Source organism: [Bacteroides] pectinophilus (genome assembly GCA_025146925.1).
GTDB classification, from domain to species: domain Bacteria; phylum Bacillota; class Clostridia; order Lachnospirales; family Lachnospiraceae; genus Bacteroides_F; species Bacteroides_F pectinophilus.
Genome location: CP102260.1, coordinates 1,863,015 through 1,920,685 on the forward strand (window position 1 = coordinate 1,863,015; position 57,671 = coordinate 1,920,685).

Consider the following 57,671-nt stretch of genomic DNA (forward strand, 5'->3'; position numbering starts at 1 on the left):
TGTTGATGCCATTGATGTTGAACCGTTAGACTCAAATGTCTCGGATACGGCACGGATTGCATATGGGAACTCTTCCTCTGACGGAAGTACAGGTATAAGTGCTCTCTCTGCGAGTGCTCCATGTCCAATCTCACGACGTCCCGGTCCTCTTGAAGGCTTTGTCTCACCTACTGAGTATGAAGGGAAGTTATAGTGATGAATATATCTCTTAGCTGTAACATTCTCATCAAGTCCGTCTACCTTCTGTGCCTCTGATAAAGGCGCAAGTGTTACAACATCGCAGATCTGTGTCTGTCCTCTTGTGAACATAGCCGAGCCGTGAACTCTCGGAATAAGGTCAATCTCTGCTGCAAGCGGACGAATCTGTGTGATAGCACGTCCATCAGGTCTCTTGTGGTCCTTAAGAATCATCTTCCTTACAGTCTTCTTCTGATACTGGTATACAGCTTCGCCAAGGATTGCAAGCCATTCCTCATTATCAGCAAAGGCTTCCTTGAACTTCTCTGTTATTGCATCGATGTTAGCTTCTCTTGTCTGCTTGTCATCTGTGAATACTGCAACTTCCATCTCCTCAGGTGTTACGATTGCCTTCATTGCATCGAACATCTCCTGTGGGATAGCGCAGCTCTCATATGAATGCTTTGGCTTGCCAACCTCGGCTACAATCTTATTGATAAACTCAATAATTGTCTGGTTTACTTCGTGGCACTTGTAGATAGCCTCAATCATCCTGGCTTCCGGAACTTCATTAGCTCCACACTCAATCATGATTACCTTCTGGCTTGTAGAAGCAACCGTAAGTCTCAAATCACCATTCTTCCACTGCTCCTGTGAAGGATTGACAACAAATTCACCATCAATCATACCAAGCTGTGTCATAGCACATGGCCCGTCAAATGGGATATCAGATATACATGTGGCAATTGAAGCACCAAGCATGGCAACAAGCTCAGGGCGGCACTCAGGATCTACTGACATTACCATATTGTTAAGAGTAACATCGTTACGGTAATCCTTAGGGAACAGAGGTCTCATAGGACGGTCAATCACTCTTGATGTAAGGATTGCATTCTCTGATGCCTTGCCTTCTCTCTTGTTGAAGCCACCCGGAATCTTACCTACCGCATAAAGCTTCTCCTCATATTCTACGCTGAGTGGGAAGAAATCAATTCCCTCTCTTGGCTCCTTTGATGCTGTTGCTGTTGAAAGAACAACAGTATCACCGTAATGCATAAGTGCTGCACCGTTAGCCTGTGCACACACTCTGCCAACATCAACAGTAAGTGTTCTGCCGGCAATTTCCATTGAATAACTCTTGTACATTTCCATTCTCCTTTTCTGATTATTTATTAATAGACAGAAGCTCCGAAACAACTGAAATACACACTTGGACCACATAGTGTGCCAAAATCCGGCAAAAGTATGTATTTCAGTGGTCTCGGGATAAACTTCTGTTACCATACTTACGAAAAAAGAGGCGGAATGTCTCCCGCCTCTAATCTGCAATTACTTTCTGAGTCCTAAACGCTCAATCAAAGCACGGTAAGCATCGATATCATCCTTCTTGAGGTACTCAAGCAAAGCTCTTCTCTTACCAACCATCTTAAGAAGTCCTCTTCTTGAATGGTGATCCTTAGCATTAACCTTAAGATGCTCTGTAAGCTCGTTAATTCTCTCTGTAAGGATAGCTACCTGAACCTCAGGTGAACCTGTATCCTGTGGAGTTCTACCGTATGCAGCAATAATCTCTGCCTTCTTTTCCTTTGAAATCATCGTGATTTCCTCCTTAAAAATAATATTAATCACCTGATATTAAGACAAGGCTGGAGTATCCTTTGCCTGAATATCGGCTCACATACTCATTTAATATATCACACAGTGTATGCATTTTCAAGCATTTTTTTAAATCATAAACAGCTGTCTTGCGAACTGTGCATCGGCATCTATCTGCTTATGCAGCGCCTCAATATTATCAAACTTCATCTCAGGTCTCTGAAAATGCCTGAGCTGTACTTCCACATTCACTCCGTATACATCTTCATCAAAATCAAACAGGAATGTCTCAACACTAATCTCGGCATTGTCCTTTACGGTAGGCTTGATGCCTACATTGGTAACTCCATAAAAGCTTTTTCCGCCGAGTATTGTAACAGATGCATATACACCATTAGGCGGAAGCAGTTTTCCTGCCGGTGGGTATATATTAATCGTAGGAAGGTTCATTGTCCTGCCAATCTGGCTTCCCTTCGCAATAACGCCGTTAACCGAGTATGGTCTTGCGAGGAGCATATTGACAGTTTCCATATGTCCTACCTGAAGTTCTTCCCTGACAAACGTGCTGCTTATCTCACGTTCTTCATAACATTCTTTTGGGACAACAACAAGTTCAAATCCGGCTTCATCCGCCATATCCGCAAGCATCTGTACATTACCGCGGCCGCCTTTGCCGAATGTATAATCCGGGCCTACCACAACACACACTGCTTTGAGACTTTTTCTTATTATATCTTCAACAAATACTTCAGGCTCCGTATTCATAAACTCACTTGTAAATGGATACTCAACCAGAATATCTATGCCAAGACTCTCTATAAAGCTTCTTCTCTCAGCATTGGTCATGATATAGCTCTGTCCCGGAGTCTTGCTAAGACTTACCGGTATATGGTCAAATGTAAATGCTGCTGACATTGCACCATATCCGGAAGCCTTATCCCTTACCGTTGCAAGCAGCTTCTGATGACCTTTGTGTACGCCGTCAAACTTGCCAAGCGTCACAACAGTAGCACCTTCAATTGTAAACTTATCAGTATCATGAATGTATCTCATTCATCTGCTCCTCAATTATCCCCTGCTGCCTCACCGGCATCATAAAACATCTTAACAGGCACAAGACGGCCTTCTGCGTGTCTGTATATCCCGACGAATATTCCGCAGGAATCGTACATCCTGAAGCTCTCGTCATCGTGTGCAGCTGCTTCCCCTTCTACTGCAATATATTCCTCAGTCACAGGTATCATATTGCCATTATGAAGCGCAGCATCAGCACGCTCACACCCATGTATGGCACGATATTTATTGAATATTGCATCTATCGGTATAATATTGTCTGCTATATCGCCAAGCAGGACTTTTGCCTGAACACTTCCAAGTGTAAGCGCATTATCTGTATTAAAGCAGCCTACCGACGTACGTGTAAGCTCCTTCATACATGCACCGCATCCAAGTCTGTCTCCTATATCATTGCAAAGTGCTCTTATGTATGTTCCTTTTGAACATTCTACTGTCATTCTGACAGTATGCTCCTGAACATTAAGCTCGTTCACCCTGATTGATTCTATTCTTACATGCCTTGGTTTGCGTTCAACCTCTATTCCCTGCCTTGCAAGCTCATAAAGCTTTCTGCCATTATGCTTAAGTGCAGAATACATCGGAGGTATCTGCTCATAGTCTCCTACAAAGCTGTCTATTGCATCCATTATCTTTCGTGCATCTGTCTCAGGTTCACACATTCTGATAACATTGCCTGACGTATCCTGTGTATCCGTGGTCTGCCCAAGCAGCATAACAGCCTCATATGTCTTATTCCAGTCAGTAAGCATATCACACATCCTCGTCGCCTTGCCTAAGCATACCGGGAGAACCCCTTGGGCATCAGGGTCAAGTGTCCCCGTATGGCCTATCTTTTTCTGATGCAGGATGCCCCTTAACTTTGCAACGACATCATGTGATGTATATCCTTTTTCCTTGTAGATATTTATGACGCCATTAATCATATATTTTCTTTCCCATCTGCAGTTCAAGCTGTGCTCCGATGTTATTTATAATGTCGTGAACCGTTCCATGCATTGTGCATCCGGCAGCACGTACATGTCCGCCGCCGCCAAAATGCATTGCTATCCTGCTGACATCAATATAGCTCTTCGAGCGCAGGCTGACCTTGTATTCATGAATGCCGGTCTCATATAGAAATATTGCGACTTCAACACCATCAGTAAGTCTTAACTGTTCAATAATGCCACCGAGCGCCTTGCCATCCACGCCATAAAAATCCATGGTTTTTCTGTTAACAGCTGAAAAAATGCATTTACCATCGTAGAAAAGCACGCTTTCAAGAAGAGCTCTTCCAAGAATCTGGTTCTGGTTATACGTCTTCTTATAAAAGCTGTTGTCTATTATATCCGAATATGCAATGCCCTTTTCCATCATGCGTCCTGCGATAGTCATTGTATCAGCAGATGTACAGCTGTATTTGAACACGCCGGTATCATGAATAATTCCCGTATATATGCATTCAGCCGTATTCTTACTTATAAGACTGTCATCAAGTGTTCCGTACAGTACTTCACATGTAGAGCTTGCATCCGGCATAATAACTGATGCATCTGCAAAACCGCCATTGCTCACATGATGGTCAAGGCATATCTTCTTAACCGAATTATTGTAGCACTTTACAAACGGCTTGAATCTTTCCACGTCCGAACAGTCAAGCACAAAAAATACATCGTGCGCCTTGTCATCCGCTTCATGCTTTATCTCATCAATTCCATTGATATAGCCGAATTCATCACCAGGCTTTTCAAGATATACATCCACCTGAATACCAGGCATATTATCAATAATATAATTGTATAATCCCATGCATGAGCCTACGCAGTCACCATCAGGACGTACATGTCCCGTAATTCCCACAGTCTTTGCACCCGCCAGTTCTTCTGCAATATTCATATGGCTGTCCTCCTGTCTGTTCTTCATTCCTGCTATTATTGTTCATTTCCGTTACTGTTCTGATAAGTTCTCTTCATCCTCATCACCGCCGTCTTCAAGACCTGCGTTAACCTCATCAATAAGACGTGACATTCTTACTCCGTACTCAATTGACTGATCAAGTATAAATCTTATCTCAGGCGTATTTCTCAGATTAACCGTATGTGCAAGTTCCCTTCTGATATATCCTTCTGCGCTCTTAAGACCGGCAATCGTATCCTGCTGTGCTTTTTCGTCTCCGAGGACACTTATATATGCCTTACATGTCTTAAGGTCAGGTGCGACCTCCACCGTCACGACAGATGTCATCGGGTGGATTCGCGGATCCTTAATCTCATTATGGATAATATTGCTCAACTCTCTCTGAACTTCGCCATTGATACGTGTATTCTTAATACTGTTTTTACGCATATCATTCTCCATTTCTGATTATCACAATATTACTGTCTTGGAATCTCAACCATCTCGTAAGCTTCCATAGTATCATCCTCTTTGATGTCGTTGAACTTCTCAAGAACAATACCACACTCATAGCCTTCCTTAACTTCCTTAACATCATCCTTGAATCTCTTAAGTGATGCAAGAGGACCGTCATATATAGTCTCATCATCTCTCTTAAGACGTACGGATGCATTACGTGTGATATAACCGTCAAGTACATATGAACCTGCAATTACACCTACACCTGAAGCCTTGTATGTCTGACGTACAACAAGCTTACCTGTAACCTTCTCCTCGTACTTAGGCTCAAGCATACCCTTAAGTGCTGCCTCAACATCCTCGATGGCATTGTAGATTACCTTATACAGGCGGATATCAACCTTCTCACGGTCAGCAACAGCATGTGCCTGATTATCAGGCTTTACATTGAAGCCGATAATGATGGCATTAGATGCTGAAGCAAGTGTAACATCAGATTCATTAATGTTACCAACACCGCCATGGATAATCTTAACAACAACTTCTTCATTAGAAAGCTTGAGAAGACTGCTCTTAACCGCCTCAACAGAACCCTGTACATCAGCCTTAACAATAAGATTAAGCTCCTTAACATTACCTGCCTGAATCTGGCTGAACAGATCATCAAGTGAAAGCTTAGCCTTAGTATCATCAAGAAGCTTCTCTCTTCCTTCTCTGATGAATGTCTCAGCAAAGTTTCTTGCTTCCTTATCATTCTCTGTTGCAACAATAATCTCACCGGCATTAGGAACATCATTAAGTCCGAGTACCTCTACAGGTGTAGAAGGGCCTGCTGACTTAACCTTGTTACCCTTATCGTCAGTCATTGCACGAATCTTGCCATAGCATGAACCGGCAGCAACATTGTCTCCTACATGGAGAGTACCCTTCTGTACAAGGATATTGGCAACCGGGCCCTTGCCCTTGTCAAGACGTGCCTCAATCACAAGACCTCTTGCCTTACGGTTAGGATTAGCCTTAAGTTCAAGCACTTCCGCATCGAGAAGAATCATCTCAAGGAGATTATCAATACCCTCCTTAGTATGTGCAGATACCGGACAGAATATTGTGCTTCCGCCCCAGTCTTCAGGAATAAGTTCATATTCTGTAAGTTCCTGCTTAACTCTTTCAATATTGGCATTAGGCTTATCAATCTTATTAATTGCAACAATTATATCAATTCCTGCTGCCTTGGCATGGTTGATAGCTTCTACTGTCTGTGGCATTACACCGTCATCTGCCGCAACAACAAGGATTGCAATATCAGTTGACTGTGCACCGCGCATACGCATTGCTGTAAATGCTTCGTGTCCCGGAGTATCAAGGAATGTAATCTTCTGTCCGTTAATCTCTACTGTATAAGCACCAATCTTCTGTGTGATGCCGCCGGACTCCTTGGCTGTAACATTAGTTGAACGGATTGCATCAAGAAGAGAAGTCTTACCATGGTCAACATGACCCATTACGCAGACTACAGGTGGTCTTGTAACAAGTGTTGCAGGATCTTCTTCATCTTCCTTAAGAAGCTCTGCTATAACATCAACCTTCACTTCATGGTCACAGATGCAGTTGAACTCAAGTGCAATCTCCTCTGCTGTATCGTAATCAATCTCCTGATTGATAGTAACTACCTTTCCCTGAAGAAACAGCTTCTTAACAACAGCTGCCGGCTGAACTTTCATCTTATCTGCAAGTTCCTTGATTGTCAGTGTATCAGGAAGAATGAGGTTTTTAATTGTCTCTTCCTTCTCTACAGGCTTTGCAGGAGTATTCTTCTTCTGGTTAGCGAACTTAAGATTCTCTTTTGAATCTCTGTCTCTTTGATTCTTACGGTCATTATTGCGATCATTCTTACGGCTGTCCGGTCTTCTGCTATCCGGCTTCTGCTCAAATGTAAAATCTTCCTGGATAGTATCACGTCTGCGGTCATCTCTTCTTGCGCCCTGTCCGCCTCTGTTATCACGGTTGAAGCTTCCCTGACCGCCGCCTCTGTTATCTCTGTTATAGCCGCCCTGTCCGTTACGGTTGTCACGGTTATCCCTGTTGTAGCCGCCCTGTCCGTTACGGTTGTCACGGTTATCCCTGTTGTAGCCGCCCTGTCCGTTACGGTTGTCACGGTTATCCCTGTTGTAGCCGCCCTGTCCGTTACGATCTCTGTTATCTCTGTTATAGCCGCCCTGTCCGTTACGGTTGTCACGGTTATCCCTGTTGTAGCCGCCCTGTCCGTTACGGTTGTCACGGTTATCCCTGTTGTAGCCGCCCTGTCCGTTACGGTTGTCACGGTTATCCCTGTTGTAGCCGCCCTGTCCGTTACGGTCTCTGTTATCTCTGTTGTAACCGCCCTGTCCGTTACGATCTCTGTTATCTCTGTTGTAACCGCCCTGTCCGTTGCGGTCACGGTTATCTCTGTTGTAACCGCCCTGTCCGTTACGGTCTCTGTTATCTCTGTTGTAGCCGCCCTGTCCGTCACGATTTCTTGTGCTGTTCTGCGGATTATATACCTGTGTTATACGTGACTTCTTCTCTCCGTCCTGATTCTGTCCCTGACCGTTCTGATTCTGTGGTCTTGCTGACTGTTGCTGATTCTGTGTCTTAGGCTGTGCAGGCTGCTCAGTTCTTGCCTGTGCAGGCTGGGCGCTCTTAGTCTGCTGTGATGCATTAGCAGGTGCATGCGGTGCATTACCATTCTTTGTTGCTCCTGCCTGAACATACTTGCCTGACTTTGCAAGGCTCGCCTTTACCTTAGGAATATCATCATCCTTAATCCCGCTTGCCGGCTTATAATCCTTATCCTTGTCAATGCCCTTAAGTGCATCTATAATATCACTGCTCTGGACATTAATTTCTTTAGCTAATTCATGAATTCTCATAAATAAAAATCACCTTCCTCACATTCTATCAAATTCATCCGTGTCATCATCTTCAAATTCTTCGTACTCCGCAACAGACTGTTCAACGCCTGCCTGCAAAAGTCTCTTCTCTATTGCATCTGCAAATCCATCATCAAGAACCGCAACCGAAGCCTGAATATCTCTTCCAAGCGCATGCCCGAGTTCTTCCTTACTGCTGTATAAATAGCACGGTACCTGATAGAATGTACACATGTTTATGAATAATTTGTGTGTATTTTGTGATGCATCTGCCGCAACAATAACGACTGCCGCTCTGCCACTCTTAACTGCCTTTTCAACCGAGAATTCGCCACCGGCCAGTTTCCCGGCCTTCTTGGCAAGTCCAAGCATTGATAAAATCTTATCTGTTCTCAATCTCAGCCAACTCCTTCTGAAGATTCTCATATACTTCCTTTGGAATAGCCTGCTTGAATGAACGCTCCAGCCCCTTATTCTTAATCGCCTTATTAAGACATTCGGCATCAGGACATATATATGCGCCTCTTCCGCTCTTCTTGCCTGTCGGATCAAGAATAAATTCATTCTCAGCTGTATGAAGTACTCGAATCATTTCTTTTTTGCTCTTCATCTGCTGACAGCCTACGCACTGTCTTTGCGGTATCTTCTTTACTGTGCTCAAACTCTCACTCCTATTTTTATTCCAGTTCTTCGTTACCTGCTTCTTCCTCAACATCTCCATCCTGGATGTCTTCGTCCGGAAGTGCATCATTCATATTCTCTGAATATTCAGCGTCATCATCATATGACTCTTCGTTGTAGCCTTCATATTCTCCGGCTTCTCTTGCCTGTGATTCACTCTTGATATCAATCTTGAAACCTGTAAGTCTTGCTGCAAGCCTTGCATTCTGCCCTTCCTTACCGATTGCAAGTGAAAGCTGGTAATCAGGAACTACGACCTGTGCCGTCTTCTCTTCGTCATCGGCTATAACGGATACTACCTTTGCAGGGCTGAGTGCATTCTCAATGAGAATTGCAGGATTCTCACTCCAGTTGATAATATCAATCTTCTCACCACGGAGTTCATTGACAATCGCATTAACACGTGCACCGTTAAGGCCTACACATGCTCCTACAGGATCAACGTCAGGATTGTTAGACCACACAGCCATCTTAGTTCTTGATCCTGCCTCTCTTGCAATTCCCTTAATCTCAACAGTTCCGTCCTTAACTTCTGTAACCTCTGACTCAAACAGTCTCTTAACAAGATCCGGATGACTTCTCGACACCTTAACGATTACTCCCTTGGCAGTGTCAGTAACACTTACAACATAAAGCTTGATTCTCTCTGTCGGTACGAATACCTCACCCTTGACCTGCTCCTTAGGAAGAAGTACTGCATCCATCTTACCAAGATTAATACTTATCTTATCTCCGTTGATACGCTGTACGATACCTGTTACGATATCCTTTTCTTTCATTGCGTACTCAGAATATACTGACTTTCTCTCCTCTTCCCTGATTCTCTGAAGAATAATTCCCTTAGCCTTCTGGGCTGCGATTCTGCTGAAGTCCTCCGACTTAATCTCTACATTAATTCCGTTACCGATCTGTGCCTTTGAATTAATCTTAACTGCATCTTCAAGTGAAATCTGCTCAACAGGATCCTCAACATGCTCAACTACTCTCTTAGTAATAAATACACGGAAATCTCCTGTGTTACGGTCAATTCTTACAACAATGCCATCATCCTTTGTTATGCCAAAATGCTGCTTGCATCCTGTTATAAGAGAATTCTCGATAGCCTCTATAAGTATATCCTTGCTGATTCCTTTCTCCTTCTCCAAAGCATCAAGTGCTCCAATTAATTCTTTGTTCATTTTACTGTTTCCTCCTCAATCTGATTAATCTGTACTATTAAAATTCTATTGCAGGTCTTATAAGTGATATCTCAGACCTCTTTACAGTTACCTCTGTGTCGTCATCCATGACAAGCGTAGCACTTTCCTTATCATAGCTCTTAAGTTCCGCCTCAAATTCCTTAACTCCGTTAAGCGGGGCAAACAATTTTACTTCGAGGAGCTTACCAAGATTTCTCTGATAATCCTTATCCTTCTTAAGCGGTCTGAGAAGTCCCGGCGAACTTACCTCGAAGATATAAGCATCGTCAATATAGTCTTCCCTGTCAAGTATCTCATTAAACGCACGGCTTATCTTCTCACAGTCATTAACCGTAATGCCGCCATCCTTATCAATATACACTCTGAGATACCAGTCAGCACCTTCTTTGACATACTCAACATCAACAAGCTCAAAGCCTTCCGCATCTATAAGCGGGGTTATGAGTTCTTCCGTCTTCTTCTCATATGTTTCTCTTTTTGACATACACAGTTCCTTTCATCATCTCAAAAATGAAGGAGTGGACTTGCGCCCACTCCTTAACCTACTCTACTATACTAACTCATATTACCATAAAATGCAACTACTTTTTTGCAGCATCGCGTTTATCCACCATTGCCTTAAGAAACTGCAGACCGAATATTACAACTCCTCCGATAAGAAAGAACCATACATTGAATGTTTCCAATGTCATTGGCGGCTGCGGATTTTCCTTAAGTGAAGCAGGTCCGATAGCTATCGCATAGAACGAGCCAATCATCATTCCAAGGATAAAGTACATCATTGCACTTCTCTTCTTTTTAAGTCCATAACTTAACACCTTAACCACAGTAAGGACACCTGCTATAACTCCGCATCCGAATATTATAAGTGCCGGAAGATATGTGAAGTCAAGTTTAAAAAACGAAGAAACCGCGCCTATAACCGCCTGATACAGACCAAACACCAGAAGCAGTGTTGAGCCCGATATTCCCGGCAGTACCATTGCTGATATTGCAAACATTGCCGTAACAAACAGATATATGCCTACTCCCAATCCAAAATGTCCCCAGGCAAGATCTATTCCGTTACCCAGCACGCCATGCACCGAGAAATATGCAACAGCAACTACTACTGCCGCTCCGATTAAACTGAATACTATATTATAGTATCTGCCCACAATGGATTCTTTTTCTTCCATAATGATTATAGGCATTGCAAAAAGCACAAATCCTATAAACAGCGAACTGATATTATATATATGCTTCTCAAAAATCTGGTTGATAATAATAGATGCCATTGCCATACCTATTATCCATCCTGAACCCAGCTTAACAAGAAACAGCACAGCTGCCTTTCTCTTTTCCTTGTCCTTTGAAACAATGTTGTTGAGTGAGCCAATAAACTCATCATAGATTCCCATAAGGAATGCGATTGTACCGCCTGATACTCCCGGAACACTGTCCGCAAGAGCCATAAGGAATCCTCCAAGCACTCTGATTAACATAGCTTTTCCCTTCTTAATTAAATTTTATGCACTGCATGTAGTTCAGCACCTTAGTAATGTTATCATTATGATACAAATACTGTCAATGCATATTTAATTAAGATATAATTAAGCTTGCTTTAAACGCAGGTACAAAAAAAGCCTGCATGATATTCATGCAGGCTTCTTAGTAGCCAATAGGGGAATCGAACCCCTGATTCCGCCGTGAGAGGGCGGCGTCTTAACCTCTTGACCAATTGGCCTTAACGCTTTATTTCTTTTATTTTATTGCCGTTTCTTGCGACTTGTTTATAATACTACATCCTTTTACAAAATGCAAGCACTTTTTTTAATTTTTTTAAAATTTTTTCAAAAAAGTGTTCCGATGTCATGCAAAGCCGATAAAACCTGCAATTTTAAGTATTGTAATATACATTAAAATTGCACTTCCAATGATATACAGTGATTAAAATCAAAGGTCATCAGGATATTAATCACACCATCAGAAGTGCATATTCATCTCAGGTGTCAGGATATTATATAAAAGCTACTCTTCATCCTCTGAAGTATCATCAAATACTGCACTCGCGCCTGCATTGATAATTGCTTCTTCTTTTTCATCTTCCTCGTCATCTGAAATAATCTTAATCTTGCCTTCGTATAACTCTTCAACTGCAATTGAAAGTGGTTTCATTCCCTTAGTACCTTCAATAAGAGGTTCATCACCGGCAATAATCTCTCTTGCTCTCTTGGAAGTTGCAAGCACGATTGAATAACGGCTCTGTACTACCGGCTCCTCGCCCTCCTCAACATTCTGGTTAACTACCTTCATTAAATCTGCATAAGATGGATGTATCATCGTATATCTCCTTTCCACATATTAGTAAGCTCATCTCTAAACTGATTAATCTTCTCCAGATTATTGGATGCCTTGCAATGTTCATTGCCTATAATCTCATGTATCTGTTCAACACAGTCATCGAGCACATCATTGATAACTATATAATCATACTCTTCGACGCCCTGCGACTCTTCGACCGCCCTGAGCAGTCTCTTTTTAATCGTCGCCTCATCTTCAGTGCCTCTGCCCTCAAGTCTTTTTTTAAGTTCATCAGCAGTAGGCGGCATCAAAAACATCAGAACTGTATCAGGAAATTTTTCTCTGATCTTCAATGCCCCCTGAATCTCAATCTCCAGTATGACATCAAAGCCGTCCTCAAGCTTATGTTCCACATAATCTCTTGGAGTTCCATAATAATTATCAACATATTGCGCATGCTCAAGCAGCTTATCTTCAACTATCATCTGCTCAAACTCTTCCCTGGTCTTGAAAAAATATTCTCTTCCGTCAACCTCTCCCGGTCTTGGCTGTCTTGTTGTCGCCGATATCGACAGAGCATAATTGTCATACTTCTGAAGAAGACTCTTCACAACCGTTCCCTTACCGGAACCCGAAAAACCCGACAGTACAATTAACAATCCTCTACGCTTCATGCCTTGCCTCCGTTTCTGTCATTGAATTAAGACGTCCGGCAATCGTATCCGGTAAAAGTGAAGAAAGAACCACATTGCCACTGTCCATCACTATGACAGCCCTTGTCCTTCTTCCCTGTGTTGCATCAATAATGCGGCCTTCCTCTTTGGCTGTCTGAACAAGCCTCTTAGAAGGTGCTGAATCCGGAGTAACCATCGTAACAATCTTATCCGCATTAATTATATTGCCAAATCCAATATTAACTAACTTTGTCATTCACAACCTCACTGATACGACCCCTAATTATGGTATTATACACAATATCAGGCCAACAATCAAGATATTTTACAGTATTCTTATGATTCCGTGCCTGAAATCATTTTCAATCCTGATACCGCATTTTTCAAAAACTGTCTGATTATAAACATCCGCTGCATATATATCATCCTTAAGTAGCCATGATTCATCTGCAACCTTAGTTATAAGAGGTATTGCGCAGGTCTTGCGTATCGCTTTGAGATAATCGCTTCCTGCCTTATCAAATCCAAGTATTCTTGCATACTGCGGCGGATTATTCCAAGCATCAAGCTTAATATCCAGCAGTATATGTGTAAGTGCCCTGCTTATCCTTGTATAAGTAAGTTCGCGGCTCTTAAGCTTCATTATAAGTTCTTTCCAGCTTCCGTCAAAGTGCTCTTTGCCGTAGAGCCTGGAAATCTTATTAGCAAGCTGCATTCCTACATCAGAGTAATTAAGAAGCAGCGCAGAGTCATCCCTCATAATCGAATATATCTTATAATTAAGAAGATACGAAAAGTCATCCGGTGTCATAATCATTCCGTTATCAACAGCTTCCCTGAAAATATCCCTTGCACACGCAGGGATTCTGTCAACCGCTTCATCTCCTCTTTTATCTCCTGTAAGCATATTTCTTATTGCTGCCGCAGATGCATTTTCTCCGCCCGGCACAGATATATCATTATAGCCCTGCCCTTTGCGCTGTATTGTGCATATCTCCATAGAAGATGAAAATCTTTTTACTGCTTTTATATATTCAATTCCAAGCAGATTATTAGGGAAATCAAGCACCGCTGCATCAACTCCCTGTATTCCTTCAGCTTCAATATATTCTGCAAGAGCATTGCACCTTGCCTTCGGAAATGAATCCCCATTAGATATATATCTTTTGATTGCCTCAGAATACCCTGCCGGTTCCTCATACAGTATCCCCGCTATAGTCTCAAGCATCCCGGCATCACCCAGCTCACTTCCAAAGCATATGGAATCTATCCCCATAAAGTGCAGAATACTCACCGCTCCAAATGCAAAGCGTTCCGCACTTGCCGTCGCATAAAGCGCCGGCAGCTCTATAACAAGGTCTGCGCCTCCCTTCAGCGCCATAGCTGCCCTTGTATACTTGTCTGCAATTGCCGGTTCTCCGCGCTGGACAAAATCTCCGCTCATGACAACTACAGCTACATCACTTCCGGTAATCTTTTTAGCCTGCTCAATATGATACATATGCCCTTCATGGAAAGGGTTATACTCAGCAACAAGACCAACTGCCTTCATTAATATCTCTTCTCCTTCAATATCTTCTCTTTCAACTCATTCACAGCACTTCCCCATTCGCCAACAAGCCGTTCATAGCTGCACGCTGCATTGGCAGGTGACGTGGACGGAAGTGCTTTTTTAATTATACCCTCAAGCCCATCATCCTTACCGTAATACTTTTCAAAATATCTGTACGCAGCATTTCCATTAAACATTATAGCCTCTATGCCGTATTGCTTAACAAGTCCCGGAATATCATTAGGCACTTCATGTCTGATGCTTGAATCCGCCGAGGCATGTATCTCACACATTGCAAGCGTATCCCACAAAGCAAATCCGTTACTGAGTATAAGATTCTTCTTGTCCTCTATCGTCTGTGGGACATCTGCCTTTACTATATCTGCAAGCATTCTCCAGAACCTGTTTTGTGGATGCCCGTAATAAAACATATTCTCGCGCGATTTTACAGACGGAAAGCTTCCGAGTATCAGTATTCTGCTGTCCTTATCCACAACCGGTTCAAACGGATGCTTTACTGATGTCAGTTTTTCTGTATACAATTTTCACACCTCACCAAAAAATATTCCCAATATTGAAATTACAGCCTCAAGCATGAATACATTAAATAACGGCATTGCATATAGCTTAATGTATATACAATACCGTTATCCCAACCTGTTAAGTTATAATGGAGTAGACGGGAGTCGAACCCGTGTCCAAAAGCTCATTCACTGTTCTTCTACTATCATAGTTGATTATTTGACATTCCCTCCGGTACACGAAAACCAACACTCTTGCACCTTCAGTAGCTTCATAAATCTATTACCTGCTCAAAGCTTTGCAGATAATGTTCCCTACAAAGTCGATGCCAAAGCTAAGCTGTAGGACACTTAACAGTGACAGCTGCGATTAGGCAGCGTAAGCTAAATCGTTATTAGCGTTTATATTTAGGTTGTGATTTGACGCATCACCTGCGAATAGCTTCACCAGTTTCAAAACCCCTGTCGAAACCTTTACTACCCCTTATCATTAATGATAAGTCATAAAGATTATAACTAATTTATATCATTATATTCAAAACGTCAAGTGTTTTTGACAAAAATGCCGATATTTTCCGCTTATATCGATTATCATACGATTATAATGCAGCAGGAAAACACCGGCATTACAAGTTGATTATATAATCCGGCTTACTTATCTTCTGCCTCATCAGCTGCAGTTTTCTTCATTTCACCGGCTTTCTCAGCCATAGTTTCTTTAACAACTGAATCAACCTCGTTCAGCTCTTTGCCCAGATAGCTTGGGAGTTCCATTCCTGCCTGCTTGAACATCTCGTTCATAGGTGGAATTGACTTCATCATTCCTGACAGAAAGTTAGCTGTTGTAGGAGTTCCGTCCTTGCCATTCATGGAATCCCATACAGTAACCTTGTCAATCTTGATATTCTTGATTGCATCAACCTGAATCTGCATAAGTTCCTGAATCTTATCAGCAACAATAAGCTTGACTGCTGAATCCGGATCTCCGCCTGCCGCAGCCACAAGATCACGCATACCCTGAGCCTGCTTTGAAAGAATCTCCTGAGCACCGCGGGCCTGTGCTTCCATCTTGGCATATATGGCATCAGCATCACCCTTTGCCTTACGGCGTACAACTTCCGCAGCAGCCTCAGCCTCAATCTCAGCCTGTTCCTTCTGAATCTGTGCCTTGACAATTATATCAGCCTGCTGCGTAGCTCTTTCAAGATCTGCTCTTGTCTGCTCTGCTTCCTTCTGTGCTATATAAGCTTCTTCCTTGGCCTTGGCTGCCTGAACTGCCTCAGCTGCAGTTGCAACCTTAAGTGCCTCGGCTTCCTTCTCACGGCGGTTGGCATCAGACTGTGCTATCTCGATTCTTGCGGCATTCTCGCCCTGAATAGCCGCTGCGTCTGCTGCTGCCACCTGAATACGCTGTTCGCGATGTGCATTGGCCTGACCAATCTCACCATCCTTATCCTTCTCAGCAACACTCTTCTTAGCATCATTGATAGCCTTAGCTGCTGCTTCCTTACCAAGTGCATCGATATATCCCGACTCATCATTGATGTCAGTCACGTTAACATTGATAAGACGAAGACCTATCTTCTTAAGCTCTATCTCTACATTATTAGACACTGATAACAGGAACTTATCACGGTCTGCATTAATCTCTTCAATCTCCATTGTTGCAATAACAAGTCTTAACTGACCGAGAATAATATCCTTGGCAAGCTCCTGAATCTCGCTCATCTTAAGACCAAGAAGACGCTCTGCCGCATTCTGCATAACCGCAGGCTCTGTAGATATACCTACTGTAAATCTTGAAGGAACATCTACACGGATATTCTGCTTAGAAAGTGCATTACGCAGATCAACATTGATTGATATAGGTGTCAGGTCCATATACTGATATGCCTGAATAACAGGAACGATAAATGCCGCACCACCATGCACGCACTTTGCCGAACGCTGCTGTCCGTTCTTATCAGTTCCTACCTTACCATAGATAACGAGCACCTTGTCAGAAGGACACTTACGATATCTTGAAAAGATTGCAGCCAGTGCTGCAAAAAGCAGCAAGACTATGATACAGATTCCTACTAAAATTGCCATACTTCTCCTCATTTCTGCGCTGTCATATATTATTTTGTCTGTGCCGCAGCGCTGGCACATAATATATCAGGTCAGATGTCATCCGCATTAATGCGGTTAATCATCAAACCGTGATTTGCCTGTGTGTTCAACTGCATGATGGCTTCCGTGGAACTTCTTCCATGCTGCAAATATCAGAAATATAAGTATTGCAATCCATGCCATATACATAACAACATAGAACCACACAACCGTTACCGGTTTTGCCGACGCAATGTTATCCCCGGTATAATAAAGAACTACATTGTCTCCCTTAAGCTGTGACAGTGCATCAATTCCCACTGCATAGATTTTATTATCGCTGTCATATACATATGCAACGCCATTAATCCTGTCATAAGGCACTTCTACCGAATTGCCTCTTCTTAACTTTATGTCTCCGGCAAGCACACATGATGTTATAAAAATAAGGAACAGACATATTGCAATAAAAAGTATATATGCTTTTATTGAAGAAAATCTCTGTCTGCGTTCCACCCTCTCATCATAGAACCCTGCATTGCTTCCCGAGCCGTTATAATCACTGTTGTCTCTGGCGGCCCTGTCCTGCCAGAATACATCATTGCCGTTAGGTCCTGCCATAAGCCAGATGCCTCCCACATATCCTTAATATTACAGCTTTTTATCAGTGTAGCATAAATGCAATATACTGTCTACAGTCAGACACGCTCAACAACAAGCACATCACCGACAATATCCGTAACTCTTATCTTGGTCCCTGTAGAAAGCTGTTCATGCTCTTCCGTCATTGCATCACATTCCATAAGGCTTCCCTGTACAACAATATTAACCTTGCCGTTACCTGATGAATTGGCAGGAATCGGTATATACACGCTTCCCTCTGCACCAATTGCATTCTTAGGATTAAATGTTCCGTTCGCAGTAAGCTTTGCTGTCTGCTGTGCAAGCTTTGCTATAAGATACATTGCTGCCGCTCCGAATATAAACCCGACCGCTGATGCCTTAAGTGAGCTTCCGTCCGAAGCGTACATAACCGATGCAGTCCATCCGAATACACACAGGAACGCCATTACCGTCTGTATTGTAAATATTCTCAGGCTGCCCGCATCTGCCGGATTAGTTCCCTCATGACTGACGCTGTCAGCATTCATGTCATGATTCATGGCTTCGTGTCCGATAGCATCATGATTAAGCACTTCATGTCCGTTAAAATCAGGAACATCCATGCTTCCTGCATCGAATCCTCCTGCGTCATGAAATCCTCCGGACAATGCATCACTGTCAAAATCTATTCCTGATGTATCACTGTAATTGACACCCTCTCCTCCATGACCTATCCCAAAGAGTACAAGTATAGTCTGAATAACCAGAATCAGTGTAGAAGGTATTGCCACACAATACAGAACTTTCTGAAACATATCCAATGCATTCCACCACTCTGTCATATCTTCCTCTTTCCGCAGGCATTCCGCCCACATTACATATTTTACTTTTGTTGCTGTATGTAAATTTAATTTACCTTTATTATAACATTGCCGTTATATTTGTCAATGTGTTTTTAAAATATAAAATTCCTATAATCTGCTTGATTTTTTCAATTTGTAATGATAATATCATCATATAAAATGTAAATGTAATTTACCCAATAATAACCGGAGGTGAAAGTAATGACTAATGCCGAACTTGGACGTATAATTAAGGAAGCACGAATTGCACGCAGGATGACTCAGAGTGAAGTTGTAGGTGATTTCATTACACGTAACATGTTAAGCCAGATTGAGAACGGCAATGCAGCGCCATCCATGCGCACACTTCAGTATCTTATGGATGTTCTGGACATACATATTAACATAGAGGAGATTTCTGAGTATTCATCAGATTCGGACACATGCATCACTAAGCCGGCAGTGGCAGAATCAGCCGGTATTTTTTTATCAAAGAAGGATAATTCATCAGCTTCCGGTTCATCCGCACTTATCAGCCGCCTAATGCAATACAAGCAGTTTTTTGCCGAAGGCCGCTATGATACAATATGCCGTGACATCGATAATATTCCCACAGATGGCGATAATATTTTTCATGATGAATATTGTGCCATCGGTGCCAGAAGCTGCTACGAATACGCAAGACAGCTTGCGGACTGCGGCAACGCCTGTGATGCGGTAGCATATGCCGACAAGGCTGCCGAATATGCCCGTCAGGGAATATATTCCAACAATGACATTCTTGCCAAGTCGATTCTCCTCTCGCACGAACAGGCTCTGCATCTTTCATGATATCCACATGAAGACACAGAGCCTGTCTTTAATTATATTTTCATATTAGTATATAATACTGACACAGAATACCGGCAACATCTTATCAGCCGGATTGGATTAGTAGAGATTGCGCACCTTGAATTCCTTTTCCGCCTCTCTTCGCTGATCCTTTTTAGCTATATCCTGTCTCTTATCATAGAGCTTTTTGCCTCTTGCAAGTCCTATCTCCATCTTAATAAGACTTCCGTTCAGATACACCTGAAGCGGTACAACCGTATATCCCTGCTGTGCTGTCTGTGCAGCAAGCTTGTTAATCTCCGACTTATGAAGCAGTAGTCTCTTCGGGCGGAGCGGATCCTTATTAAAAATATTGCCTTTCTCATAAGGTGTAATATTCATATTGCAGACATACACCTGACCGTTTTCTATTCTGACGTATGCCTCTTTTATACTGCACTTGCCCATTCGGAGTGACTTAACCTCAGTCCCGTGAAGTTCAATACCGGCTTCATACTTATCCTCTATAAAATAGTCAAAATATGCTTTTTTGTTATTTGCTATGAGCTTTCTTCCTTCTGTTGGCCTTGCCATTGCTTTGCTCACTCCTCTCCATATGTGATGACTGCACATTCTCAGCAGCGCTCACCATCTCAAAATCTATGGTTCTAAGCATTCTGTCAGTTCCGGCAACCTTAATGGTAACACGCTGTCCAAGCTTATATGTCTTATTATTAAGATCATTAACCATCTCATAGTGATTCTCATCATAAGTATAATATCCATCCTTCAGAGATGTAACAGGAACCATTCCCTCTATTGTATTCGGAAGTTCCACATATATTCCCCATGATGTCATTCCCGATATAACGCCTTCATACTCCTCACCTATATGATTCTCCATATACTGGACCATCTTAAGCTTATCTGTATCACGTTCTGCATCGTCAGCCCTGCGCTCAGTCTGGCTGGTATGCTTAGCAACCTCCGGAAGTATTGAATCATAATGCTTCAGCCTCTTCTGATTCATTCCTCCGTGCAGATTTTCCTTTATTATTCTGTGAATCTGCAGATCGGGATATCTTCTTATAGGTGATGTAAAATGACAGTAATACTTGGCAGCAAGGCCAAAATGACCTACACACTCTGTAGTATACTGTGCTCTCTTCATGGAGCGTAGCGTAAGCCTGCTGATAAGCATCTCCTCATCAGAGCCTTCGATTCTTGCAAGCAGCTTCTGAAGTTCCTTAGGATGAATCTCATCGCTGTTCTTGTGAATAGAATATCCAAAATTATTGATAAATGTTGCAAGCCTCTGTATCTTCTCAGGGTCAGGGTTCTCATGGCTTCTGTAAAGGAATGGCATCTCCTGCCAGAAATAATCCTCTGCCACCGTCTCATTGGCAGCAAGCATGAAATCCTCTATAATTCTCGTTGCCTTATTACGTTCATACGGCTTAACCTCAACCGGATTGCCATTATCATCAAGTATAATCTTAGTCTCGGGAAAATCAAAATCTATCGAACCGCGCTTTCTTCTCTTCTCCCTGAGAATTGAAGCAAGTTCATCCATATCCTCAAACATACTGACAAAATCCGCATAAGCTGCGCGCTCATCCTCATCCCTGTCAGTAACTATCTTATTAACGCTTGTATATGTCATTCTCCTGTCAACATTAATCACAGTCTCAGCAATCCTGTGTCCTGTGATGCTGCCATTGGAATCTATATCCATAATACAGCTCAACGCAAGCCTGTCCTCTCCCTGATTAAGAGAACATATTCCGTTAGACAGCTTGTGGGGCAGCATAGGTATTACCCGGTCTACCAGATATACACTTGTCCCTCTCTTATATGCTTCTTTATCAAGCGCACTCTTCTCCGTAACATAATGGCTTACGTCAGCAATGTGGACTCCCAGTCTGTATGTCACCTTACCATTATCATCATTCTTGACAAGCGTTATTGCATCATCAAGATCCTTGGCATCCTCACCGTCTATTGTGACAGTCTTGAGATTCCTTAAGTCGACCCTTCCGTTCTTATCTTTCTCATCAACTTCAGACGGAATATTCTTAAGGCTTGTCATAACATCTTCAGGAAATTCAACAGGAAGATCATACGCCCTCACTATTGACATAATATCTGTTCCCGGATCATTGATATGACCTATTATCTCTGTAACTTCTCCTTCCGGATTCCTTGTAGCCGTTCCGTAATTAGTAATCTTTACAACCACCTTATGTCCTGTCATGGCTCCCATTGACTTATCAGACGGTACAAATACATCACAGCTTATCTTTGCATTATCAGGCACAACAAAGCCAAATGTCCTGTTATCCTGATATGTTCCTACAAGTTCTTTTATTCCACGTTCAACAATCTGTATAACCTTGCCTTCCATGCGCTTTTTCCCGGCATGCTGCTTAGTTACCGCCACTCTTACCGTGTCGCCGTGAAATGCTCCGCCTGTTGCGCTCTCAGGTATGAAAATATCATCATCCATTCCCTCAACCGTAACAAATCCAAAGCCACGCTTTGTAGATTCATAAACTCCGGTATATGATGTATTCTCAACCTTTGTATACTTGCCTCTCCTGGTCAGCCCTATTCTCCCTTCTTCCACAAGGCTGTCAAGGACTTTCGCAAGCTCTTGTCTCTGTTCCTTAGGTACCTGAAGAAATATTGCAAGCTCCTTAATCTTCATAGGGACATACAGTTCATCTTTAACAAGCTCCTCTATTAACTTTTTCCTTCTCTCAAATTCGTCCATATATTATTCCTCTTATTCCGCAGGCACATACTTCTCTTATTTCTAAAAAGAACACTCTTGATTACAAGAGTGTTCCCATCATTAAAAGTTGATATTCAGAATTAATGCAATCACCAGAAATGCTGCAACAAGACATCTTGTAAGAATAACAAGCTTACCTTCCGCAGAACGTCCCTTGTTCCTGCCCCAGTATGTATCAGCCGCACCGGCAATAGTTCCTGAGAGACCTGATGACTTACTCTCCTGCATCAATACAATAACAGTTAACACTACACATACAATTACAAAGACAATCATAAGAAAAATTCTTATGGTATCTGCCCAAGACATTCCAAACATCACAATACCTCCAAATATAATCACATAGATTGAATTATATCATATCATTTATCAAAAAACAATAATAATATTACATTACAGTGTTTTATCTATTCCAAGGCAGTCATATGCATGTACAGATGCCATTCTTCCTCTCGGAGTCCTGTTTATGAAGCCATTCTGCACAAGGTATGGCTCATATACATCTTCCAGTGTACCTGCATCCTCCCCTACGGCTGCTGCAATCGTCTCAATTCCAACCGGTCCGCCGCCAAACTTATTAATTATAGTAGACAGGATCAGTCTGTCATTACGGTCAAGACCGTCCTTATCCACATCCATGAGATTAAGTGCATAATCGGCAACTTCTCTTGTAATCCTGCCATCATATCTTACCTGGGCAAAATCCCTGACGCGCTTCAGCATTCTGTTAGCAAGACGAGGCGTACCTCTTGACCTTCTTGCAAGCTCATGTGCACCTTCTTCATCAATCTCCACGCCAAGCACCTGTGCTGAACGTCTGATAATCCGCTCAAGCTCTTCTGTTGTATAGAATTCAAGATGGCTGACAACACCGAATCTGTCTCTTAACGGTGCCGTAAGAAGTCCGGCTCTTGTTGTTGCCCCTACAAGCGTAAAATGCGGAAGATCCAGCCTTATCGACCTTGCAGAAGCCCCCTTGCCGATAACTATATCAATTGCAAAATCCTCCATTGCCGGATACAGGACTTCCTCAACCTGCCTGTTAAGTCTGTGTATCTCATCAACAAACAGGACATCACCCTCATTGAGATTGTTAAGAATTGCTGCCATCTCACCGGGTTTTTCAATTGCCGGTCCTGACGTAACCTTAAGATTCGTTCCCATCTCGTTGGAAATAATACTTGCAAGTGTCGTTTTGCCAAGTCCCGGAGGTCCGTACAGAAGTACATGATCAAGGACATCCTTACGATTCCTGGCAGCCTCTATATACACCTTAAGGTTGCTCTTGACGCGTTCCTGTCCTATATATTCTTCAAGCTTCATCGGACGCAGGCTGTTCTCAAGCTTCTCATCCTCAACAAAGCTCTCCGTTGAAATTACTCTTCTTTCCATATAACATTCTTCCCTTTAAATCATGGCAAGCTTCTTAAGTGCCGCCTTAATAAGCTGTTCACTGTCCATTGAATCAGCACCATCGACCATATTAACAGCCCTTGCCGCCTCACTTCTTCCGTATCCGAGAGCAACCAGCGCCTGTACTGTGTCATTCCTTGCATCTCCTGCCGGAAGGTCGTCAACCTCTTCATGTGACAGCCTTATTTCAAATGCTTCTTCGAGCTTCAGCTTATCTTTCAGTTCTATTATCATTCTCTGTGCTGTCTTAGCACCTATTCCCGGTGCCCTGGAGATTGCCTTAACATCATCTGACAATACCGCGAATCTGAGGTCATCCGGTGTTATCGTCGAGAGTATTGCAAGAGCTCCCTTAGGGCCTATTCCATTAACTGTGATGAGGAGTCTGAATATATCAACATCTTCCCTGTTAATGAAACCATACAGTGTCATAGAGTCCTCTTTGACATTGAGATATGTATGAATCTTAACCATGCTCCCACACGAAGGCATCTTATCTATAACCGTCTGCGGCACAATAATATTCATTCCGATTCCGGACGAAGTCTCAACAACTATTGATGTCTCCGATACTTCCGTCAGTTCTCCTTTTATATAGGAAATCATTCAGCAACCTCCCTGCTTCCCAGAAGATAATTAATAAACTGCTGCGCGGTTCTTCCCGATATTCCGCCGTGGCTTAACTCCCACTTGTTAGCTTCCGCACAAAGTTCTTCATCAGACATCTTAATTCCTGCTTTCCTTGCAAGCCCCGTAACAATGCCAAAGTACTCCTTCTGTGAAGGCTTGGAGTAATTAATAGTCACACCGAATCTGTTGACGAGGGAGAGCTTCTCCTCCATAGTATCTGACTTATGCATTCCGTTATCCATCTCAACATCATCTCTGTCATTCCATGTCTCCTTAATAAGGTGACGTCTGTTAGATGTTGCATATATAAGGATATTATCAGGTTTTGTCTCCACACCACCCTCTATAACTGCCTTAAGGAACTTATATTCAATCTCAAATTCCTCAAAAGAAAGGTCATCCATATATATTATAAATCTGTAATTACGATTCTTGATTGCCGCTATCACATTAGACAGATCTTTAAACTGATGCTTATATATCTCAATCATCCGAAGGCCCCTGTCATAATATTCATTGACAATCGCCTTAATACTTGTTGACTTACCTGTACCACTGTCACCAAACAGCAGGACGTTATTGGCCTTACGCCCCTCAACAAATGCTTCCGTATTATCCACAAGCTTCTTCTTCTGGATCTCATATCCTATAAGATCTGAAAGCATAACCTTGTCCATATTATTAATAGGATTAAATACAATATCATCGCCACGGCTGCTTATTCTGAACGCCTTATTAAGTCCGAACATTCCAACACCGTAATCCTTATAGAACTGTGTTACATGTGCAAAGAATTCTTCTTCATCAGCTGCGTTCTCAAGCTTCTCACTAAGGGCCTGTACCTTCTCGCTTACATTCTTATTATACATAAGCTCTTTCTTACCTATTGCCTTATAGTTACAGAGTCTTGTAAAGCAGTCAATTCCAAGTGCTTTCTCAATGGGTTTAAAATCAAAATTAAACAATTCCATAAATACACTGAAGTCATTCTTGGCAAACGCATTAACACTGCCATCATTAGCCCCGACCTTCTCACATGTAATACTGAATGGATTCTCATTGGTTATAAGAAGAAATGTAAGATAGTTGTGCCATAGATTCTTATCAAATCCGTAATCAGTTGCCACAACAAGGAGCTTGCGCACCTGTGCATATATGTCATTAATAAGCTCTCCGTTAGTTGCCTCACCACTTGTAAATCTTCTGTAAATATCCCCAAGATTATACAGGATGCTGTCCTTATCAAGATTTCCGTAAATAATCAGCTTTGCTATAATATTATGCATCACAGCCTCCAATCGTATGTTTGTTCTATTTTTACTATTAATAATACCGCACATTATATAAAACTTCAATATAATAATTGCAATTCAATTATATAAATGTTGTGCATTTAATTATGTATTTAAAATAGGACTTTCCTTATAACAATATTAATGGTATTATATCTATCGGTGAATCAACGGTTATCTCTGAATTAGTTATATTTATGTGATAATCGCAATTTTTTTACATAAAATTTAGTAAAAATGATGATTGACTTTACTTTTATCAATGTTATAATCATTCCGATGTGGTTGTAGCATGTAGGGGAACATCAAAGCAAAAGCTTTTATCACGAAAGGAGTTTTAAAAAGACAATGGCATTCATTAATGGTTTCAATTTATTTGTCTTCGCAATTCTTACACTTTTGTATTTTTACCAGATTATCTATGTTATCGTAGCTCTGGTAGGTGAGAAGAAGAAAGATCATTTTGATGAAGAGGCTAAGACATTACACCGTTTTGCATTTGTTATAGCAGCGCGTAACGAAAGCTCTGTAATAGCGAATCTGATTAAGAGTATCCGCCGTCAGAATTATCCGGCCGAGCTCATTGATGTAATTGTTATTGCTGATAACTGCACGGATAATACTGCAGAGATTGCAAGAAGCAACGGAGCAATCGTGCTTGAGCGTTTCAATCATATGCTTGTTGGTAAGGGATACGCTCTTGATTATGCATTTAACCGTATTGACAGTGAGATGGGCGGCGTTGAGAAGTATGACGGTTATTTCATTTTCGATGCTGATAACATTATTGACCGTAACTATGTTCGCGAGATGAACAAAGTATTTGATAAGGGTTACCGTGTAATCACAAGTTACCGTAACTCTAAGAACTATGACACTAACTGGCTTACAGCAGGATATGGTCTCTGGTTCCTGCGTGAGGCTAAGTTCCTCAACAACCCACGAATGATGATGAATACAAACTGCGCCGTATCAGGAACCGGTTTCCTTATGAGCAGTGCTATTGTTAAGGCTAATGGCGGATGGAAGTACCACCTCCTTACAGAGGATATTGAATTCTCTATCGTAAGTGCCATTAAGGGTGAGCGTATCGGATATTGTGAGAAGGCAATTCTCTACGATGAGCAGCCTACTTCATTCAAGCAGTCATGGAATCAGCGCATGCGCTGGTCAAAGGGCTTCTACCAGGTAATGTTCAAGTATGCAGGGCAGCTTATTTCTACAATGTTCAACAAGAAAGAGCGTTTCACATCATGCTATGACATGCTTATGACTATCGCACCTGCTACACTGCTTACAATTACATGTATCCTTGTTAACCTTGCAGGTCTTGTAACATGTGTTATTGAACCTTCAATTGTTCCGGTACTTTTCCCGGTAGCAGCAAAGTCACTTCTCTTCACATTTGTTAATATGTATGCAATGCTCTTCTTCGTAGGACTGCTTACAATTATTACAGAATGGAAGCAGATAAGATGCAGCGGATTTAAGAAGTTTTTGTATCTCTTCTCATTCCCTGTTTACATCTTTACATATATTCCGATTGCTATTGTAGCACTCTTCAAGAAGGTTGAGTGGAAGCCAATCGCCCATACATGTGTAAAGACTGTTGAGGAGATGCAGGCTAAGTAATTTGCAATAATATGACCATCACATAACTTAAAAATGCCATCAGTTTGTTCATTAAACAAGTACTGATGGCATTTTTAATATTTATATAATTTATATTGAAAGGTACTAACATATGAATAATCCTACAATCGCTGATTTTCTATCGACATTTAATAAAATTATAAGCTCATTTGTAAATAATGACAATGAAAATATTACACTATACTCCTCCGTTCTGAAAGATACATACAATGTTCTCAACAGCAACGAACGCAGCACTTGTTTTCAATATATTTCTGATTTCTTCAATGAGCAAAATGATACATATATAACTATATTTTTCATGTCATATCTGTTAAAGACACTCAACTCTGCTGAAGCCATCATCCATATACAACATACAATATCCCAATCCGGTATTTCTCCTATTGATGCCCTGAACATAATATTTCAGATGAGCTCTTTTTCATTTTCAACAGATTTAAAAATTGATACGGCTGACTTTTACAAAGAACAACTTTCAATATATCAGAATAATATAAGCAAGCTCAATTCACTCACGGAATCATATACATTCGTACCATATGATGTGCGCAACAAAGACAGAATAGCAATCATGTGCCGCATGTTATACTCTGACAGACATGCACCTACAGTTATTATCATAAATCTGTTTAACTGGTTAAAAAAGCTTGGGTATGAAGTATGCCTCTTTATAGAATATATGGGTCAAATTCAGGATGAGAATGTAATTAACTGGTATAGACCTTCTATAGAGAATAAAATTTTTTCTCAGGCTGGTGATTTTAATATAAATTATCTTGGCGTAGATATCAAAGGACATAATATTGTTTTCTCTAACAGCAACTATGAGCAGATGGCACGTCGCACTTTTGATTTGATTTATGATTATAATCCGTTATTTGTAATCAATGTAGGTGGATGCAATCCTATCGCTGACCTGTGCAACAACATCACAACTGTATGCTGCATGCCGTGTATCAACAAACCTGCCCTCAGTACATCTTCTATCTATATCAGATATTTTCCGTACACAGAAGATGATGACAGGATATACAATGATTTATTGCTCAATTACCAGCATGTATATGATATGCCATTCGTCGAAGAATTGTCAGGCTCCAACGGATGTATTCAGGTCAAAAGTGATTATGGCATAGATGAAGATAAATTTGCTATTATAATAGCAGGCAACCGTCTCGACAAAGAGATTCGCCAAAGATTCATACAACTTCTGAATGATATCTCTTCAACTGAAGATAATGTAGTATTTGTCTTTATCGGTGACTGCCCTTTATTAAAAAACACACTTAAAGATTGTGACTTCTATAACAAATGTGTATTTACAGGGGCTGTAAGTAATTTTAAGGGTGCTGTAAGTATTGGTGATTTATTTCTTAATTCTCCAAGACAGGGCGGTTCGACCGGCGCATATTATGCGATTGAATGCGGAATACCTGTATTAACACTTCCCAGCTGTGACGTTGCAAGTGTAGGTAACGCATTCACATGTCACACAATAGATGAGATGAGCGATATCATTCACAGATACATGCACGATTCTGAATATATGAATCAGCAGATTCAAAACTGCAGGAGTAGTTTTGAAAAGATATGTTCATGCAAAGATAATCTGCCTTCAATTACATCATTTATCAGCAAACTTAAGGAATATATGAATAATGGGGGGAGGTAATTATGCCTATCTCCCCACACAGTATGTTTGTTATAACTATTCCGGATTATTCCTCATATCTCGGCAGATCCACAATTATTGCTTCATGATGGACTGCCGGAAGGAACTTTTCCATAACCTCTTTAGTATTAAGTCTGAGGCTTGAAGTATTAATACACGGATGACATCCAAGAGATTCTCCTTCAAGGACTTCTCTGTCTATCAGCAGCTGCACGTTATTGTCCTTATCATTCATAAGTCCCATTATCGATACAGAGCCGGGTGTTATATCAAGAAATTCCTGCATATATTCCTCATCCGCAAATGATAATCTTGCAGAGCCTATCTGCTTAGACAGATCCTTTGTCTTAAACACCTTATCTCCCGGCATCATAAGCATATAAAACTGCGTCTTCTGTCTGTTGCATAAAAACAGATTCTTGCATATAAGTGTACCAAGAATGCTGTCTATACAATTGCACACTTCCATTGTTGTAGCCGGTTCATGGTCTGTTCTGTAATATTCCATACCCAGGCTGTCAAGGAGGTCATACACACGTATCTCCTTATCAAGTCTGCCTTCTTTATTCTCAGGTCTTCCTTTGATCAATTTCATAACAATCCCCATTCCTGCGCTGTCTCTTGCACATATCAAGTTATACAAAAAATCCTGCCATGTATAAACCCGCGCACACAATTCCCGCACCAAACGTCAGTGAACGTGTAAGCCTGTCATGATTATGCAGCTTAAGTGAAGCTTTGTAACATATAATCACCTGAAGCTTCTGCCCGGTATTATATTTTTTCATTACATACGCTTCTCCGGTCATCAACTTACCGTCCATTGTGTAATAAAAGCCTATGGTCCTTATCTTGCCGCCTTTGGCTCCAACGTGTTCCTCATACCTTTCACAGGTCACTTCCTGACTGTGATAAAAGTAAAAAAAGAAAAATGAGCACATCAGCAAGCCATATGCCAATGCTGATGTAAAAGTGGCAAAAGCCGTTCTGCACACTGAATTAACAGTAATGATGAATACCATGCCTCCAACTATAAGCAGAGCTATTATAAGCTTAACGGCAAAACAAATTATGTGAGTTATCTTTTCCATAATAGCAGTTAAAATGTCCCTGCAATCGTTTTTGCAAGTGCATCGATATCTTCATTCTGAGCCTGCTTTACGGATGACTTTATTGTCACCTTCTGTTCAAGGATATTCAGGTTCTTACATTTGCCAAGAAGCTCCGCCGTCTGTTTTGCTGTCATTGCCGCCCATGTACCGTTCTCAATCAGTGCAACCGTGCGATTCTGGAAATTATGTGCAGCAAGGTCATGCAGCAGATCTTCCATCTTCACGAATATTCCTCCATTGTAGGTTGCTGATGCAAATACAACATGGCTGTATTCAAATGTTGCCGCAACTATCTCAGATGCCGGTACAACAGAAACATCAAACATCTTAGTTCTTATACCAAGCTCATTGAGCCTGCAGGCAAGAATCTCCGCCGCATTCTCTGTATTGCCGTATATTGAGCCATATGCAATGACAACACCCTGTTTCTCAGGCTCATACCTGCTCCATTTGTCATATGCTGCAATATAATCAGCAAAATCCCTGCGCCATACAAATCCGTGAAGCGGACATATCATTGATATCTCAACTGCAGATGCTTTTTTAAGAAGTGCCTGCACCTGTGCTCCGTACTTGCCTACAATATTGGTGTAATATCTTCTTGCTTCATCAAAATAATCCCTGTAAAAATCTACCTCGTCAGCAAACAGTGCTCCGTTAATTGCTCCAAAGCAGCCGAATGCATCTGCCGAGAAAAGAATCCTGTCTGTCTTATCATATGTTACCATTACCTCAGGCCAGTGAACCATAGGTGCCATTATAAATGTAAGATTATGCTTTCCTGTAGAAAGCTCGTCTCCTTCACTGACAAGCTTTAACTTTGAATCAATGTCAAAATTGAAGAACTGCTTAATCATTCCTGCAACCTTGGCATTAGTCACTATAACAGTCTCCGGATGTCTTCTCGTAAGATCTTCAATCATTGCACAGTGATCCGGCTCCATGTGATTAACTATCAGATAATCAAGTGGTCTGCCATTAAGCGTGTGTTCAATATTCTCAAAGAATATACCGCCAACTGCCTTATCAACGGTATCTAACAGAACCGTCTTTTCATCAAGCAGCAGATATGAATTATAAGATACCCCGTAAGGAACCTTGTAAACGCCCTCAAATAGTGAAAGACGGCGGTCATTGCCACCTACCCACACAAGGTCTTCTGTAACATTTCTTGTACAATACATAATCATTACCTCCTGAATGAGTTCCATGCTCACGCCGCTCCTCATTTCCGAATTTGTTTGCACTCATTATATCATATAAAACATATTTTTTTATAAAAATAGTTAAATTAATATTTTTTTCTCTAAAAGTATACTATTTCAGAATCGTTCATACTTTACTGCTTTACCGTAAAATGTCTTGCTACACATATTACATGCCTTTGCCGCCTCTTCCAGCGTTATTTTTCCTTCTCTCCATGCCCTGTGCATCTGATTAAAATTATCCGGGATAGGTATTGACGGTCTCCCGAATTTTACACCTCTTGCTTTCGCTGCTGCAATACCTTCTGCCTGACGTTGTTTTATATTAATTCTTTCATTATCTGCATTTTTTCTTTTGTTATAATCCGCCACTGCTCATTAAGTTCTGTATAATTACGTCCGAGCCTGTCGATTGATTTTATATAGAGTACTGAATCTTCATCCAGCTTCTTAAGCATTTTCTTATATTCTGACCTCTCAAAAATATTTACATATAATAACAGCTACAGTACAAAATTTCCAAAAAAGGGAGCACCATTTCTGATGCTCCCTTTATTATTGCTCTATGCTTATACCAATTTATGCAATTATATTAAGATAACTTTCTCTTTTCTTATGCTCTCTTTCCTGTAAGAACCATTATCATTCCTAACGCAGATGCCATAACAAGCACAATCATCATAATTGGAGCAGTATCGGCTGTCTGCGGTGATTTTGCAGTTTCCTGTGCTGCTTCATTCTGATTTTCAGGCGCTTTAAGTCCAGCATCCTGTCCAGCATCTGTTATGTCAGCATCCGGCTGGACAATTTCTGCATTAGTTACAAATCCTGCATACAATACTATATTGCCAGACTGTTCTTCTGATACTAAAGATAGCTTTCTGGTAAGCCCGGCATCACTATACCAGCCTGTAAATGTATATCCAGCCTTAACTGCCGGTTTCAGACTGCTTACGCCCGTCCCATATTCATAATGAGCCGGATTAGAGATATCATTAACGCCTCCATTGAGGACATATGTTATACTGAAAGTCTCTGGTTCGTCATCTTCATCTGATTCATCTGGTGTCTGATTTGATATTGGCACCGGATTCGGGTTTAGATTCGGTATTGCAGTAAACTTCGCATACAAATCAACGTCACCTGTCTGTGTATCTGATATTGATGTCACTCTTGCTGTTAAAGCTGCATCACTGTACCAGCCATCGAATGTATATCCTGTCCTGGAAGCGTCCGTCAGTGACGCTACTCCTGTACCTTCTGTATATGTTGATGGATTGCCAGCTCCATTGCTGCCGCCGTCAAGGTGATAATTTATTCTGCTTATTACAGGTGCAGCCGTAAACTTAGCTACAAGATTAATATCCTGCGATTCTGTTTTAGATATCATGCTGACTCTTGTTGCAAAAGTATCGTCTGTATACCATCCTTCAAATACATAACCAGGTGCATCTGCATCAATGAGTGTAATATCCTCCTTGCCAACATAATATCCGGCAGGATTTGAATTGCTCATTGTAACACCTGATGGCAGACCTGAAGCAGCGTATGTTATATTCTTCTTCTCGTAAGGCACTGCCTGTAATGAAAGCTCAGCACTCCATCCAGCTGACGCATATACATATGTTACCTTCCACTCTTTAAACTGCTCATATGGAATAGCCCTTGTTCCTGACAGCTCTGAATAATCCGGAACTGTCAATGCATAATAATCACCCTCTGTATCTGATGCATTACCTGCAGTGCTTGTAAATGTCTCAATTAGTGTAGTTCCATCAGTATCGATGTAATTAACAATATATCCTATGTAAGGACTTGAGCCGCAATACAGCTTAATATTATCTCCTGCAAGCACCCTGTCAGATTTGTCCGGATCCATCTGAATATTATTCGTAAGATCACATCCAGCATCGGAAACCTTGTAAGTTGCAGCATTCGCAATATATGGCATTGTGCAATATACCAGCATGACACACATAATACAGAATGCAGCAAATCTTTTCTTTCTCTCCCTTATTAATTCCTTCATTCTTCCTCCTGCTATTAAATTATTTTGCTCTCACAATATATCTCAAATGGCGCATGCCATCCTTGACCATTCTTAATTTTGACTTCCTTTTATACCTGCATCTTCTGAGCTTCACAGGCACCTCGCCAATATCGAGACATGCTTTTTTTGCGGCAGCAATCATCTCTGTTGCAAATTCCATCCCGTCTGTCTGGAAGTCAAGTATCTGCGCTGAAGTACGCGTAATTCCTCTTAATCCGCAATGAAAATCATATATATCGCACTGGAATCTTTTGCCTGCGCACCATGATAAAATACGACCTCCAATCACATGCGATAACTGTATGCTCCCCTTTTCAAACCCGCCCTCGTAGCGGTTTCCTATAACAACATCGCACTTGCCGGATGCCAGTACAGCATACATCAGTCCTATTCTGTCAAAATTATATGACGTATCGCAGTCTCCTATAATAATCACATCGCCTCTGCTCTGCCTTATGCCTGCCTTGATTGCACTTCCGTACCCTTTTGACTGTTCATATACGACAACTGCGCCATGCTTCAGTGCAGCCTCGGCAGAGTTGTCTGTCGAGGCATTATCAACAACAATTATCTCTCCATCAAGAGCACATCTGTCTAAAAATGTTTTTGCTTCATCTACACAATATCCTACACTTTGTTCTTCATTAAGACATGGCATTATGATTGACAGACTAAGACTTTGTTCTTTTTGCAGCTCCATCTGCAAACCACCTCCAGTCGACTAACGAACCAGTTATCAGAAACATTGCCAGAATTGTTGCAATCTGTGCCCTGTATGTAAAGAAACAATGTAGATATGAATGATTATGCAGTACCAGATATCTCGCATATGGTATAAGTCCAACAATCCCATATATAATAATACTATGCCAGCAAATATCATTACTATGGTAAACATATCCTATATAAATAATAAACAAAATAACTGCTGCAAACAGCCACACTCCTGCTTTGCCATATCCTGCCGGAAACAGACATTTTATATTATTAACAACTGCTCCTGTAATATACTGTACAGTACCAACGCCTATATCTCCGCCAATACGCTCGTCCACATGCTCCGTTACATACGGCAGCATACTGGTATGCATCACTGCAGATGCTGTAATCCACTTGGCACACCATGTTCCGGCATATCCGGCTGTCCATGTCACAGCCGCTTTTACAGGTATTTTCACCGGACTGAAGCTTTCTTTATATCTTCCATTCATTCCAATGCAGATTACAATAAGCAGCGGCACTGACAATGTCACGGTCTCGGTAGTAAGAAAGTCAAAATAATTTGTTATCATCCCGCTGAGTAAGAATATGATTCCTATATTATACCATCTGCCTTTATCGCAGCTTCTGACTGCACACATAGCGGCCACCGGCATGATTATAAAAACCCATGTATATTCCAACGAATATGGTACAAACCATACCGCCGCTGCAATATATCCCACAGCCAGACCTACTGCTGCATAATATGCTTTTCTTCTTATGATCATTACAATAAGTGCCGCATTTAGAATTGCTACCATAACCGCATTAAAAAAATATATATTTTTAAGCTGCATAAACATCAGCATAGGTCTTACGATAACTGTTGAGCCATGCCAGTATCTCATGTATTGCTGGTTAGCCGCAGGATGCTTTGTAACTGCCTGATACAGGTTGTCATTCTCATTAAGATACGATGTATGGTAATACGAAGACATCATAACAGATTCAAGCGGATTTTCCTCATCATACTGGTAAGCTATGCCTAAAAGTATCGAATCTGCATATCTGTCTATTCTGCTTCCTTCTGCCCCATCAATAACAGTACCAAACAGTTCGCAATTTTTCAGATACTGCGCCGACTCCTGCATATTATCCTGTATTGCAGACACAGGAATCAGAGCTGTCAGCACAAGAAGCAGTATCATAACTCCTATGCCTGCAGCAAATACTCCTGTGTACATTATTACATTTTTAAAAATGCTTTTCCCCTTATGTCTGCAATCCGTATAGCCCTTATTAAGTTTCATCTGTCCCCTTATCCACATATTAAATATTATCTATATCCCTGCTTACTCTGCCAATGTCTCTGCAATAGCCTTTGCAAGTTCCACTACAGCCTCATTCTGCTCCTGCTTGACAGCAGACTTTATTGTCACCTTCTGTTCAAGGATATTCAGGTTCTTACATTTGCCAAGAATCTCCGCCGTCTGTTTTGCTGTCATTGCCGCCCATGTACCGTTCTCAATCAGTGCAACCGTGCGGTTCTGGAAATTATGCGCAGCAAGGTCATGCAGCAGATCTTCCATCTTCACGAATATTCCTCCATTGTAGGTTGCTGATGCAAATACAACATGGCTGTATTCAAATGTTGCCGCAACTATCTCAGATGCCGGTACAACAGAAACATCAAACATCTTAGTTCTTATACCAAGCTCATTGAGCCTGCAGGCAAGAATCTCAGCCGCATTCTCTGTATTGCCGTATATTGATCCATATGCAATGACAACGCCCTGCTTCTCAGGCTCATACCTGCTCCATTTGTCATATGCTGCAATATAATCAGCAAAATCCCTGCGCCATACAAATCCGTGAAGCGGACATATCATTGATATCTCAACTGCAGATGCTTTTTTAAGAAGTGCCTGCACCTGTGCTCCGTATTTGCCTACAATATTGGTGTAATATCTTCTTGCTTCATCAAAATAATCCCTGTAAAAATCTACCTCGTCAGCAAACAGTGCTCCGTTAATTGCTCCAAAGCAGCCGAATGCATCTGCCGAGAAAAGAATCCTGTCTGTCTTATCATATGTTACCATTACCTCAGGCCAGTGAACCATAGGTGCCATTATAAATGTAAGATTATGCTTTCCTGTAGAAAGCTCGTCTCCTTCACTGACAAGCTTTAACTTTGAATCAATGTCAAAATTGAAGAACTGCTTAATCATTCCTGCAACCTTGGCATTAGTCACTATAACAGTCTCCGGATGTCTTCTCGTAAGATCTTCAATCATTGCACAGTGATCCGGCTCCATGTGATTAACTATCAGATAATCAAGTGGTCTGCCATTAAGCGTGTGTTCAATATTCTCAAAGAATATACCGCCAACTGCCTTATCAACGGTATCTAACAGGACCGTCTTTTCATCAAGCAGCAGATATGAATTATAAGATACCCCGTAAGGAACCTTGTAAACGCCCTCAAATAGTGAAAGACGGCGGTCATTGCCACCTACCCACACAAGGTCTTCTGTAACATTTCTTGTACAATACATAATCATTACCTCCTGAATAAATAGAATAATAATACATCCCCTGTTTACAGCCCATTTTGTACCAGATATTCTTCATTGTCAAGAATATCCTGAGGATTTCCGTCATATATTATCCTTCCGTCTGACACGAATATAACCCTGCTGCATACCTGCCTTACAAAATCAAGGTCATGTGAAGCTATTATCTTAAGGTGCTCAAAGCTGTTAAGTACCGATATCAGATTGCGTCTGTTGCGCGGATCAAGTGCTATTGTCGGTTCATCCATCAGGATAATGTCAGGTGTCATGGAAAGTATAGTTGCAATCGATACGAGCTTTTTCTCGCCGCCTGACAGCTTATATACAGGTCTGTCCGCAAGATGTGTGGCATTAACCATCGCAAGTGCATTATCAACTCTTCTTGCAACTTCATCTTCAGGGAGACCATAATTAACCGGTGCAAATGCAACATCTTCTCTCACAGTTGACATAAAAAGCTGACTGTCTGAATCCTGAAAGACATAACCAATCTTTTCTCTTATAATAGAAAGCGTATCTTTGCGTACCGGAACCTCTTCAATACGTATCTCTCCCGTTGCCGGCATGCACAGGCCTACAAGCAGTTTCAGCAATGTAGACTTACCGGCCCCGTTGGCTCCTATCACGCCAACAGACTCATGTTCTCCAACATGCAGTGAAATATTCTCAAGCACACGCCTGCTGTTATCATAAGCAAATGACACGTCATTTACATCTATATGAATATGACTCATATAATAAAATCTCCTACTATTTCAAATACATGTACATACCTGAGCAGTACCATTATGCCGCAGAATGCCGCAAGCAATGCAATGTCTTTTAGTCTCATATGTACTGTATTCTTATAAATAAATGTACCTCTGCAGCCTCTCAGGCACATGCTCTCATACACTGCTGATGCCCTGTCCATTGAACGCAGCAGAATCTGTCCGGTAAGCGGTCCCCATGCCCTGAATGCAATTCCTTTCTGTCCGGGTGCACGCAGTAAATATGCCTGTACAGTCTGGTTAACTTCCTCAAGAAGCACTGTAATATACCTGTATATAAGCAGCACAAGTGTTACAATTATCTTAGGCATGTGAAGTCTTGCCAGTGCCGCACATATATCTTCTATCCCGGTTGTGATAATGAGTATATACGCCGCCGTAATCGTAAAAATGCCTTTAAGAATTAATGTCACCATTGATCCGGGAGGATTGAATATCCCGACGAGGCACACAAAAGGTATTATATATCCTATTCTTTTTATACATAACCCTACGCTCAGCTCTCCAATAATGAACATGCAGAGAGGGTACAGTATCATGGCAAGCTCTCCGACAGCATCAGTGTTATCAAATGACACTACCGTTATTATGTATATAATTGTCACAAGGAACTTAAGGAGCGGGTCAGCCTCCTTTAACCGTCCTGCTCCTTCCTGCATTGAATTAATTCTATGCAGTTCATGTATTGCATTTTCTATCTTACTCATGCTTTCTTCTAAAGAGCCTGAACATCACACAGAACAAAGAACACAGTGCTATTACGGCAGCTCCGCCTACGATACCCGATAATGATGTACCTGCCTGTGAATCTGTTGTCTTTACCGAATAATCAGGAAGCAGCGCTGTCTTCTCCTGAACACTTGCTGCCGCTTCATATATCCCGTCAGATGCCTCTATCTCATCTTCTCCCGTTATCTTCTGGATTGACCACTCAAGTCCGTCAGGATATTCCGATGCTGCCAAAGAGAGACCTCCGCCTATTACAACTGCGGCAGTTACAAGAATTATAACTGTTTTCTTGTAGCTTAATCCCGGCTTTTTATCCACTCCATCATTAATCCCCCATAACAGTTCGGGTCTTGCCTCATATATAAAACACAGGACTGCTGCCGTTATCAGCCCCTCAACCGCTCCTATAGCCAGATGTATAGGCTGCATTACAGATACAAATACCGTGAGCGGAAGCTGTGTTACACCTGAAGCTGTTGTCTCAAGGCATACTGAAAATGCTCCAAGCTGAAGTGTCACAATACATCCGATTACCGATGCTGCTATAATCTTCCACCTGCATGCACCTTTTCTCATCATCGGTCTCCATATCAGCATGGCACCGATAAAGCACCCATAGAAAGCCATATTCCATATATTACAGCCAAGTGCCAGAATACCGCCGTCAGCAAATAACAGGCATTGTATCTGAAGTACGCCTATCATTGTCAAAAAGCCCGCATAAGGCCCCAATATTGCCGATAAAAGCATTCCTCCGCAAAGATGTCCCGAAGAACCCGTTCCCGGTATTGTAAAATTAATCATCTGTGTTGCAAATACAAATGCTCCCATTACTCCCATCACAGGGATCCTCTTGGGATCATCCACCAGTTTTACTTTTTTTACCGAATATCCTGCTGCCACTGCCGAGCAGGTATACATTGTTGCCGCAACTGCCGGTGCGACGAGTGCGTCTGCCATATGCATATCTTAGTCCTCCATGTTCTCTATAATGTCGCGTATTTCCCTTATTGAGCGTCCTGATGACTTTGCCAGTCTTCTGACATCATCATATTCAAGTTTGCTTCTTACCACCCCATATCCGCTTGCTTCCTTACATCTTACATCCCCGAATTCAGTATGAAGTGTCTTCTCACTGCGCTCAAGAATCATTCTCTCACAGTGGTATACCCTCATTCCAAGTGTTGTTGTATTCCTGAAAATGAGACCGGCAATCCTTTCCCTGTCCTCCTCCCTGCACATAACAGTAAGCAGCGTTCCCGGCCTTGACTTCTTCATTCCTATTGCAGTTGTATACACATCTAAAGCCCCCTCGTCCATGAGAAGCTCCGCTGCATATCCCAATTCTTCTGCCGTCATGTCATCAATATTGCAGCAAAGCTGGACTATCGTTTTAGCTGTCCGTGTAGCCTGTATACCAACAAATACCCTGACACAGTTTGCTGCGGCAAAATCCTTTGTACCCATTCCGTAGCCGATTCTGCTCACAGTCATCTGCGGCATATTACCGAACTCATCAGCATAATGCTTAACAAGAGCAGCTCCCGTAGGCGTACACAGTTCTCCTTCTATGCTTCCTGCCCTCAATGGTACATCATTCAATATAAGTGCCGTTGCAGGTGCCGGAACCGGAAGTATTCCATGAGCACATCTGACATTACCAAAGCCGGTTGTCACAGGTGATACAACTATCCTGTCCGCACCTATAATATCAATAAGCATACAGCAGCCTATTACATCTGCCATTGCATCCTTACTTCCGACCTCATGAAAATGTATCTCGTCAGCACTTTTGCCATGGACCCTGCTCTCCGCCTGCGCAATACACTCATATACCTCAACTGCATTCTTCTTAACATTCTCGCTTATTCCCGCTGCATCTATAACATGTCTTATGTCATGCATCGATGCTCCATGATGGTGATGATGCTCCGCATGGTGGGATTCAAGCTCCTCATGCCCGTCAATCGTCACATTCATGTGTGTTCCATTTATACCGCATTTTACTGAAGGAACAGCCTCAACATGCAGACCTTCAATTCCAAGTGAATTCATCTTATCCGTAAACTTTTTTCTGTCTTCATCATTAAGGAGTTCATACAGTGCGCCCATCAGCATATCTCCTGCCACGCCCATAGAACACTCTATATATAATATCTTCATATATTAGCCTCACTGTTTTTTGGCTGCATATGGTTAATCATGCTCGCCATATACCCTGCTCCAAATCCATTATCTATATTAACAACACTGACGCCGCTTGCACATGAATTAAGCATGGACAACAGTGCCGACAATCCGTGAAATGATGCGCCGTATCCGACACTTGTAGGAACTGCTATCACCGGACAGTCTGCCAGACCTCCTATTACACTTGCAAGAGCACCTTCCATTCCCGCTATTGCAATAATAACCTGCGCATTCATTATATCTTCCATATGTGCCATAAGCCTGTGAAGACCTGCGACTCCGACATCGTAGAGCCTTACGACCTCATTGCCGAGAGCTTCTGCCGTAAGTGCAGCCTCCTCAGCAACCGGAATATCACTTGTTCCGCCGGTTGCAACAACAATCTTTCCCATTCCGTATGGCGCCGGCACATCTCCTATTATTCCGATACGCGCCAGCTCATCATATCTGAGTTCCATATTATCCGACACATACTCAGCAGCTTCCCCTGACATCCTTGTTATAAGTATTACATCCTGTCCATTCTGCTGCATCTGCTTAGCAATTCCAAGTATCTGTTCCTTAGTCTTGCCTGCACCGTATATAACCTCCGGTACACCCTGACGTATTCCGCGGTGATTATCAAGCTTCGCGTAGCCTATATCAGTAAACGGTTCTTCCTTTATCTTAAATGCTGCGTCCTTCACGGACATTCTGCCGTCCGACACCGCCTTAAGCATATCAATAAGTTCTCTTTCTTCCAACTCTGATCTCCTGATTCTCTTCAATCTGTACAACCATATAAATGCACAAAAAAAATTGCAACAAAAACAACCTGCCTGCATGATACATTCATGTTCATACCGGCAGCAACGCACTTCATGTGCTTAATTGTCTTCGTGGCAATTACATTAAATATTATTCTAACATAACAGATACATCAAATCAAGCCGTTACTCAGGCTTGCGCATATTCCCTGTAATCTTCTTCACATGCAAAAAGAATGTACTGTCCGTCAACATATCCCATATATCCGCTCTCTACATTATATCCCTTCATGAACAAATCCTCCTGTAAATATGGCGGCTTCATGCCGTCCGTTTCACCTTACAGAAGGATTATCCCATATCTTATGTCCAATAAACACCACAATGCTGATTATCTTTTTACATATTCACCTATCTTCATATCTGCTTTAAGGATATGGTTGGTAAGCCATCCGACAAGAAAATCCATAAGCTCTGTCAGATATTCCTGCTGATTGTTGTCCATAGCCTCTATATCGTTAAAATCAATCTCAACCAGACGCTCGACAAAGGCCGCATGCGCTCTCTTCTGCGCTTCAAGTTCAGGATACCCGATTTGCTCCATATACTCTTCTTCATCTGCAAAATGATGGCGTGTATATTCCTCAAGCTCTTCAAGTATATGCATTATCCTGTCATATTTGTCGTGGAGAAAATCTGCTCTTATAAGTTCATTAGCCTCCGCCATTATCTCAAACAGCTTTCTGTGCTCATCATCAACGAACTCTATTCCTGTCCTGAATCTGTCAGCAAATACAAACATTTCACTGCCTTTGCCGTCTGCTTTGCTGCTTTCACATGCATCAGTCCCGTCTTTTTCAGGTTCTCCGTCATTTCCGAGCTTTCCAATCATCATATCACTGCTGAGTATATGCGTGTAAAGCCACTTTATAAGATATGACAGCATATCCTTAACCGCTTCCTGCGCATTAGACGCATCTATGTCTGCACCGCGCATCTCATCAACCTTCTTAACAAAAGAAGCATGCTCAATTCTCTGTCTTGCAAGCTCAGGATCAGAAGTCTTCTCCATATATTCTTCCTCATGTGCAAAATGTACCTCTGCATAATCTCTGAGCTTTGCAAGCATGCTCTTCATTATAATCACATTATCAGCATCTTTTTCTGATGAAAGCGCAACAGCCTCATTTATTATCTGAAAAAGCATTCTGTGTTCATCATCAATCTGTTTGTTGCCTGTAAGGCAGTCATCAGTAAATTCGTACATACTAATCTCCATTCTTGCCCGTTTTTCAGGGCATCCTTAGTTTGTGCGCAAGCACAAATCTTGTGTGTGAAAAATCTTATTTTTCACACTAATCTCCATTCCGCAGCATACTGCTAAAATTCTATCCCCTTACGTGCCATGATTCCGTTATCATAAGGATGCTTTACTTTTTGCATCATTGTCACATAATCAGCTTTTCTTATCAGCTCTCCTTGAGGATTTCTTCCTGTAAGTACCAGTTCAAGCCCCTCTTTTCTATTATCCACAAAATCAGCTACATTTGCAAGCGGAACCATGTTGTGATTAACCGCTGAGATTATCTCATCAAGGATAATCACGTCAAAATCTTCCGATTTCTCAACTATTCCCGCAAAATATGTCCTATAATAGCTCTTTGCTTTTGCAAGCTGTTCACTGCTCATATTGGATACTCTTCCGTAATGTTCCTTCTCAGAAAATATTTCTATATTGCTGTTCAAAGCAAGTGTCTTTAATTCAGATGAATTGCCGGGTTTAAAAAACTGTGTTATAAGAACCTTCTTACCGCTTCCGGCAGCTCTTGCGGCAAGCCCCATAGCTGCAGTTGTCTTACCTTTGCCATCCCCGCAGTATATGTGGACAAGTCCCGTATTCCTATTGTCTGCTGTCATTAATATTAATCTCCGTTCACGCATTCATTATTCTGTATATATAGTCCATATCAAGTGCCTGCCTCACATCTTGTGCAAGTCTGTCATACTGTGCCTGTCTGTATGCTTCTCTGTCAAATGTGCCCGTATCAATATCTATTCCTTTTTTCTGTGCCGCAATATTAATTATTGCCTCATCAAGTCCATTATCAAATATCCCGTGCACATAACTTGCAAGTACACTTCCATTCTGTATTATTGCACTGTCAAGCCCGCTTCTTCCCATATGTATCTCATATCCGCTATAAGGGATTGAATTAAGCTTTTCGTACATTCCGACAAGCCCTGATATTACACCGCCAGTCTGCGTCTGTGTCTTATCATTTGCAAATACCGTGTCGACAGGGATAAGTTCCATTCCTGATATTGTCTCACATCTGCTGTCCTCTGCACCGCACTCATCAGATATTGTATTGCCAAGTATCTGAAGGCCTCCGCATATTCCGAATGTAATACCTCCTGCTGATGCGTGTTTTTTTACGGCAGCTTCAAGACCGTTCTGCCGCATCCACAGCATATCATGAATAGTGCTCTTTGTTCCCGGTATTATTATTATGTCGGGATTGCGAAGCTGCGATGTCTTATCAACATATCTTACTGATACACCAGCAAACCTCTCAAATGTCATAAAATCAGTAAAATTCGATATTCTCGGAAGTCTGATAACTGCAATATCAATATCCTTCTTTTCCCGGGAGTCAAATCTTTCACTTAAGCTGTCCTCGTCATCGATATCCGCATGTGAATATGGCACAACTCCGACACATTTTATCCCCGTCAGTTCTTCTATCCGGCTGATTCCGCTTCCGAGTATCGCAAGGTCACCCCTGAACTTGTTAATTATAAGCCCTTTAATTCTGTCACGCTCATCAGGCTCAAGAAGTGCTGCTGTCCCGTAAAGCTGTGCAAATACACCTCCTCTGTCAATATCCCCAACAAGAAGTACCGGCGCATTAGTCATGGCTGCAAGTCCCATATTTACAATATCATTTTTTTTAAGATTAATCTCTGCCGGACTACCCGCACCCTCAATTACTATATAGTCATTCTCTGCCGCAAGCCGCTCATATGCCCCCATAATATCAGGTATAAACTGCTTTTTGCATGCAAAATATTCCGAAGCTCTCATATTGCCGTAGACACGCCCATTCACTATCACCTGTGAACCTACGTCTGTTGTCGGCTTAAGCAGTATCGGATTCATATCCGCAGAAGGCTTTTTATATGCAGCCTCAGCCTGTACTGCCTGCGCTCTTCCAATCTCAAGCCCGTCTTCTGTTATGTATGAATTAAGCGCCATATTCTGTGATTTGAATGGTGCCACACTGTAACCGTCCTGTGCAAGTATTCTGCATAACGCCGTGCACAGAATGCTTTTGCCGGCGTTGGACATAGTGCCCTGAATCATTATGGGTCTGGCTTTTTTCATAGAAGGCTCCTTTCCTGATGATGCATAATATATTTACAGCAAGTGCCTGTAGAATCTTCAGAACAGAAATGACTTGAGGAAGCCTGCGGCTGTCCCGAATATTACTATTGCCGCTGCGGATGCAGCATACATGAGACGGCATGTTTTACGGATGTCCTCCGGCTCTATTGGCCGGATGTCATCTCCGATATACGGCTTCTCATGCAGCACTCCGCCATACCATGCATTGCCTGCGAGCCTCACGTCAAGAGCTCCTGCACATGCACTCTCCGTCTGTGCTGAATTAGGGCTCGCATGCTTCATTCTGTCACGCCTGAATATTTTCCATGCTCCTGCAGCATTAAGCCCCGTGAACTTAGCTGCCGCAATTATAAATAATGCTGACAGCCTTGACGGAATATAATTCAGCACATCATCAAGCCTTGCTGCCGCCTTGCCAAACGCTTCATATCTGTCATTTATATAGCCCAGCATTGAATCCATGGTATTAACCGACTTATAGAAGAATCCTCCTGCCGCTCCGCACAATGCCGTATAGAATACCGGGGCAATTACTCCGTCAGAAGAATTCTCGGCAACAGTCTCGACTGCCGCTTTAATTATTCCTTCCTTATCAAGTACCTTCGTATCTCTTCCTACAATCATTGATACAGCACGTCTTGCGCCCTCTGTATCACCGGCTTCCATGGCTGCACATACGAGCATGCTTTCTTTTTTCAGTGACTTAGCCGCTATAACAAAATAATCCATAACAGTCTCTGCAACAAAAAAAAGCCATATATTTATATTAAAACTTATAATCTCTATAATAAGCGGAAATGCCGTAGATATCACAATAACAGCAGCAGCCGTCAATGCACCTCTCGCAATTTTTCTCTTTCTGCTTACATTCTCTTTATTGAGTGCTGAATCAAGCATTGCTATAAGATTGCCTATAAGGCATATCGGATGCATTCCGGTATGCGGATCACCGAGTATCATATCAAGTATAAATGCTGCCGGCAGCGCCAGCATCTGCATAATTATCCATTCTCTCATAACTAAAACCCTATTCTGTCCGTTACATCAAGCACCCCGTCCTTATATACAGCAGCATATCCGCTGCCATTGCCGCACTGCCATCTGTAATATTCATGATGCTTTTCGTATTTTTCCAAAATACTCATAATAGTTCCGCCATGTACAACCGCAGCCACCGCGTTTATTCTATTATGCCCGCCGGTCATTTGGAGCATCTGCATAAAGCCGTTAATGCATCTTCGCCTGAACTCCTGCGGTGACTCACCGTTTGGAAATGCAATCTGCCCATCAGAATCAATCCAGCGCTGGTAATCTGCATTACCATTCAGCTCCTGATAATTATATCCCTCAAAATCACCAAAATCACATTCCCTGAAATCATCAATTATTATCTTTTTCTTATCAGGAAATAATATATCCGCTGTTGCAATGCATCTTTTCATTGGTGACGTAAAAACAGCTTCTGCACCTTGACAGACATCCGGAATGGAATTCCCCTTAATATCCGGCACCAATTCCCGCAGCTCTTTCAGTCTCTCTATTCCTTCCGTGCATAGTTCTTCATCAGTTCTTCCGATATATCTCTTTTCGAGATTACCTGCTGTTGCACCGTGTCTTATAAAACATATTATCATTTTAACTGCATTCCTATTCCACAGAACACTCTGTATACGGCATCTGCCTTATTTGCAAGTTCACAGCACACACGTCCCGTCTTCTCGCGCCACTCTCTGTCTTCTCTTCTTAACGGTACAATTCCCGAACCAATCTCATCACATATTATAACGCAGTGAGGATGCAACATAATGTATTCGTCCAGTCTGCTGTCAAAATCTTCATTCATAACTGCTTTCTGTAAGTTGTATATGCAGTCCGTGTCACCTACAACACCGTCATCATAATCCGTAACTCCAAGCCTGCTCATGGCATAATCAAGCTTGCCCTGTGCCATTCCTCCGGTAACAAGTATCATCTAAATGCATCCTTTCTTCATAAGCAGTTCAGCGACTGCAATAACAAGCGCCATAACAAGCTCCGACACCTGAACATACCAGCCTGCGAGATCCCCTGTGAAGCCTCCGAACTGCTCACATATACAGAAACTGTATACAAAGAACACTATTACTGCCGCAGCAATTACCGCAACAGCGCACGGCAGGCTGATATTTGCCATTACGCCAACGCTTAACAGCAGCCATATTATCATAACGGCTGAGGTTACATTCTTTGACGAGCTTTTTTGTTCGCCGGCTCCCATTCCATCCTGCCTTGCAGCCCTGAAATTAACTACAGACATTGCAGCCATTGCCCTTGAAATAACATATGTGCATGCAAATATCCCAACAAGCGTATGAATCTCTGACAACGCACCTGCATACAGCACAAACCAGAGTACGCCATATATAACCGCAAATGCTCCCGCGTTGGAATCTTTTAATATCTCAAGCTTACGCTCCTTTGTCTGGTATGAAGAAACCGCATCCGTGGTATCACAGAAGCCGTCCATATGGATTCCGCCCGTTACAAGTACCGGAACTGCCGTCATCAGTGCCACCCTCATCAGTTCACCTGCTCCAAGCCAGGTGAACGCCGCATCCGCCAACCACTGGATAAGTCCAATGATTATCCCTATAACAGGCAGAAAGCACATTGAATATTTCATATCCTCTTTATCTATACGGACACCCACAACGGGTATTCTCGAAAATGTCATAAATGCTGCAAGCATTCCTTTTATAATTCTCATCCTCACTGCCCTTTCCATACCACAGGCCTGCCGCACGCCACTTCCACAACCATATCTGACATTGTTGCAAGCTCACAGTTAATCCGGCCAAGCTGACGTATGTATTCCATTGTTGATGCATCATATTCCATTCCGTCTGCAAATACTTCATTGGTTACAACAACAATATCCGCAAGCTGTGTGTCCGCAATTGCAGTAATCCCGTCAATTATCCTTTGTGACGGCTGCAATTGTAATTGAGACATGCCGCTGTCATGTATCACGGCTTTTACACCTGTCTCAGCCCTTCCATACATCTCATTGGCAAGCAGATTTGAGATACATTCGATAAGTATTGTACTTTTCTTATTGCTGTCATACGGTGTTATAAAAGGAATAATCTCCTCTATGCCATATGGCTTCTCAATTGTCTCAAAATCTGTATTAATACGCCTTTTTTTATGTATTTCTATTTTCTTTCTGCTCTCATCATCATATGCACTCATCGTTGCCACATATATAAGCCTGTCCTCATGCATATCAACTGCAAGTTTTTCCGCATATTCACTCTTGCCGCTTGCTCCGGCTCCTGATACAAGAATAAGTCTGCTCATAATTTCTTATATTCCTGCATGCCGAATTCTGCAAATGTAGGCATATCATAATACATTGCAAGTGCCATATCAATAATAGGCATAATACTCACGGCACCTGTCCCCTCACCAAGTGCCATTCCTATATTAAGAAGCGGTTTCAGTTCAAGCTTTTCCATAACTGCCTGGGCAGCAGGCTCGGCAGATACATGTGACGCTATCATGTAGTCTCTGCACAGCGGTGCAAGCTGCACTGCCGCCAGTGCGGCCGCTGATGAAATTATACCGTCTATTATCACAGGAACCTTATAATATGCGCCGCCAATGAACAATCCCGCCATTCCTGCAATATCAAAGCCGCCAACCTTGGCGAGCACATCAAGTACATCATTTCTGTCAGGTTTATTCAGCGATATTGCGTCTTTTATCACATTTATCTTATTGGCAAGCCCTGTATCCGAAAGCCCGGCTCCTCTTCCGGTTACCGATTCAGGCTTAATATCAAGCATGACAGACAGTACTGCGGATGTTGTCGTTGTATTGCCAATTCCCATCTCTGCCGCAGCAATCATATCATAGCCTTTGTCCTTCAGTTCCCTTACAGTATCTATTCCTGCAAGCACAGCGCTTACAGCCTGCTCATTTGTCATTGCCGGACCTTTTCTTATATTACCGGTGCCGCGCTGTGTCTTTCTCACCCGGACACCGGCAATCTCGGTAAGCATTCCTACGTCTATTGGGAATACATCAACGCCGTTACATTTTGCCATGGTACATACACTTGATATTCCCGACAGCATATTCTTAGCCACAAGTGCCGTTATGCTGCTGTCCGTCTGCGTAACGCCCTCCTCAACCACTCCGTTGTCTGCGCACATTACCGCAACACATTTTTTGTAGCTGCGCTTAAGGCATCCTGCTGCACCAAGCCCTACAAGCACATCTTCAAGAAGTCCCAGCGAATTAAGAGGCTTTGCGATACTGTCAAGATGCTGTTTTGTCATCAATGCCTTAGCCGGTGATGCTGCTTCTATGCCATCCGTATATTTTTTTAATATCTGTACACCTGATGTACTTTCCAACATATTATTCTATTACCTCATTTTCAAACGCTTATATTCCCCGCATGAGCGTACGAACTTCTCTGCCGCCCCCATATTAGAGGCAAAATGCATGTGCGGATATCCGGCAAATATATTATTTTCTGCATGTATGCACTGCCATGACCTTCCGTTTGTCTTTGAAGCTGTGCATGCAGCTCCGTTATCACTGCTGTCATAATAATGAAATTCATGTGCCTTAATACTCTGACCTTTTTTAAGAAGAAGTGTATCCCTGTCCGCTGTCACCGTAACATAGCCGAATCTTACAAGATGGCCTGTATTGCTGCTTTCAACATCCAAAAGTCCTGTCATATTCTTTCCGTCTATACATCTGCCAAGGTACATAAAGCCTCCGCATTCTGCAATACATGGCATTCCGCTTTCGATACATTTTCTGACAGATTCTGATGTAATCTTATTGGCTGCAAGCGCCTCAAGATGATTCTCCGGATATCCTCCTCCGATTATAAGCCCTGACGCATACTCAGGCACAGGTTCGTCAGCCAGCGGACTGAAGTACTCAACAGTACATCCGAGTGACTGAAGCATCTCAAGATTATCCTGATAATAAAAACAGAATGCATCATCCCTTGCAATTGCTATGACAGGCATCCCGTCAGAGCTGTCACTGTGACTTGAATGTGTTCCTCCGCCGGCTGCAGCTTTTTCGTAACTGCCGGAATCACCGGGCATATAAGGATTATTTATGCTTCCTGCCATATCCGTTATCATGTCAATGTCAATGCACGGCCGTATAATATCCACTGTTTTACTGATAATATCGTCTATATTATCAATCTCACCCGCCGTGACAAGTCCCAGATGCCTTGATGAGAGCAGACATTCCTTTGGAAGCTTAGGAATATATCCTGCAATCATATTCCTGCCAAAATACTTTGCAGCAAGCTTTTTTATGTATCTGTACGTCATCTCCGTGACATTATTAATTATAAAGCCTGCAATCATGCTGTCACAGACCAGCTCTTTGAAGCCCTTCATTACAGCAAGCACCGATGCAGAACAGCCGCCTCCGTTCACTATAAGAAGCACAGGCGTATCCGTCTTTACAGCTATCTCATAAGAACTGCTGCCAAACCCGTCATCACCTGTGCCGTCATAATAGCCCATTACTCCCTCTATAACAGCCATATCACAGTCTTCAGAGTGTCTGTAAAATGTATCACACAGCACTTCATCACTCATAAAAAATGTATCGAGATTATATGAAGGACGCTTTGTAACCGCACTGTGAAACATCGTGTCTATATAATCGGGACCACATTTGAATGAAGCTGTCTTAATTCCTTTCTCTTCAAAAATCTTAAGAAGTGCACAGGTAAATGTCGTCTTACCGCATCCGCTCGATGCTCCCGATATCATTATACTTTTTGCCAAGTCTCACTGCCTCCTTAAGCAATTCAGTATTAATCCTGTCATATTCTCCATGCTCGCATCCGCAGTCTACTACTGCCGACACCCGGTTGAGAACTTCATATGCTTTTTCTTCCGTATTCTTACTAACAGGCACAAATGCTTTCTGTGATATCACATCTGCCGCCAGAGCCTTTGCAACCCTGTAATCTATATCATTCTCATATAGAACTCCCGCATAGAACGGAATTCCTTTCCTCTGAAGCTTTCTGTACACCGGGATTCCGCTTCCGTTCCCTCCTATAACGAGTATATCCGGACTGCCACATGGCTTTGCAAGTTCAACTCCGCCTGTAACGGCATCATAGCTTCCACCTTCAATTCCATACAGCTTCTGTATTGTGTCATTTGCAAATATCTCTCTTGCTGTTCCAAGTCTTACCTTATGATTCTCATCAACACACATCAGCATATCAGATATCTTTCCGGCAAGGTCAATCTCATGAAGAGACATTATAACCGTTATCCCATCCTCATGTGACATATTTCTTAATATATCAAGCAGGATGACCTTATGTCTTATGTCAAGATATGATGTAGGTTCATCAAGGATCATCACATCAGGCTGCTGGCAGATTGCTCTTGCAAGCATTATTCTCTGTCTCTGCCCGTCACTTATCTCATTAAAGCTTACATCTGCAAGTTCAAGCGCATGAACGCGTTTCAGGGAACTCTCCACTATGCGGTTATCCTCATCACTCAGCCTGCCAAAATAATCCGTATAAGGATATCGTCCCATTGCAACAACGTCACGGCAGGTCATAAGCTCTGTCTCAATCCTCTGTGTCAGCACAACGGACATCTGCCTTGCCAGCTCCTTCGAGTGCATCCTGAATATGTCACTTCCGTCTATTGTCACAATACCGTCAATTGCCTTAAGCTGTCTTGTTATCGTCTTAAGAATTGTTGATTTGCCTGAACCGTTAGGGCCTATAAGTGTAAGAATCTGCCCTTTCTCAAGTTCTAACGAAATGTCCTCTATAAGCGGCTTTCTTCCATAGCCAGCCGCAAGACCGTCAATCTTTAAAAATATATTATCTTTCATGTTTTCTGCCCACCATAAGCCATATAACTATAGGTGCCCCTATGACTGATGTTACCGTTCCAATGGACAGCTCTGACGGAGCCAGTGCTGTTCTTGCAATAAGGTCACACGCCATACAGAATATACTTCCGCACATGGTAACTGCCGGAATCATCACAATAGGCTTAGCCGTTCCAAAAAGGAGCTTGGTTATATGCGGTACTGCAATTCCAACGAATGCTATCGGCCCTGCAAATGCGGTAACACATGCTGACAGCATACTCGCAAGTGTGATAAGTATTATTCTGAATATTTTTATATTAATCCCCATGCTCTTTGCATAGTCCTCTCCGAGCTGATATGCGGACATCGGCTTTGCCGTAAGAAAAGTAAGTATGAATGTTATGAGTATTAATATTGTTGCTGCTTTAAGATTAGTCCATGATGCACCCGAGAATGTTCCAAGTGACCAGTGCGTCAGATTAACTATCTGTGCCTCATTGGCAAAGTTAATCATAAAATCCGTAACCGCACTGCATATATTACCAATCATTACTCCCACAACGAGGAGCGTTGCCATACTCTTAACCTTTCCCGCAAAGAACAATACAAAAAGCATGCAAAGCATTGAACCTGCAAATGATGTTAATACATTAAGAGATACCGGCATGGAGGCTATATGTCCCGACCATATTATAGTTACTACCGCAAGAACCATCTTGGCGCCTGAAGATATTCCAAGTACATAAGGTCCTGCTATCGGATTTCTGAAAAATGTCTGCATCAGATATCCCGATAATGCAAGAGCTCCCCCAAGTACTGCTGCCATAAGAAGACGCGGCAGGCGTATCTTCCATATAATGGAATACGCCGCTGCTTCTTCTCCCGTCCTTTTTAATAAGATATTGATTATTTCCATGACCGATATATGGACACTGCCTGTATTAATGCTTGCAACAAGTATAATTACAAATAATACCGCAAGTGATATAAAAGCTGCTCCATACCGGATAATTCTCTTTTTTTCCATCTGTAATCTGCTCCTGTTATTTGAGCTTATAAAGATATGTAAACTTATCTGCTGAAGCATCAGCGCTGAATACGCTGTTCATATCATTTATAATATTACTGATTGTATTGGATATCTGGAAGAAATCAGGTGTAGTACACCATACATTTCCTTCCTTAACTGCCTTCATATCAGCAAGTACTGAATTCTTGGCAAGAAGGTCATTAAGTGTTGAAGGCTTACCGCCTGTTGACCATACATAGATTATCTCATCCGCATCCTTTGCAAGGTCAAAGAAGCTCTCTGCTTCCATCTTGGTAGTACCTGTCTTACCTACACCTACCTTGCCATCCATAATATACTTTCCGCCTGCAAGACTGATCATCTTAGCCATATAGTCATCAGAATTGCGGACATAGAAATCTCCCTTTGATGTTATATAGAATATAACTGCTGTCTTGCCTGTTGCAGGCTTTGTCTCAATATTCTTAATAAGAGCTTCCTGCTCCGCAAAAAGCTTATCCGCCTCTGCTTCCTTATTAAACATTGCGCCGTAGAGCTTCATCCACTCAACTCTTGCAAGAGGATGATCCTCATATGATGCCTGGTCTACAAGAATCTTGATGCCGAGCTGCTCAAGCTGTGCCTTGACATCATCCTTAAGCATTGCTGAGAATATTGCAAAATTAGTTCCTGTAGCAGTAATAAGCTCATAATCCGGCTTTGTATATTCTCCGACATACTTAAGCTTTCCATCGTTCATCTGCTTCTTAACATTGTCAATATACCATGTATCTACGTCATAAGTTGTAAGTGAAACTGCATCGAGAGCACCGATTGCGTTAATAAGTGATACTGTCGGTGTTGATGAAACAAGAATCTTAGTGACAGGCTGCTGTAATACATATGTATCCTTATCAAGGTCTGCCGGAACACTCATTCCTTCCGGTACAACCAGAAAGCTTCCCTGGTCCTTAACCTTAATAAGCTTATAGCCGCCCTTATAGTAATCTACAGAAAAATTCTTAGCATATGTAAGCTCCATTGAATGGTCGAACTCAAGCTTACCGTTATACTGTGCTGTGTCTGATACGTTTCCCGAATTATCGGAAACGTTAGTGCCGGCATTGCCGCAGGCAGCAAGTGACAGTGTCATGACTGCTGCAAGTGCAAGTGCTGCGATTTTCTTAAATCTTCTCATGTTTAATTTTCTCCTTTTCTCCCATTGCCCAAGAAAGTGTTCTACACTTCTCCACGCAGATTGATACGTGGCGTACGGCAGGTCTCCTGACTTATGGTTTACGCTGCTTCCTTCTCAGCACACACATGCCAATGGACAAGCAGACCGCAGGATGCACTCTTCAGTATGCACTCTGCGCCAAATACAGTAATGGCGGTTGTCCCGGATTCCGACCGGGTTCCCTATTAATCTCCGATACATGTCAGTACTGCAATACCGGCAATCCACAAACCATGCGCGGCTGTTACAGCACATACAGTATCTTCAAACCGTACCTGTGTTAAGGTCTTTTGTTTCATTGCCTTAACTTTTTAATGATAGCATTATTGTTATGCAGCGTCAAGCGCCTCCAGCCCTCAACCGCATATGGAATAATCAGCAGGAAATATACCATTGTATACTGCCCTTTTGCTTCCCAGACAATATGAAACAGGAAACCTCCAATAAGACATATACCCAATATCATCTGTTCAAAAGTGATATTTTTCCTGCCATACCACAGCCATGCAAATGTACCCGTATATACAAGCGTCTGGAATATATCAAGAATAAACCTGTATATATGTGAAATGATTCCTTCATCTCTCATGAAAGATTTCACGAATCTGCACTGTTCAATTGAGGAACTTCTTGAATTCTGTATCGACACCGACTGAAACGTGGGCTCACACCATTCTGAAACTATTTTACCCGCAAAAAACCTGACGAACGATAACGGTTTTTTAACAAACTGCTCTATACACAAGTCAATTCTTTCCCACGAACCTTTTTTTGCCAGTTCCGAATCATAATTGTTAACTCCGTATATATATATGTTATAACCATCCCACCAGCCATAATCGCCGCTGATTCCCATTGCTGCCCACGCTATCTTCGGCACACCTTCAGGTGTATCTGTACCTGTTATATGCTCCGTAATTCCATTGCACGTATATTTGCCTGCTGCAAGTGTAACAACAAGCATTATTACAAATGCTATGCTTCTTATATTACATCTTCTTATAATGTCCATAGCTATAAGGATTATAAGGGCTATCAGCATTATACTGTAGTTAGACTTTAATATGACTGATAATGCAGCAAGAAGCGACGCTGCAACAATCTTCCACACATCTCTTTTTTCAAAATATGATAATGTAATCCAATAAGCACTCATCATAAGTGCAAATCCCGGTACTGTTCCATATATAAATGTGTTGTACATGGCAAATGGTAACCATAATGTCATTAATATGGCAGTAATTCTCATTAGGTTTTTGCTCTTAAAAAGCTTATATACACACATTGATGATGCTATAATTCCGAGAATACAAAACGGTATGTTAACGAACTGGGCCGCAAGATATGTATTACCGGTAAATATGCAGGATATTGCATATATCATCAACAGTATTCCATTCTGGAAAGGATATAAGAACATATATCCGCCGGGCTGCCATGCGCTGTAGACTCCGCTGCGCATATCAGCAGCTATATTAACAAGTGTCTCCTGATCTGCCGCAGGATACATCCGTGTTGCAAGTATCCAGATAACAGATATGCATGCGTTAACCGCTATGATTACTGCCCAGAACATACCATCCTTCAATAACTTCTGTGGATGTGCCTTTTGAGTTTCTGCTTCTTTTCCGGCTTCATGCTTTCCTGTCTGAATCTTAATGTGAATTTTCATAATGAAAATCAGCACTGCAAGTACAACAATATGAATATACCAGTGTCCACTATTGAATGTGACAGTTTCTCCCTCAGCAATGAACGCCGTTTTAAATATGCTGAGTATTGCAAGCAGCCCTATTATACATATAAAAATAAACCAGACTATACCCGTAAGTATTTTTCCTAATTTTTTCATCTTCTACTCCACTCCGGCCAATAACAATATTCCGATTTTTGTATCTTACCGCCATCCTTACCATCATCACATACGCTCCGACGCAGATATCATAACCGGTTTGTGCTGCTCTGTAAATCTGCATATAAGTGGAGACGGGCTGCCATAATAAGCTGTCATACTGCTTATATCAACATTTCTGAAATCACATAATGATATATTCCCCGATTGTTCCGCGTCATTAATGATTCTGCGGAACTTCTCTTTTTGTTCCCCGGTGCATATATCCCAGTCATCAATGCTGTATGGATAAGTGCATGCAATTATATCCATCTTATCTGTATATCCCGCCATTGTGCGGATTCTTTTGCTGATATTATCAAGCGCATAACCTGCTCCTTCAGCAAATTCATTCTCACCTATGCAGTATAACAGCCTCTTTCGGCCGGCTGTCTGTGTTCCTTCAATTCCGGATTGTGTGTCCTGATACAGCTCATTATCACACACAAGCTTCCGATACCATTCAGCTTCATCAGTACCAGCCGCAAAATTCCCAAGATACTCTGCATACAGCTTCTTCATCTTTTCCGAATGAACTATAATTCTGTCTGCATATACAGCCCCCGGCATCGCAAGACTATACTTAAGCCCGTACATGTCGTTAACATCAGCCTCTGTAAAATCATTAACACCGCATGGCATTACATATGTAAGACAGTCTGTATATTGCATAAGCTTAGCTGAATAAAATGCTGCAGGCACAGTAATATACGGATTCCATTCATCATATGGATTCTGTATTATTATTGTATCAAACTTCAGCATATGCATATCAATACTGTCCCATGCCACTGTATTAAGTCCGTCAGGATATTCTTCTCTTCTGTCATTGCTCCATTCTTCACGCCCCGAAACCACCTCGCCATACAGATTCTTGGCAAGCACCGGAAGTGGAATAACAACGGCTTCAGTATTGTCAATGTTATTATAATAATCATACAGAGGCTGAAGCTCCTGCCATCTTAGTGGATTATCCGTGACAAATGCAACAAGCTTTCTGTCAATAATCTGACTCTGTACCGCAGACTTCATATCACCAAGTGCTGACACATATTCTTTGTAAGCCTGTAATTCAGTTACGCATCTGCCGGAATTATCAGGCTGTGTGACGGCATTATAAAGTCTGAACAGTATCTCACAATATTGCTCAATTGAAGCTACCGCGATTCTGCCGGAATGATTATCTTCACCTTTGACTTTTTCTATGTAGCTGCCAATATCAATTGCTGCCTGCTGGCACTGTACGAGCACCGAAGCATCTGCCGGCACTTCACCAATTCCGCAAAGCTCTGACATTGCCTCACGCACCGTCTCCTGCATAGTATTCCTATATGAGCTGGCAGGGCGGTTTTTACGAAGTTTCTTTATATCAAATGTAAATTTCGGAAGCTTAAAATCCGCAACTGCCTGAAGACTTTCGCGCTGTGCCTCAAAAAAAGGATATTTATGTCCATTCCAGACTTTTCTTATCACAAAATACTGCTCGTACTTTGACTTAAGCATATAGTTGTAATCAGCCGGAACAGGCATTGTTGTATTCTCAAACGGAAGCCTGATAATATTTTTAAAAAGCTTTTTATCCCTTCCCCTATTACCTATAAGTATCCATGGAAATATCTGTCCAAGACTGTCTGACTCATATTCCGGTACTCTTGCCATCTGTGTCTCTGCAAGATGGTACAGTGCAATCCCAAGATGTCTGCTGTCATCATTTTTATTGAACTTCACATTATACAGGCGCTCCAATTCCATAAGGTTGGCATCCTCAGCGGCTTTACTTATCTTATTATTAACTATGGCATCCGCAACTGCTATTATATGCTTTACCTCATCGCATCTTCTGCGCTCATCCCTATCATCCCTGTACAGATAATCAAGCACAAATATATCTATTCCAACGAGATATGGAAAATTATAGAACTCATCCATATGCTTCTGTTCATATGATATATTCGTATTATTAACTACCCTTGCAAGGAAAAGCCAGTGATCCTCCTTGTGCGCATAATCATGCAGACAGTAATTACCGGGAAGTTCCTTCGCCGCTGCGCGCCTGAACTTCTCATAGTCTGCCCTCTTCATGCATATGTCCATGTCATCATCCCATGGCACATAACCGCCATGCCTTACAGTTCCAAGAAGTGTTCCCCAATCGGCAAAGTAAGTGATATTATGTTTCCTGCATATCGAATCTATGACATCAAGCACCTTAAGCTGCGCGCCCCATGCCTGCTTTATGGCCGTCGGTACGAAAAAGCCATTGCGTACCTCATCTCTGAAATAATCAATAGGTAATCTATCCATTCCGTCTCCTAATTCATAACAGACATAATCTTTATATAATCTTCTGACTTGTCACGCATAAT

The 57,671-nt window shown here is 42.0% G+C and carries 57 protein-coding genes, 1 tRNA gene, 1 other RNA gene, 1 pseudogene and 1 riboswitch (2 of these 61 cut by a window edge); of the genes and pseudogenes, 3 read left to right on the plus strand and 57 right to left on the minus strand.

What is annotated here, in order from left to right:
- The 22 genes from NQ488_08715 to NQ488_08820 form a co-directional block, all read right to left on the minus strand.
- On the minus strand, window positions 1-1,323 hold the 5' portion of the coding sequence (locus NQ488_08715; protein ID UWN94670.1) for a polyribonucleotide nucleotidyltransferase. The gene continues 768 nt to the left of window position 1, outside the view; only the first 1,323 of its 2,091 coding nucleotides appear in the window; its start codon is at window positions 1,321-1,323; its stop codon lies off the left edge, out of view.
- A gap of 183 nt (window positions 1,324-1,506) precedes the next feature.
- Complete coding sequence (gene rpsO, locus NQ488_08720; GenBank protein ID UWN94671.1) at window positions 1,507-1,773, minus strand: 30S ribosomal protein S15; 267 nt, start codon at window positions 1,771-1,773, stop codon at window positions 1,507-1,509.
- Window positions 1,774-1,902: 129 nt separating this feature from the next.
- Window positions 1,903-2,826 (minus strand): bifunctional riboflavin kinase/FAD synthetase, encoded by a 924-nt coding sequence (locus tag NQ488_08725; protein ID UWN94672.1) that lies wholly within the window; start codon window positions 2,824-2,826, stop codon window positions 1,903-1,905.
- Window positions 2,827-2,837: 11 nt separating this feature from the next.
- Window positions 2,838-3,773, minus strand: coding sequence for a tRNA pseudouridine(55) synthase TruB (truB, locus tag NQ488_08730; GenBank protein ID UWN94673.1), 936 nt, complete (start codon window positions 3,771-3,773; stop codon window positions 2,838-2,840).
- Entirely contained in the window at window positions 3,766-4,725 is a 960-nt protein-coding gene (locus tag NQ488_08735; GenBank protein ID UWN97133.1) for a bifunctional oligoribonuclease/PAP phosphatase NrnA, read from the minus strand. Before NQ488_08735 ends, truB begins: the two co-directional genes overlap by 8 nt.
- A 51-nt stretch (window positions 4,726-4,776) precedes the next feature.
- A complete protein-coding gene (gene rbfA, locus NQ488_08740) occupies window positions 4,777-5,175 on the minus strand; it encodes a 30S ribosome-binding factor RbfA (GenBank protein ID UWN94674.1) in 399 nt (132 codons plus the stop codon).
- 29 nt (window positions 5,176-5,204) lie between these two features.
- Window positions 5,205-8,093, minus strand: a complete 2,889-nt coding sequence (infB, locus tag NQ488_08745; GenBank protein ID UWN94675.1) for a translation initiation factor IF-2 — start codon at window positions 8,091-8,093, stop codon at window positions 5,205-5,207.
- A gap of 18 nt (window positions 8,094-8,111) precedes the next feature.
- Window positions 8,112-8,489, minus strand: a complete 378-nt coding sequence (locus NQ488_08750; GenBank protein UWN94676.1) for a ribosomal L7Ae/L30e/S12e/Gadd45 family protein — start codon at window positions 8,487-8,489, stop codon at window positions 8,112-8,114.
- Entirely contained in the window at window positions 8,476-8,703 is a 228-nt protein-coding gene (locus NQ488_08755) for a YlxR family protein (protein ID UWN97134.1), read from the minus strand. The genes NQ488_08750 and NQ488_08755 overlap by 14 nt, the downstream gene beginning before the upstream one ends.
- Window positions 8,704-8,770: 67 nt before the next feature.
- Window positions 8,771-9,952 (minus strand): transcription termination factor NusA, encoded by a 1,182-nt coding sequence (gene nusA, locus NQ488_08760; GenBank protein UWN94677.1) that lies wholly within the window; start codon window positions 9,950-9,952, stop codon window positions 8,771-8,773.
- Between the two features lie 37 nt (window positions 9,953-9,989).
- A complete protein-coding gene (locus tag NQ488_08765) occupies window positions 9,990-10,457 on the minus strand; it encodes a ribosome maturation factor RimP (GenBank protein ID UWN94678.1) in 468 nt (155 codons plus the stop codon).
- A gap of 97 nt (window positions 10,458-10,554) precedes the next feature.
- The gene (locus NQ488_08770; protein ID UWN97135.1) at window positions 10,555-11,427 is read right to left on the minus strand and encodes a DUF368 domain-containing protein; all 873 of its coding nucleotides are present in this window, start codon (window positions 11,425-11,427) and stop codon (window positions 10,555-10,557) included.
- A gap of 200 nt (window positions 11,428-11,627) precedes the next feature.
- A tRNA-Glu gene (locus NQ488_08775) sits at window positions 11,628-11,699 on the minus strand.
- 284 nt (window positions 11,700-11,983) lie between these two features.
- Window positions 11,984-12,295, minus strand: a complete 312-nt coding sequence (gene rpoZ, locus NQ488_08780) for a DNA-directed RNA polymerase subunit omega (GenBank protein ID UWN94679.1) — start codon at window positions 12,293-12,295, stop codon at window positions 11,984-11,986.
- Window positions 12,292-12,930 (minus strand): guanylate kinase, encoded by a 639-nt coding sequence (gene gmk / locus NQ488_08785; protein UWN94680.1) that lies wholly within the window; start codon window positions 12,928-12,930, stop codon window positions 12,292-12,294. The genes rpoZ and gmk overlap by 4 nt, the downstream gene beginning before the upstream one ends.
- Window positions 12,920-13,186: a DUF370 domain-containing protein gene (locus NQ488_08790; GenBank protein UWN94681.1), complete on the minus strand. Its 267-nt coding sequence runs from the start codon at window positions 13,184-13,186 to the stop codon at window positions 12,920-12,922. The genes gmk and NQ488_08790 overlap by 11 nt, the downstream gene beginning before the upstream one ends.
- 69 nt (window positions 13,187-13,255) lie before the next feature.
- A complete protein-coding gene (locus tag NQ488_08795; protein ID UWN94682.1) occupies window positions 13,256-14,482 on the minus strand; it encodes a nucleotidyltransferase in 1,227 nt (408 codons plus the stop codon).
- The gene (locus tag NQ488_08800) at window positions 14,482-15,024 is read right to left on the minus strand and encodes a DNA-deoxyinosine glycosylase (protein ID UWN94683.1); all 543 of its coding nucleotides are present in this window, start codon (window positions 15,022-15,024) and stop codon (window positions 14,482-14,484) included. Before NQ488_08800 ends, NQ488_08795 begins: the two co-directional genes overlap by 1 nt.
- Window positions 15,025-15,150: 126 nt before the next feature.
- Window positions 15,151-15,487, minus strand: a transfer-messenger RNA (tmRNA) gene (ssrA, locus tag NQ488_08805).
- 167 nt (window positions 15,488-15,654) lie between these two features.
- Window positions 15,655-17,094, minus strand: a complete 1,440-nt coding sequence (locus NQ488_08810; GenBank protein ID UWN94684.1) for an SPFH domain-containing protein — start codon at window positions 17,092-17,094, stop codon at window positions 15,655-15,657.
- Window positions 17,095-17,190: 96 nt separating this feature from the next.
- Complete coding sequence (locus tag NQ488_08815; GenBank protein ID UWN94685.1) at window positions 17,191-17,715, minus strand: hypothetical protein; 525 nt, start codon at window positions 17,713-17,715, stop codon at window positions 17,191-17,193.
- Between the two features lie 77 nt (window positions 17,716-17,792).
- Window positions 17,793-18,539 carry an NfeD family protein gene (locus tag NQ488_08820; protein ID UWN94686.1) on the minus strand — a complete coding sequence of 249 codons (747 nt, stop codon included), beginning with the start codon at window positions 18,537-18,539 and terminating at the stop codon, window positions 17,793-17,795.
- 222 nt (window positions 18,540-18,761) lie between these two features.
- Between NQ488_08820 and NQ488_08825 the strand changes: the two genes are divergently transcribed.
- Window positions 18,762-19,370: a helix-turn-helix domain-containing protein gene (locus NQ488_08825; protein UWN94687.1), complete on the plus strand. Its 609-nt coding sequence runs from the start codon at window positions 18,762-18,764 to the stop codon at window positions 19,368-19,370.
- A 99-nt stretch (window positions 19,371-19,469) separates the two neighbouring features.
- Here the strand turns inward: NQ488_08825 and smpB are convergent, their stop codons facing one another.
- The 6 genes from smpB to NQ488_08855 all read right to left on the minus strand — a co-directional run bounded on the left by smpB (window position 19,470) and on the right by NQ488_08855 (window position 25,472).
- Complete coding sequence (gene smpB / locus NQ488_08830) at window positions 19,470-19,943, minus strand: SsrA-binding protein SmpB (protein ID UWN94688.1); 474 nt, start codon at window positions 19,941-19,943, stop codon at window positions 19,470-19,472.
- Window positions 19,903-22,122 carry a ribonuclease R gene (rnr, locus tag NQ488_08835; GenBank protein UWN94689.1) on the minus strand — a complete coding sequence of 740 codons (2,220 nt, stop codon included), beginning with the start codon at window positions 22,120-22,122 and terminating at the stop codon, window positions 19,903-19,905. Before rnr ends, smpB begins: the two co-directional genes overlap by 41 nt.
- Before the next feature lie 81 nt (window positions 22,123-22,203).
- Entirely contained in the window at window positions 22,204-22,461 is a 258-nt protein-coding gene (secG, locus tag NQ488_08840) for a preprotein translocase subunit SecG (protein ID UWN94690.1), read from the minus strand.
- Window positions 22,462-22,536: 75 nt separating this feature from the next.
- Window positions 22,537-23,535 (minus strand): Holliday junction branch migration DNA helicase RuvB, encoded by a 999-nt coding sequence (ruvB, locus tag NQ488_08845; GenBank protein UWN94691.1) that lies wholly within the window; start codon window positions 23,533-23,535, stop codon window positions 22,537-22,539.
- 15 nt (window positions 23,536-23,550) lie between these two features.
- A complete protein-coding gene (gene ruvA / locus NQ488_08850) occupies window positions 23,551-24,162 on the minus strand; it encodes a Holliday junction branch migration protein RuvA (GenBank protein ID UWN94692.1) in 612 nt (203 codons plus the stop codon).
- Window positions 24,159-25,472 (minus strand): ATP-binding protein, encoded by a 1,314-nt coding sequence (locus tag NQ488_08855; protein UWN94693.1) that lies wholly within the window; start codon window positions 25,470-25,472, stop codon window positions 24,159-24,161. The genes ruvA and NQ488_08855 overlap by 4 nt, the downstream gene beginning before the upstream one ends.
- A gap of 354 nt (window positions 25,473-25,826) precedes the next feature.
- On the opposite strand from NQ488_08855, the gene NQ488_08860 reads away from it, so the two are divergent.
- Together NQ488_08860 and NQ488_08865 are read left to right on the plus strand one after the other, a co-directional pair.
- Window positions 25,827-27,110: a glycosyltransferase gene (locus NQ488_08860; protein UWN94694.1), complete on the plus strand. Its 1,284-nt coding sequence runs from the start codon at window positions 25,827-25,829 to the stop codon at window positions 27,108-27,110.
- 433 nt (window positions 27,111-27,543) lie between these two features.
- Window positions 27,544-28,806, plus strand: coding sequence for a glycosyltransferase (locus NQ488_08865; GenBank protein UWN94695.1), 1,263 nt, complete (start codon window positions 27,544-27,546; stop codon window positions 28,804-28,806).
- 46 nt (window positions 28,807-28,852) lie between these two features.
- On the opposite strand, the gene NQ488_08870 is transcribed toward NQ488_08865, so the two are convergent.
- The 29 genes and pseudogenes from NQ488_08870 to NQ488_09010 all read right to left on the minus strand — a co-directional run.
- Window positions 28,853-29,401 (minus strand): prolyl-tRNA synthetase associated domain-containing protein, encoded by a 549-nt coding sequence (locus tag NQ488_08870; GenBank protein UWN94696.1) that lies wholly within the window; start codon window positions 29,399-29,401, stop codon window positions 28,853-28,855.
- A gap of 40 nt (window positions 29,402-29,441) precedes the next feature.
- Window positions 29,442-29,897: a hypothetical protein gene (locus tag NQ488_08875; GenBank protein ID UWN94697.1), complete on the minus strand. Its 456-nt coding sequence runs from the start codon at window positions 29,895-29,897 to the stop codon at window positions 29,442-29,444.
- A gap of 8 nt (window positions 29,898-29,905) precedes the next feature.
- Window positions 29,906-31,102 (minus strand): FprA family A-type flavoprotein, encoded by a 1,197-nt coding sequence (locus NQ488_08880; GenBank protein UWN94698.1) that lies wholly within the window; start codon window positions 31,100-31,102, stop codon window positions 29,906-29,908.
- 138 nt (window positions 31,103-31,240) lie between these two features.
- Window positions 31,241-31,605, minus strand: a pseudogene (locus NQ488_08885) (recombinase family protein).
- A gap of 131 nt (window positions 31,606-31,736) precedes the next feature.
- Complete coding sequence (locus NQ488_08890; GenBank protein UWN94699.1) at window positions 31,737-33,152, minus strand: InlB B-repeat-containing protein; 1,416 nt, start codon at window positions 33,150-33,152, stop codon at window positions 31,737-31,739.
- Between the two features lie 19 nt (window positions 33,153-33,171).
- Complete coding sequence (locus NQ488_08895) at window positions 33,172-33,873, minus strand: glycosyltransferase family 2 protein (protein ID UWN94700.1); 702 nt, start codon at window positions 33,871-33,873, stop codon at window positions 33,172-33,174.
- Window positions 33,845-35,185, minus strand: a complete 1,341-nt coding sequence (locus NQ488_08900; protein UWN94701.1) for a hypothetical protein — start codon at window positions 35,183-35,185, stop codon at window positions 33,845-33,847. Before NQ488_08900 ends, NQ488_08895 begins: the two co-directional genes overlap by 29 nt.
- A 42-nt stretch (window positions 35,186-35,227) precedes the next feature.
- The gene (locus NQ488_08905; protein UWN94702.1) at window positions 35,228-36,430 is read right to left on the minus strand and encodes an FprA family A-type flavoprotein; all 1,203 of its coding nucleotides are present in this window, start codon (window positions 36,428-36,430) and stop codon (window positions 35,228-35,230) included.
- 44 nt (window positions 36,431-36,474) lie between these two features.
- Window positions 36,475-37,182 (minus strand): energy-coupling factor ABC transporter ATP-binding protein, encoded by a 708-nt coding sequence (locus tag NQ488_08910; GenBank protein UWN94703.1) that lies wholly within the window; start codon window positions 37,180-37,182, stop codon window positions 36,475-36,477.
- Window positions 37,179-37,925 carry an energy-coupling factor transporter transmembrane protein EcfT gene (locus NQ488_08915; protein ID UWN94704.1) on the minus strand — a complete coding sequence of 249 codons (747 nt, stop codon included), beginning with the start codon at window positions 37,923-37,925 and terminating at the stop codon, window positions 37,179-37,181. Before NQ488_08915 ends, NQ488_08910 begins: the two co-directional genes overlap by 4 nt.
- Window positions 37,918-38,913, minus strand: a complete 996-nt coding sequence (locus tag NQ488_08920) for an energy-coupling factor ABC transporter permease (GenBank protein UWN94705.1) — start codon at window positions 38,911-38,913, stop codon at window positions 37,918-37,920. Before NQ488_08920 ends, NQ488_08915 begins: the two co-directional genes overlap by 8 nt.
- 3 nt (window positions 38,914-38,916) lie before the next feature.
- On the minus strand, window positions 38,917-40,110 hold the full coding sequence (gene larC / locus NQ488_08925; protein UWN94706.1) for a nickel pincer cofactor biosynthesis protein LarC: 1,194 nt from the start codon (window positions 40,108-40,110) through the stop codon (window positions 38,917-38,919).
- Window positions 40,107-40,880, minus strand: coding sequence for a nickel pincer cofactor biosynthesis protein LarB (gene larB / locus NQ488_08930; protein ID UWN94707.1), 774 nt, complete (start codon window positions 40,878-40,880; stop codon window positions 40,107-40,109). Before larB ends, larC begins: the two co-directional genes overlap by 4 nt.
- A gap of 394 nt (window positions 40,881-41,274) precedes the next feature.
- Window positions 41,275-42,150 (minus strand): bacteriohemerythrin, encoded by an 876-nt coding sequence (locus NQ488_08935; protein UWN94708.1) that lies wholly within the window; start codon window positions 42,148-42,150, stop codon window positions 41,275-41,277.
- A 113-nt stretch (window positions 42,151-42,263) separates the two neighbouring features.
- Window positions 42,264-42,800: a cob(I)yrinic acid a,c-diamide adenosyltransferase gene (locus tag NQ488_08940; GenBank protein ID UWN94709.1), complete on the minus strand. Its 537-nt coding sequence runs from the start codon at window positions 42,798-42,800 to the stop codon at window positions 42,264-42,266.
- Window positions 42,801-42,816: 16 nt separating this feature from the next.
- Window positions 42,817-44,268, minus strand: coding sequence for a cobyric acid synthase (locus NQ488_08945; GenBank protein ID UWN94710.1), 1,452 nt, complete (start codon window positions 44,266-44,268; stop codon window positions 42,817-42,819).
- Between the two features lie 57 nt (window positions 44,269-44,325).
- Window positions 44,326-45,306 (minus strand): adenosylcobinamide-phosphate synthase CbiB, encoded by a 981-nt coding sequence (cbiB, locus tag NQ488_08950; protein UWN94711.1) that lies wholly within the window; start codon window positions 45,304-45,306, stop codon window positions 44,326-44,328.
- A 2-nt stretch (window positions 45,307-45,308) separates the two neighbouring features.
- On the minus strand, window positions 45,309-45,923 hold the full coding sequence (locus tag NQ488_08955; GenBank protein UWN94712.1) for a histidine phosphatase family protein: 615 nt from the start codon (window positions 45,921-45,923) through the stop codon (window positions 45,309-45,311).
- Window positions 45,920-46,261, minus strand: coding sequence for a bifunctional adenosylcobinamide kinase/adenosylcobinamide-phosphate guanylyltransferase (locus NQ488_08960; protein ID UWN94713.1), 342 nt, complete (start codon window positions 46,259-46,261; stop codon window positions 45,920-45,922). The genes NQ488_08955 and NQ488_08960 overlap by 4 nt, the downstream gene beginning before the upstream one ends.
- The gene (locus NQ488_08965; protein ID UWN94714.1) at window positions 46,262-47,053 is read right to left on the minus strand and encodes an adenosylcobinamide-GDP ribazoletransferase; all 792 of its coding nucleotides are present in this window, start codon (window positions 47,051-47,053) and stop codon (window positions 46,262-46,264) included. It abuts the gene before it with no gap.
- A complete protein-coding gene (locus tag NQ488_08970) occupies window positions 47,038-47,628 on the minus strand; it encodes a bifunctional adenosylcobinamide kinase/adenosylcobinamide-phosphate guanylyltransferase (GenBank protein UWN94715.1) in 591 nt (196 codons plus the stop codon). Before NQ488_08970 ends, NQ488_08965 begins: the two co-directional genes overlap by 16 nt.
- Window positions 47,625-48,692 carry a nicotinate-nucleotide--dimethylbenzimidazole phosphoribosyltransferase gene (gene cobT, locus NQ488_08975; protein UWN94716.1) on the minus strand — a complete coding sequence of 356 codons (1,068 nt, stop codon included), beginning with the start codon at window positions 48,690-48,692 and terminating at the stop codon, window positions 47,625-47,627. The genes NQ488_08970 and cobT overlap by 4 nt, the downstream gene beginning before the upstream one ends.
- 9 nt (window positions 48,693-48,701) lie before the next feature.
- Window positions 48,702-50,105, minus strand: coding sequence for a cobyrinate a,c-diamide synthase (locus tag NQ488_08980; GenBank protein ID UWN94717.1), 1,404 nt, complete (start codon window positions 50,103-50,105; stop codon window positions 48,702-48,704).
- Window positions 50,059-51,186 (minus strand): ABC transporter ATP-binding protein, encoded by a 1,128-nt coding sequence (locus tag NQ488_08985; protein UWN94718.1) that lies wholly within the window; start codon window positions 51,184-51,186, stop codon window positions 50,059-50,061. The genes NQ488_08980 and NQ488_08985 overlap by 47 nt, the downstream gene beginning before the upstream one ends.
- A complete protein-coding gene (locus NQ488_08990) occupies window positions 51,176-52,195 on the minus strand; it encodes an iron ABC transporter permease (GenBank protein ID UWN94719.1) in 1,020 nt (339 codons plus the stop codon). Before NQ488_08990 ends, NQ488_08985 begins: the two co-directional genes overlap by 11 nt.
- Before the next feature lie 16 nt (window positions 52,196-52,211).
- A complete protein-coding gene (locus NQ488_08995) occupies window positions 52,212-53,375 on the minus strand; it encodes an ABC transporter substrate-binding protein (protein ID UWN94720.1) in 1,164 nt (387 codons plus the stop codon).
- Window positions 53,376-53,433: 58 nt separating this feature from the next.
- Window positions 53,434-53,642, minus strand: a riboswitch (cobalamin riboswitch).
- Window positions 53,643-53,709: 67 nt separating this feature from the next.
- Complete coding sequence (locus NQ488_09000) at window positions 53,710-55,266, minus strand: hypothetical protein (protein ID UWN94721.1); 1,557 nt, start codon at window positions 55,264-55,266, stop codon at window positions 53,710-53,712.
- A gap of 66 nt (window positions 55,267-55,332) precedes the next feature.
- The gene (locus tag NQ488_09005) at window positions 55,333-57,609 is read right to left on the minus strand and encodes a LicD family protein (GenBank protein UWN94722.1); all 2,277 of its coding nucleotides are present in this window, start codon (window positions 57,607-57,609) and stop codon (window positions 55,333-55,335) included.
- An 8-nt stretch (window positions 57,610-57,617) separates the two neighbouring features.
- Window positions 57,618-57,671 carry the end of a galactitol-1-phosphate 5-dehydrogenase gene (locus NQ488_09010; protein ID UWN94723.1) on the minus strand. The gene runs 1,056 nt beyond the window's last position, so the window shows 54 of its 1,110 coding nt (coding positions 1,057-1,110); the start codon falls outside the window, past its right edge; it ends in the stop codon at window positions 57,618-57,620.

Coding starts and splice junctions, on each gene's coding strand:
- rpsO (UWN94671.1), bottom strand. CDS start 1,773: ATGATTTCAAAGGAAAAGAAGGCAGAGATTATTGCTGCATACGGTAGA.
- NQ488_08725 (UWN94672.1), bottom strand. CDS start 2,826: ATGAGATACATTCATGATACTGATAAGTTTACAATTGAAGGTGCTACT.
- truB (UWN94673.1), bottom strand. CDS start 3,773: ATGATTAATGGCGTCATAAATATCTACAAGGAAAAAGGATATACATCA.
- NQ488_08735 (UWN97133.1), bottom strand. CDS start 4,725: ATGAATATTGCAGAAGAACTGGCGGGTGCAAAGACTGTGGGAATTACG.
- rbfA (UWN94674.1), bottom strand. CDS start 5,175: ATGCGTAAAAACAGTATTAAGAATACACGTATCAATGGCGAAGTTCAG.
- infB (UWN94675.1), bottom strand. CDS start 8,093: ATGAGAATTCATGAATTAGCTAAAGAAATTAATGTCCAGAGCAGTGAT.
- NQ488_08755 (UWN97134.1), bottom strand. CDS start 8,703: ATGAAGAGCAAAAAAGAAATGATTCGAGTACTTCATACAGCTGAGAAT.
- nusA (UWN94677.1), bottom strand. CDS start 9,952: ATGAACAAAGAATTAATTGGAGCACTTGATGCTTTGGAGAAGGAGAAA.
- NQ488_08765 (UWN94678.1), bottom strand. CDS start 10,457: ATGTCAAAAAGAGAAACATATGAGAAGAAGACGGAAGAACTCATAACC.
- NQ488_08770 (UWN97135.1), bottom strand. CDS start 11,427: ATGGCTCTTGCGGACAGTGTTCCGGGAGTATCAGGCGGTACAATCGCA.
- rpoZ (UWN94679.1), bottom strand. CDS start 12,295: ATGATACATCCATCTTATGCAGATTTAATGAAGGTAGTTAACCAGAAT.
- gmk (UWN94680.1), bottom strand. CDS start 12,930: ATGAAGCGTAGAGGATTGTTAATTGTACTGTCGGGTTTTTCGGGTTCC.
- NQ488_08790 (UWN94681.1), bottom strand. CDS start 13,186: ATGACAAAGTTAGTTAATATTGGATTTGGCAATATAATTAATGCGGAT.
- NQ488_08795 (UWN94682.1), bottom strand. CDS start 14,482: ATGAAGGCAGTTGGTCTTGTTGCTGAGTATAACCCTTTCCATGAAGGG.
- NQ488_08810 (UWN94684.1), bottom strand. CDS start 17,094: ATGGCAATTTTAGTAGGAATCTGTATCATAGTCTTGCTGCTTTTTGCA.
- NQ488_08815 (UWN94685.1), bottom strand. CDS start 17,715: ATGGCAGGACCTAACGGCAATGATGTATTCTGGCAGGACAGGGCCGCC.
- NQ488_08820 (UWN94686.1), bottom strand. CDS start 18,539: ATGACAGAGTGGTGGAATGCATTGGATATGTTTCAGAAAGTTCTGTAT.
- NQ488_08825 (UWN94687.1), top strand. CDS start 18,762: ATGACTAATGCCGAACTTGGACGTATAATTAAGGAAGCACGAATTGCA.
- smpB (UWN94688.1), bottom strand. CDS start 19,943: ATGGCAAGGCCAACAGAAGGAAGAAAGCTCATAGCAAATAACAAAAAA.
- rnr (UWN94689.1), bottom strand. CDS start 22,122: ATGGACGAATTTGAGAGAAGGAAAAAGTTAATAGAGGAGCTTGTTAAA.
- secG (UWN94690.1), bottom strand. CDS start 22,461: ATGTTTGGAATGTCTTGGGCAGATACCATAAGAATTTTTCTTATGATT.
- ruvB (UWN94691.1), bottom strand. CDS start 23,535: ATGGAAAGAAGAGTAATTTCAACGGAGAGCTTTGTTGAGGATGAGAAG.
- ruvA (UWN94692.1), bottom strand. CDS start 24,162: ATGATTTCCTATATAAAAGGAGAACTGACGGAAGTATCGGAGACATCA.
- NQ488_08855 (UWN94693.1), bottom strand. CDS start 25,472: ATGCATAATATTATAGCAAAGCTGATTATTTACGGAAATCTTGATAAG.
- NQ488_08860 (UWN94694.1), top strand. CDS start 25,827: ATGGCATTCATTAATGGTTTCAATTTATTTGTCTTCGCAATTCTTACA.
- NQ488_08865 (UWN94695.1), top strand. CDS start 27,544: ATGAGCTCTTTTTCATTTTCAACAGATTTAAAAATTGATACGGCTGAC.
- NQ488_08870 (UWN94696.1), bottom strand. CDS start 29,401: ATGAAATTGATCAAAGGAAGACCTGAGAATAAAGAAGGCAGACTTGAT.
- NQ488_08875 (UWN94697.1), bottom strand. CDS start 29,897: ATGGAAAAGATAACTCACATAATTTGTTTTGCCGTTAAGCTTATAATA.
- NQ488_08880 (UWN94698.1), bottom strand. CDS start 31,102: ATGTATTGTACAAGAAATGTTACAGAAGACCTTGTGTGGGTAGGTGGC.
- NQ488_08890 (UWN94699.1), bottom strand. CDS start 33,152: ATGAAGGAATTAATAAGGGAGAGAAAGAAAAGATTTGCTGCATTCTGT.
- NQ488_08895 (UWN94700.1), bottom strand. CDS start 33,873: ATGGAGCTGCAAAAAGAACAAAGTCTTAGTCTGTCAATCATAATGCCA.
- NQ488_08900 (UWN94701.1), bottom strand. CDS start 35,185: ATGAAACTTAATAAGGGCTATACGGATTGCAGACATAAGGGGAAAAGC.
- NQ488_08905 (UWN94702.1), bottom strand. CDS start 36,430: ATGTATTGTACAAGAAATGTTACAGAAGACCTTGTGTGGGTAGGTGGC.
- NQ488_08910 (UWN94703.1), bottom strand. CDS start 37,182: ATGAGTCATATTCATATAGATGTAAATGACGTGTCATTTGCTTATGAT.
- NQ488_08915 (UWN94704.1), bottom strand. CDS start 37,925: ATGAGTAAGATAGAAAATGCAATACATGAACTGCATAGAATTAATTCA.
- NQ488_08920 (UWN94705.1), bottom strand. CDS start 38,913: ATGCATATGGCAGACGCACTCGTCGCACCGGCAGTTGCGGCAACAATG.
- larC (UWN94706.1), bottom strand. CDS start 40,110: ATGAAGATATTATATATAGAGTGTTCTATGGGCGTGGCAGGAGATATG.
- NQ488_08935 (UWN94708.1), bottom strand. CDS start 42,150: ATGTACGAATTTACTGATGACTGCCTTACAGGCAACAAACAGATTGAT.
- NQ488_08940 (UWN94709.1), bottom strand. CDS start 42,800: ATGACAGCAGACAATAGGAATACGGGACTTGTCCACATATACTGCGGG.
- NQ488_08945 (UWN94710.1), bottom strand. CDS start 44,268: ATGAAAAAAGCCAGACCCATAATGATTCAGGGCACTATGTCCAACGCC.
- cbiB (UWN94711.1), bottom strand. CDS start 45,306: ATGAGAGAATGGATAATTATGCAGATGCTGGCGCTGCCGGCAGCATTT.
- NQ488_08955 (UWN94712.1), bottom strand. CDS start 45,923: ATGATAATATGTTTTATAAGACACGGTGCAACAGCAGGTAATCTCGAA.
- NQ488_08960 (UWN94713.1), bottom strand. CDS start 46,261: ATGATACTTGTTACCGGAGGAATGGCACAGGGCAAGCTTGATTATGCC.
- NQ488_08965 (UWN94714.1), bottom strand. CDS start 47,053: ATGGAAAGGGCAGTGAGGATGAGAATTATAAAAGGAATGCTTGCAGCA.
- NQ488_08970 (UWN94715.1), bottom strand. CDS start 47,628: ATGAGCAGACTTATTCTTGTATCAGGAGCCGGAGCAAGCGGCAAGAGT.
- cobT (UWN94716.1), bottom strand. CDS start 48,692: ATGTTGGAAAGTACATCAGGTGTACAGATATTAAAAAAATATACGGAT.
- NQ488_08985 (UWN94718.1), bottom strand. CDS start 51,186: ATGAAAGATAATATATTTTTAAAGATTGACGGTCTTGCGGCTGGCTAT.
- NQ488_08990 (UWN94719.1), bottom strand. CDS start 52,195: ATGGAAAAAAAGAGAATTATCCGGTATGGAGCAGCTTTTATATCACTT.
- NQ488_08995 (UWN94720.1), bottom strand. CDS start 53,375: ATGAGAAGATTTAAGAAAATCGCAGCACTTGCACTTGCAGCAGTCATG.
- NQ488_09000 (UWN94721.1), bottom strand. CDS start 55,266: ATGAAAAAATTAGGAAAAATACTTACGGGTATAGTCTGGTTTATTTTT.
- NQ488_09005 (UWN94722.1), bottom strand. CDS start 57,609: ATGGATAGATTACCTATTGATTATTTCAGAGATGAGGTACGCAATGGC.